49 protein-coding genes and 1 pseudogene (1 of these 50 cut by a window edge) are annotated in these 57,671 nt (G+C 56.6%); 4 read left to right on the top strand and 46 right to left on the bottom strand.

Going from position 1 to position 57,671, the window contains the following annotated elements:
- On the top strand, positions 1-273 hold the 3' portion of the coding sequence (locus M8Q45_RS05565; RefSeq protein WP_249873877.1) for a terminase. It extends 90 nt beyond the left edge of the window; only the last 273 of its 363 coding nucleotides appear in the window; its start codon lies off the left edge, out of view; it ends in the stop codon at positions 271-273.
- 12 nt (positions 274-285) lie between these two features.
- Here the strand turns inward: M8Q45_RS05565 and M8Q45_RS05560 are convergent, their stop codons facing one another.
- The 3 genes from M8Q45_RS05560 to M8Q45_RS05550 form a co-directional block, all read right to left on the bottom strand.
- A complete protein-coding gene (locus M8Q45_RS05560) occupies positions 286-1,083 on the bottom strand; it encodes an acyl-CoA thioesterase (RefSeq protein ID WP_249873876.1) in 798 nt (265 codons plus the stop codon).
- A gap of 142 nt (positions 1,084-1,225) precedes the next feature.
- Entirely contained in the window at positions 1,226-1,987 is a 762-nt protein-coding gene (locus tag M8Q45_RS05555; RefSeq protein ID WP_249873875.1) for a CHAD domain-containing protein, read from the bottom strand.
- A gap of 105 nt (positions 1,988-2,092) precedes the next feature.
- On the bottom strand, positions 2,093-2,383 hold the full coding sequence (locus tag M8Q45_RS05550; RefSeq protein WP_030141851.1) for a hypothetical protein: 291 nt from the start codon (positions 2,381-2,383) through the stop codon (positions 2,093-2,095).
- A 208-nt stretch (positions 2,384-2,591) separates the two neighbouring features.
- Between M8Q45_RS05550 and M8Q45_RS05545 the strand changes: the two genes are divergently transcribed.
- A complete protein-coding gene (locus M8Q45_RS05545) occupies positions 2,592-3,629 on the top strand; it encodes a patatin-like phospholipase family protein (RefSeq protein ID WP_249873874.1) in 1,038 nt (345 codons plus the stop codon).
- Positions 3,630-3,835: 206 nt separating this feature from the next.
- Here the strand turns inward: M8Q45_RS05545 and M8Q45_RS05540 are convergent, their stop codons facing one another.
- From M8Q45_RS05540 to M8Q45_RS05485, 13 genes and pseudogenes are all read right to left on the bottom strand, one after another.
- A complete protein-coding gene (locus M8Q45_RS05540; RefSeq protein WP_249873873.1) occupies positions 3,836-4,534 on the bottom strand; it encodes a response regulator in 699 nt (232 codons plus the stop codon).
- 48 nt (positions 4,535-4,582) lie between these two features.
- The gene (locus M8Q45_RS05535) at positions 4,583-7,234 is read right to left on the bottom strand and encodes a DUF4118 domain-containing protein (RefSeq protein WP_249873872.1); all 2,652 of its coding nucleotides are present in this window, start codon (positions 7,232-7,234) and stop codon (positions 4,583-4,585) included.
- 131 nt (positions 7,235-7,365) lie between these two features.
- Positions 7,366-7,911: a potassium-transporting ATPase subunit KdpC gene (gene kdpC / locus M8Q45_RS05530; RefSeq protein WP_249873871.1), complete on the bottom strand. Its 546-nt coding sequence runs from the start codon at positions 7,909-7,911 to the stop codon at positions 7,366-7,368.
- 207 nt (positions 7,912-8,118) lie between these two features.
- Positions 8,119-10,173 carry a potassium-transporting ATPase subunit KdpB gene (gene kdpB / locus M8Q45_RS05525; RefSeq protein WP_198797578.1) on the bottom strand — a complete coding sequence of 685 codons (2,055 nt, stop codon included), beginning with the start codon at positions 10,171-10,173 and terminating at the stop codon, positions 8,119-8,121.
- A gap of 10 nt (positions 10,174-10,183) precedes the next feature.
- On the bottom strand, positions 10,184-11,878 hold the full coding sequence (gene kdpA / locus M8Q45_RS05520; protein WP_249873870.1) for a potassium-transporting ATPase subunit KdpA: 1,695 nt from the start codon (positions 11,876-11,878) through the stop codon (positions 10,184-10,186).
- A gap of 8 nt (positions 11,879-11,886) precedes the next feature.
- Positions 11,887-11,976: a K(+)-transporting ATPase subunit F gene (gene kdpF / locus M8Q45_RS05515; protein ID WP_032863112.1), complete on the bottom strand. Its 90-nt coding sequence runs from the start codon at positions 11,974-11,976 to the stop codon at positions 11,887-11,889.
- 564 nt (positions 11,977-12,540) lie between these two features.
- Positions 12,541-12,909, bottom strand: coding sequence for a UCP019853 family protein (locus tag M8Q45_RS05510; RefSeq protein ID WP_249873869.1), 369 nt, complete (start codon positions 12,907-12,909; stop codon positions 12,541-12,543).
- Positions 12,910-13,083: 174 nt separating this feature from the next.
- A complete protein-coding gene (locus tag M8Q45_RS05505; RefSeq protein ID WP_249873868.1) occupies positions 13,084-14,157 on the bottom strand; it encodes an IS630 family transposase in 1,074 nt (357 codons plus the stop codon).
- A 269-nt stretch (positions 14,158-14,426) separates the two neighbouring features.
- Positions 14,427-14,846 carry a DUF6896 domain-containing protein gene (locus tag M8Q45_RS05500; protein WP_249873867.1) on the bottom strand — a complete coding sequence of 140 codons (420 nt, stop codon included), beginning with the start codon at positions 14,844-14,846 and terminating at the stop codon, positions 14,427-14,429.
- A gap of 311 nt (positions 14,847-15,157) precedes the next feature.
- A complete protein-coding gene (locus M8Q45_RS05495) occupies positions 15,158-15,577 on the bottom strand; it encodes a DUF6896 domain-containing protein (RefSeq protein WP_249873866.1) in 420 nt (139 codons plus the stop codon).
- A 311-nt stretch (positions 15,578-15,888) separates the two neighbouring features.
- A pseudogene (locus tag M8Q45_RS28530) lies at positions 15,889-16,242 on the bottom strand (DUF6896 domain-containing protein); the annotation flags it as partial.
- A gap of 402 nt (positions 16,243-16,644) precedes the next feature.
- On the bottom strand, positions 16,645-17,073 hold the full coding sequence (locus M8Q45_RS05490) for a hypothetical protein (RefSeq protein WP_249873865.1): 429 nt from the start codon (positions 17,071-17,073) through the stop codon (positions 16,645-16,647).
- Between the two features lie 17 nt (positions 17,074-17,090).
- Positions 17,091-22,001, bottom strand: coding sequence for an RHS repeat-associated core domain-containing protein (locus M8Q45_RS05485; RefSeq protein ID WP_249873864.1), 4,911 nt, complete (start codon positions 21,999-22,001; stop codon positions 17,091-17,093).
- Between the two features lie 318 nt (positions 22,002-22,319).
- Between M8Q45_RS05485 and eat the strand changes: the two genes are divergently transcribed.
- Together eat and M8Q45_RS05475 are read left to right on the top strand one after the other, a co-directional pair.
- Positions 22,320-23,684, top strand: a complete 1,365-nt coding sequence (eat, locus tag M8Q45_RS05480) for an ethanolamine permease (RefSeq protein ID WP_249873863.1) — start codon at positions 22,320-22,322, stop codon at positions 23,682-23,684.
- A gap of 118 nt (positions 23,685-23,802) precedes the next feature.
- Positions 23,803-23,970, top strand: coding sequence for a DUF2897 family protein (locus M8Q45_RS05475; RefSeq protein WP_014337248.1), 168 nt, complete (start codon positions 23,803-23,805; stop codon positions 23,968-23,970).
- A 171-nt stretch (positions 23,971-24,141) separates the two neighbouring features.
- Here M8Q45_RS05475 and M8Q45_RS05470 read toward each other — a convergent pair whose 3' ends face one another.
- The 30 genes from M8Q45_RS05470 to gyrA form a co-directional block, all read right to left on the bottom strand.
- On the bottom strand, positions 24,142-24,993 hold the full coding sequence (locus tag M8Q45_RS05470) for an urea carboxylase-associated family protein (RefSeq protein ID WP_249873862.1): 852 nt from the start codon (positions 24,991-24,993) through the stop codon (positions 24,142-24,144).
- Between the two features lie 16 nt (positions 24,994-25,009).
- Positions 25,010-25,663, bottom strand: a complete 654-nt coding sequence (locus M8Q45_RS05465; protein ID WP_249873861.1) for a GntR family transcriptional regulator — start codon at positions 25,661-25,663, stop codon at positions 25,010-25,012.
- Positions 25,664-25,798: 135 nt separating this feature from the next.
- Complete coding sequence (locus M8Q45_RS05460; protein WP_249873860.1) at positions 25,799-26,134, bottom strand: ComEA family DNA-binding protein; 336 nt, start codon at positions 26,132-26,134, stop codon at positions 25,799-25,801.
- 114 nt (positions 26,135-26,248) lie between these two features.
- Positions 26,249-28,243 carry a polysaccharide biosynthesis protein gene (locus M8Q45_RS05455; RefSeq protein ID WP_249873859.1) on the bottom strand — a complete coding sequence of 665 codons (1,995 nt, stop codon included), beginning with the start codon at positions 28,241-28,243 and terminating at the stop codon, positions 26,249-26,251.
- Positions 28,244-28,353: 110 nt separating this feature from the next.
- Positions 28,354-29,367, bottom strand: a complete 1,014-nt coding sequence (locus M8Q45_RS05450; RefSeq protein WP_249873858.1) for an MraY family glycosyltransferase — start codon at positions 29,365-29,367, stop codon at positions 28,354-28,356.
- The gene (locus tag M8Q45_RS05445; RefSeq protein ID WP_249873857.1) at positions 29,367-30,323 is read right to left on the bottom strand and encodes a UDP-glucose 4-epimerase family protein; all 957 of its coding nucleotides are present in this window, start codon (positions 30,321-30,323) and stop codon (positions 29,367-29,369) included. Before M8Q45_RS05445 ends, M8Q45_RS05450 begins: the two co-directional genes overlap by 1 nt.
- Positions 30,320-31,090, bottom strand: a complete 771-nt coding sequence (locus M8Q45_RS05440) for a glycosyltransferase family 2 protein (protein ID WP_249873856.1) — start codon at positions 31,088-31,090, stop codon at positions 30,320-30,322. The genes M8Q45_RS05445 and M8Q45_RS05440 overlap by 4 nt, the downstream gene beginning before the upstream one ends.
- Positions 31,091-31,094: 4 nt before the next feature.
- A complete protein-coding gene (locus M8Q45_RS05435; RefSeq protein WP_198797567.1) occupies positions 31,095-32,510 on the bottom strand; it encodes a mannose-1-phosphate guanylyltransferase/mannose-6-phosphate isomerase in 1,416 nt (471 codons plus the stop codon).
- Positions 32,511-32,597: 87 nt separating this feature from the next.
- Complete coding sequence (fcl, locus tag M8Q45_RS05430) at positions 32,598-33,572, bottom strand: GDP-L-fucose synthase (protein ID WP_249873855.1); 975 nt, start codon at positions 33,570-33,572, stop codon at positions 32,598-32,600.
- A 2-nt stretch (positions 33,573-33,574) separates the two neighbouring features.
- Entirely contained in the window at positions 33,575-34,696 is a 1,122-nt protein-coding gene (gene gmd / locus M8Q45_RS05425; protein WP_249873854.1) for a GDP-mannose 4,6-dehydratase, read from the bottom strand.
- Positions 34,697-34,712: 16 nt separating this feature from the next.
- Entirely contained in the window at positions 34,713-35,852 is a 1,140-nt protein-coding gene (locus M8Q45_RS05420; protein ID WP_249873853.1) for a hypothetical protein, read from the bottom strand.
- Positions 35,853-35,863: 11 nt separating this feature from the next.
- The gene (locus tag M8Q45_RS05415; protein WP_249873852.1) at positions 35,864-36,775 is read right to left on the bottom strand and encodes a hypothetical protein; all 912 of its coding nucleotides are present in this window, start codon (positions 36,773-36,775) and stop codon (positions 35,864-35,866) included.
- Positions 36,765-37,823, bottom strand: a complete 1,059-nt coding sequence (pseI, locus tag M8Q45_RS05410) for a pseudaminic acid synthase (protein ID WP_249873851.1) — start codon at positions 37,821-37,823, stop codon at positions 36,765-36,767. The genes M8Q45_RS05415 and pseI overlap by 11 nt, the downstream gene beginning before the upstream one ends.
- A complete protein-coding gene (pseH, locus tag M8Q45_RS05405) occupies positions 37,810-38,349 on the bottom strand; it encodes a UDP-4-amino-4,6-dideoxy-N-acetyl-beta-L-altrosamine N-acetyltransferase (RefSeq protein ID WP_249873850.1) in 540 nt (179 codons plus the stop codon). The genes pseI and pseH overlap by 14 nt, the downstream gene beginning before the upstream one ends.
- Positions 38,342-39,454 carry a UDP-2,4-diacetamido-2,4,6-trideoxy-beta-L-altropyranose hydrolase gene (gene pseG, locus M8Q45_RS05400; protein ID WP_349654617.1) on the bottom strand — a complete coding sequence of 371 codons (1,113 nt, stop codon included), beginning with the start codon at positions 39,452-39,454 and terminating at the stop codon, positions 38,342-38,344. Before pseG ends, pseH begins: the two co-directional genes overlap by 8 nt.
- Positions 39,451-40,152, bottom strand: coding sequence for a pseudaminic acid cytidylyltransferase (gene pseF, locus M8Q45_RS05395; RefSeq protein ID WP_249873849.1), 702 nt, complete (start codon positions 40,150-40,152; stop codon positions 39,451-39,453). Before pseF ends, pseG begins: the two co-directional genes overlap by 4 nt.
- Positions 40,149-41,309 (bottom strand): UDP-4-amino-4,6-dideoxy-N-acetyl-beta-L-altrosamine transaminase, encoded by a 1,161-nt coding sequence (pseC, locus tag M8Q45_RS05390; RefSeq protein WP_249873848.1) that lies wholly within the window; start codon positions 41,307-41,309, stop codon positions 40,149-40,151. The genes pseF and pseC overlap by 4 nt, the downstream gene beginning before the upstream one ends.
- A gap of 3 nt (positions 41,310-41,312) precedes the next feature.
- Positions 41,313-42,311, bottom strand: coding sequence for a UDP-N-acetylglucosamine 4,6-dehydratase (inverting) (pseB, locus tag M8Q45_RS05385; RefSeq protein ID WP_249873847.1), 999 nt, complete (start codon positions 42,309-42,311; stop codon positions 41,313-41,315).
- Positions 42,312-42,343: 32 nt separating this feature from the next.
- Positions 42,344-43,600 carry a lipopolysaccharide biosynthesis protein gene (locus M8Q45_RS05380; RefSeq protein WP_249873846.1) on the bottom strand — a complete coding sequence of 419 codons (1,257 nt, stop codon included), beginning with the start codon at positions 43,598-43,600 and terminating at the stop codon, positions 42,344-42,346.
- Positions 43,601-44,037: 437 nt separating this feature from the next.
- Positions 44,038-45,087: an LPS O-antigen chain length determinant protein WzzB gene (locus M8Q45_RS05375; RefSeq protein ID WP_249873845.1), complete on the bottom strand. Its 1,050-nt coding sequence runs from the start codon at positions 45,085-45,087 to the stop codon at positions 44,038-44,040.
- A gap of 193 nt (positions 45,088-45,280) precedes the next feature.
- A complete protein-coding gene (locus M8Q45_RS05370; RefSeq protein ID WP_249873844.1) occupies positions 45,281-45,505 on the bottom strand; it encodes a LapA family protein in 225 nt (74 codons plus the stop codon).
- A gap of 24 nt (positions 45,506-45,529) precedes the next feature.
- The gene (gene ihfB / locus M8Q45_RS05365) at positions 45,530-45,826 is read right to left on the bottom strand and encodes an integration host factor subunit beta (protein ID WP_030141011.1); all 297 of its coding nucleotides are present in this window, start codon (positions 45,824-45,826) and stop codon (positions 45,530-45,532) included.
- Between the two features lie 144 nt (positions 45,827-45,970).
- Positions 45,971-46,249 carry a hypothetical protein gene (locus M8Q45_RS05360; protein WP_249873843.1) on the bottom strand — a complete coding sequence of 93 codons (279 nt, stop codon included), beginning with the start codon at positions 46,247-46,249 and terminating at the stop codon, positions 45,971-45,973.
- A 201-nt stretch (positions 46,250-46,450) separates the two neighbouring features.
- On the bottom strand, positions 46,451-48,142 hold the full coding sequence (rpsA, locus tag M8Q45_RS05355; protein WP_030141013.1) for a 30S ribosomal protein S1: 1,692 nt from the start codon (positions 48,140-48,142) through the stop codon (positions 46,451-46,453).
- A gap of 120 nt (positions 48,143-48,262) precedes the next feature.
- A complete protein-coding gene (gene cmk / locus M8Q45_RS05350) occupies positions 48,263-48,952 on the bottom strand; it encodes a (d)CMP kinase (protein WP_030141014.1) in 690 nt (229 codons plus the stop codon).
- On the bottom strand, positions 48,949-51,156 hold the full coding sequence (locus M8Q45_RS05345) for a bifunctional prephenate dehydrogenase/3-phosphoshikimate 1-carboxyvinyltransferase (RefSeq protein WP_249877268.1): 2,208 nt from the start codon (positions 51,154-51,156) through the stop codon (positions 48,949-48,951). The genes cmk and M8Q45_RS05345 overlap by 4 nt, the downstream gene beginning before the upstream one ends.
- A 28-nt stretch (positions 51,157-51,184) precedes the next feature.
- The gene (hisC, locus tag M8Q45_RS05340; RefSeq protein ID WP_249873842.1) at positions 51,185-52,297 is read right to left on the bottom strand and encodes a histidinol-phosphate transaminase; all 1,113 of its coding nucleotides are present in this window, start codon (positions 52,295-52,297) and stop codon (positions 51,185-51,187) included.
- 13 nt (positions 52,298-52,310) lie between these two features.
- A complete protein-coding gene (gene pheA / locus M8Q45_RS05335) occupies positions 52,311-53,405 on the bottom strand; it encodes a prephenate dehydratase (RefSeq protein WP_003199233.1) in 1,095 nt (364 codons plus the stop codon).
- Positions 53,405-54,490: a 3-phosphoserine/phosphohydroxythreonine transaminase gene (gene serC / locus M8Q45_RS05330; RefSeq protein ID WP_249873841.1), complete on the bottom strand. Its 1,086-nt coding sequence runs from the start codon at positions 54,488-54,490 to the stop codon at positions 53,405-53,407. Before serC ends, pheA begins: the two co-directional genes overlap by 1 nt.
- A 278-nt stretch (positions 54,491-54,768) precedes the next feature.
- On the bottom strand, positions 54,769-57,441 hold the full coding sequence (gene gyrA, locus M8Q45_RS05325; RefSeq protein WP_030141018.1) for a DNA gyrase subunit A: 2,673 nt from the start codon (positions 57,439-57,441) through the stop codon (positions 54,769-54,771).
- Positions 57,442-57,671 lie beyond the last annotated feature (230 nt).

Genomic DNA, 57,671 nt, shown 5'->3' with positions numbered 1-57,671 from the left:
ATCGCGGTGCCGCTGTTCATCGTTGCGTTTTTGCTGATTGTCTCGGGCGTGTTCAGCCTGAGCCTGGGCGATGTCGCCATCGGGGTAATCGGCGTACTCGCCGCGCTCGGCTTGCAACGCCACGGCCATAGCCTGGAAACACAGGCTTCCGAGCCGTTCAGTGATCGCAAAGACGCGGCGTCGCGCCTGCTGGTGGAGCAATTCCTGACCTTTCCCCGGTTCTTCCTCAGCGGCGGATGGTGGCGCGCCTGGCGCGATCGCCACCACCATTGAACGACTGATTGATCAACCGAAAATCGTCACCGTCTGCCGGCTCATGGCGATCAGCCGGCCATCGGCGCTCCAGAATTTCGCCGCGACATGACCGTAGCCGTCCTGGGCATGTTCAATCTCGGCGAGATACTGGCACCAGTCCAACGTCGTGAGTTCCAGCAATGGCTGGACGAATTCGATGGTCCAGGTAAGCGTGCTGCCCGGCGCCATCTGGGTGAGGTGCGGCAGCAGCGCTGGCGGCCAGGCGTCCACCAATGCCAGGATGTGACCTTCGTCCAACGGCTCCTCCTTGACGTCCCCGCGCAAGCGCACCCAGCCTCCCATGCTGCGGGATTTGTTGCCGGTAAACGGCAATCCTCCAACGCTCCAACGCATTGCCAAATGACGCATGAACTCCGGGGTTCCGCCCTTGATGTAGGGCAACTCCTGGCACTGCTCGACATCCTTGAAGGGCGGCGCGGGGTCGGCCTGCACCGCCACGGCGGAAGTTCGCGACGCGCCAAAGCTGCCCTGCACCACCGTCACGACCTGGCCGTTCTGCACGGCACGGCCCAACACCTGGCTGACGGCCTTGCCTTCGCGCAACACATCGACTTGAAAACTGACCGGCACGTCGGGCTCGACCGGACCGACAAACGTGATCGCCAGCGAGCGCACCGGGCGATCCGCCGGGACGCATGCACGCATCGCCTCGTATTGCAGCGCCGCGACCAAGCCACCAAAACTGGCACGCCCCTGGCCCCATTCAGGCGGGATCACCACGGCGCCTGGCTGATTGCGCACGGCATCGATCAAATCGGAAAAGCGCATGTCGACCTCGGAAGCAGGAAAAAAGATGAAGGGATCTTAACCAGCCTGGACGGGCAGTACAGCGCTCATTCCGGCCAAAGAGACTGACAGAAAAGCCGTGGGCCACGAATCCACCCCAGCTCCCTGTGGGAAAAGAGTGACGTCAGGATTTATCGAAGCAACTGGCAATCAGTTTATCCAGCACCCGATCGGACTTGGCCTCGGCCTTTTCCATGGTGATTTGCCAGACCGGTACACAGGGCCGCAGGTCGGCTTCCTGCTCGGCCCGCGCCAGCCATTGCCAGCAATCGTGCCAATCGCCCAATGCGCCCTGTGCGGACTTGAGCCGTGGCATGGCCGCTTCCGGCAAGCGATCGAGTTCAGGATAGGCTTCGATGGCGTAGCGCACGCGCTTGATCAACAGGCGCAGGCGATGACGGTCATGAGCCGGATCACGCAAGGCCTCGCCGAGTTTTTTCCATTGTTTGTCGAGGCGTTTTTCGATGCGTTTGCGCAGGCCGTCGAGCAAGCCCTGGCGCTGGGCTGCACGGATGAAGCGTGGGAACGCGTCAAGGATCATCAACAGCTGCGCCAGCTCGGGGCTGCCGGCCACGGCGGGATACGCCTCGGCCATTTGCACCTGGCGCCGCTGCGCCGCCTCGGTCTTGCCGTGCTTCTCGAGATAGGCCGCCAGCACCTCACGGTCGCGCAAGGGCGTGGTCAGGGTACCGACTGCCGACGCGGCCGTTTCCAACTGCTCGACGCCGGGCAGTCCGCGCAACGGACGAAGCAGGCTGCGCAACCGACGGACCGTGGTCCGCAGGTCATGCAATGCTTCGCTGTCGGTTTGGGCGTTCAAGCGGGCCTGACAGGCCAGCAGGCGGACTTCCAGGCCCAGTATCCGGGCCACCAGCCGATCGATCATGGGGGCGTACTCCGTACGCAGCCTCAAGCGATAAGCTTCAAGCGGCAAGTGGAGCGACGCGTCGCCCTCTTGCCGCTTGAAGCTCAAAGCTTGCAGCTGCCTTCATCATCTTCCTGCGCGGGATTCGCGGATGTAGAAGCGGGCCTTCTCGGCTTTTTTGGTGCAGCCTTCATACGCTTCGAATTGCTGCTGGGTCTTGGCGCCCGTCAGCAACGACAGGGCCTTGGAGTAGCTGACGGTACCGGCGAACCCTTCGGCCTTGGCCAGGTCAAGTTCACGCCATGCGCTGTCGAGCTGGCTGCCGCAACTGTCGCGGTAGGCGGTCTTGCCGGCGCAACCGGCCAGGGCCAGAACCATCAAGGATGCCATCAGGGGCAGGCAGATCCGGGCTTTCATCGATAACACCTCAAGTCAGGTAAACAGTCGTGCTGGTATGACGGCTTTGCCGATAAAAAGTGCCTCGGCTCGACCGGTATATTCAAGTGTGGACGAGAATACGCAAATGCCGTCGTGGCGTGTCAAAAAACGACGTCTGCGCCACAACGATTTGAGCCGGGCCGTCGATCAGTGCATTGTTGACGTCTGTTCGACGAGAGGCCACCTCATGACAAAACGTGTCGCATTGGTATTGGGCTCGGGCGGCGCCCGGGGCTACGCCCATATCGGAGTGATCGAGGAGATCGAACGGCGCGGCTACGACATTGCCTGTATCGCCGGCTGTTCCATGGGCGCCGTCGTGGGCGGAATCTATGCCGCCGGCAAGCTCGAGGATTACCGCAACTGGATCGAAAGCCTCGATTACCTGGACGTGTTGCGGTTGGTGGACGTCAGTTTTCGTCTGGGGGCGATTCGTGGTGAGAAGGTGTTCGGACAGATCCGCAAGATCGTCGGTGAACTCAATATCGAAGACCTGCGCATTCCCTATACGGCTGTCGCCACCGACCTGACCAACCAGCAGGAAATCTGGTTCCAGGAAGGTTGCCTGCACCAGGCGATGCGGGCCTCGGCGGCCATTCCCAGCCTCTTCACCCCGGTCATGCAAGGCAACCGCATGCTGGTGGACGGCGGCCTGCTCAATCCGTTGCCGATCGTGCCGGTGGTGTCGAGCCATTGCGACCTGATCATCGCGGTCAACCTCAACGCCACCAACCAGAAACAATACAGCCTGCCCGTGATCCAGCGCCCCGCGGCGTTCCGGCGCCGCTTCGACACCTTGGTCAGTTCCCTGGGTTCACGGCTGCCGTTTCGCCGCAAACAGGCCGAGCAGTTGCTGCTGTTGGAACAGGAAGCGCTGAAGGCCGAAGCGGCCGATATCAACCCCTGGATCGACTCCGCCGAGCCCGAAGGCCAGCAACCGGCCGCCGCGCCGGAAACCGAAGGCGCACCAAGATCCGCCACCGGCTCGTTCATCATCGACAACGTCGGGCCGGCGTCCTTGCTGGATTTGATCAACCAGAGTTTCGAGGTGATGCAGACGTCGCTGGCCCAGTACAAGATCGCCGGTTACCCGCCGGATGTGCTGATCAACGTGCCGAAGCGAGTGTGCCGGTTCTTCGAGTTCTACAAGGCGCCGGAGCTGATCGCCCTGGGTCGGGAGATTGCCCGGGATACGTTGGATCGGTATGAGCGTGAGCAGAGCTGAAGGACCGCAAAATCTCCGTGGCGAGGGAGCTTGCTCCCGCTGGGCTGCGGTAGGAGCTGCCGAAGGCTCGGGCCGCGTTCGGACGATCTTTTGATTTTGGTCTTTCGCTTGAGATTCAAGTGCCTGGGGAAAGATCGCAGCCTCGTTGCACTCGACAGCTCCTACGGCCGAGCGGGAGCAAGCTCCCTCGCCACAACAGCGTCAAATCAAGCACCACCCTCCTCCAATAACCGATACCCCACCCCCGCTTCAGTCACGATAAACCGAGGCCGGGTCGGGTCGTCGGCCAGTTTCTGGCGCAGGTGACCGACCACGATGCGCAGGTAGTGGCTGTCTTCAACGTGGGTCGGGCCCCAGATGTCCTTGAGCAACTGTTGCTGGGTGATGACCCGCCCCGGATGCCGCGCCAACTGCGCCAGCACCGCGTATTCCTTGCGGGTCAGGGCCACTTCCGCGCCGTCCAGCAGGACCCGGCGATAAGCCAGGTCCACCGTCAGCGGGCCCAACGTCAATGCCGCTGGCGGTGCCTCGCCTGCTGGCGCCTGGCGCAGTAGCGCACGCACGCGGGCGAGGAACTCCTGGATACCGAATGGCTTGGTCACGTAGTCGTTGGCGCCATTGTCCAGCGCCTCGACTTTCTGCGCTTCGCTGGCGCGTACCGACAGGACCAGCACGGGCACCGCCGACCATTGGCGAAACTCGCGCAACACCTGTTGGCCGTCCATGTCCGGCAAGCCCAGGTCGAGCACCAGCAGATCCGGTTTGTTCAACGCCGCCTGGGCCAGCCCGTCGGCACCCGTCTCGGCTTCGAGCACCTTGTAGCCTTGGGAGGCCAGGCTGATGCGCAAGAACTTGCGGATCTGCGGTTCGTCATCGATGACCAAAAGGGTCGCGCTCTGGCTCATGGGTTCCGTTCATCACAATCAAGTCGCGAGAGCATAACGCAGCGCCGCTCAGGCTTCATCGTCCATGCCCGGTTGTGCCTGCAAGGGCAGGTGCAAGGTGATGCAGGTACCGCGCCCATCGAGGCCGTAGCCGACGCTGATCCGCCCGCCATGGGCACCGACCATGCCCTGGCAGATCGTCAATCCGAGCCCGGTGCCCTGCCCGCCTCGATCGCCGCGGGCAGCGGTGTAGAACATGTCGAAAATCTTCTCGCGCTCTTGCTCGGGGATGCCTGGCCCTTCATCCGCCACGGCGAACAGGATTTCGTCTGACGTCGCTTCGGCGCTGAGCAGCAATCGGCCGTGGGCCGGGGAAAACCGCGCGGCGTTCTCCAGCACATTGACCAAAGCCTGCTCGATCAGCGCAGCGTGGACATACAACAACGGCAAGCCGGCCGGCACTTCGACGCTGACGGCCAGCGGCGCCAGCACCGCGCGCAAGCGGTTCAGGGCACTGCCGACGATGTCGGCCGGCGACACCCAGTCCCGCGCCAGCTTCAGGGCGCCGTGACCCAGGCGCGTCATGTCGAGCAGATTCTGGATATAACGATCCAGCCGCTCGGCCTCATCGCGGGTGCCTTCGAGCAGTTCACGACGGTCCTCGATCGGAATCGCTTCGCCCAACGCCAACAAGCTGTCGATGCTGCCGCGCATGGACGTCAGCGGCGTGCGCAAATCATGGGAGACAGAGGCGAGCAAGGCGCTGCGCAATTGTTCGGTTTCGCCGTGCAGGCGCGCCGCTTCCAGGTCCTGGGCCAGTTGTGCCCGGGCCAGGGCCTGGGCCAGCGGCTGGCTGAGGGCCGCCAGCCACCGTCGACGTTGATCGCTGAGCGGCTTGCCGTCTTTCGTGCAGACGCCGAGCAAACCCAGCGGCCCGCCCTCCGCCGACAAAGGCCACCACCACCAACGCCCGGACGGCAGCGTCGCGGTACCGGCGCCGGCCGGTTGGTCGTGTTGCCACGACCAGTCGGCGGCGGCGCGCTCGGCCTCGTTGAACGTCAGCGGTTCGGGGGTCTCGACTTTCCAGCCAGCCTGGCCGTCCCGGTTGAGCAGGCACAGTTGCAAGTCGTACTCGCTGTTGAGGTGGAGCACGGCGGCACTGATCACCGCCTGGCGATCGGTCGCGGCGGTCAGTTTGCGGGATAAGTCGAGCAGCTCGCCGGTTTCCTGCTGGGTGTCGCGCAGCGCCTGCAACTGGCGCCGCTGACGGGCGGCGAGATTGCCGGTCAAGGCCGCCATCAGCAGGAAAAACACCAGCGTCAGCACGTCCTCTTCGCGTTGAATCGTCAGGGAAAAATTCGGCGGAATGAACAGGAAATCGTAGGCCAGGAACGACAGCGCCGCACAGGCCAGCGCCGGCCCGAGGCTGCTGCGCACCGCCACCAGCAACACCGCCATCAGAAACACCAGGGAAATGTTGGGCAGCGCCAGCAGCCCGGAGATCCCCCAGGCCAAGGCACTCGCCACCACCGTCGCCACCAGCGCCAGCGCATAGTCGAACCCGGTCCGGACGGAACCTGCGCGCTGGCGGGCGGGCGGCGGCGACTCATCGCTGTCCAGCACGTTGATTTCCAATCCACGGGCGTTGCGCAGCAGTCGCGACGCGAGGCCACCGCCAAACAGGTTCCGGCGCAGGCGCGGCCGGGACTGGCCCACCAGCAGCAATGTCGCGCGACGTTGCCTGGCGTGTTGGATCAGGGTCTTGGCGACTTCGCCAGCCCGCAGCAGCACCACTTCCCCGCCGAGCCTTTCCGCCAGTTGCTGAGCGTTTTGCAAGCGTTGGCGCGACGCCTCGTCCCGTGTCGCGCCGTTATCCACGTGCACCACGCTCCAGGGCAGGTGCCGGCGCTGGGCGACGCGGCTGGCGTGGCGCACCAGCCGTTCGGCCTGCACGTCGCCGTCCACGCCCACCAACAGCCGCCCCTGCACCGCCGGCGCCGACTGGCCCAGTTGCCGATAGCCCTGGGCCAGGTCATTGTCCACCTGCGCGGCGGCGGTCTGCATGGCCAGTTCACGCAGGGCAGTCAGGTTGGTCTGGGAGAAAAACGCATCGATCGCCGCCCGGGCCTGTTCCGGCACGTAGACCTTGCCGTCGCGCAGGCGCTCCAGCAGTTCCCGCGGCGGCAGGTCGATCAACAGCAGTTCATCGGCTTCCTGCAACACCCAATCCGGCAGCGTCTCGCGCACCTGCACGCCAGTGATGCCGCGCACCTGATCGTTGAGGCTTTCCAAATGCTGGACGTTGACCGTCGTGTAGACGTCGATGCCAGCGGCGAGCAGTTCCTGGATGTCTTGCCAGCGCTTGGCGTGACGACTGCCGGGCGCGTTGCTGTGGGCCAGTTCGTCCACCAGCACCAGGCTCGGGCGGGCGGCGAGCAGGCCGTCGAGGTCCATTTCCTCAAGCATCACGCCGCGATATTCCGAACGTACCAATGGCTGCTGCGCCAGGCCATTCAACAGCGCTTCGGTCTCGGCGCGCCCGTGGGTCTCCACCACTCCGGCAACGACGTTCGTGCCTTGACGCAACCGGGTGTGGGCCGCTTGCAGCATGGCGTAGGTCTTGCCAACGCCCGGAGCGGCGCCCAGGAAGACCTTGAGACGGCCACGGTCGTGGCGCGGCAGGTTGGCTAACAGTGCATCGGCGCGGCCGGCGTCGCTCATGCTATGTCTCTTGTTTCAGGGATGGAATTGAACCTCTGTGGGAGCGAGCTTGCTCGCGATGGCGGTCGTTCAGCCGCCACTGTCATTGACTGACCCACCGCTATCGCGAGCAAGCTCGCTCCCACAGGTTTCTACATTTTTTCCAGGGCCATGTTCAGCGCCAGCACGTTCACCACCGGCGGGCCTACCAAGGGCTGCTCGGTGTTGTCATCGAGCAACTGCTGCAGCGTCGACACCGGCACATTCCTGGCGGCGGCGACACGCGCCAGTTGATAGGCAATCGCCGCCGGAGGCAAGTGCGGATCCAGCCCACTGCCGGAGGTGGTCAGCAGCGCCAGGGGCACCGGGCCCTGATTGGGGACTTGCAGCTTGTGGGCGTCATCGATCACGCGGGTGGCCAGCGCCGGGTTGCTCGGCGAAAAATTGCTCGCGCCGCTGGCCACTGTGGCGAAGGCACCTGCCGAGGGGCGCGGATGGAACCAGCCATCGCCGGTGAAATCCTGGGCGATCAGCCGGGATCCACGGACCTTGCCGTCGGCATCATGAATCAGGCTGCCGTTGGCCTGGTCCGGGAAGGCGACTTGCGCCACGCCGGTGACGAGCAATGGGTAGGCGACGCCGGTGAGCAGCGTCATCAGGAGTAACAGGCTCAAGGCCGGGCGAATCAGGGTGAACATTTTTAAGAACCTCAGGGGTGTACACACCGTGGCGAGGGAGCTTGCTCCCGCTGGGCCGGTCCGACGCTTCGGGCGAAGCAGACCCAAACCTGCGACCGCGGTGTGTCAGGTGCATTGCATTCAGCTTTTTTGGGGGCTGCTGCGCAGCCCAGCGGGAGCAAGCTCCCTCGCCACAAAAGCGCTCTTGTCCAAATTTCCCGTTTTTTTTTAAACCAAGTGCAGACCCGTCAACAACAAATCAATTGCCTTGATCCCCACGAACGGCACCGCGATCCCGCCCAGGCCGTAGATCAGCAAGTTGCGCCGCAACAGGGCCGCCGCGCTCGCTGCCTGCACTCGCACACCGCGCAGGGCCAGGGGGATCAGCACGACGATGATCAAGGCGTTGAAGACGATGGCCGACAGGATCGCGCTCTGCGGGCTGCTCAGGTGCATGACGTTCAGCACGCCGAGCTGCGGATAGATCGAGGCGAACAGCGCCGGCAGGATCGCGAAGTATTTGGCGATGTCATTGGCGATGGAGAACGTGGTCAGCGCGCCCCGGGTGACCAGCAATTCCTTGCCGATCTGCACCACGTCCAGCAACTTGGTGGGATCGCTGTCGAGGTCGACCATGTTGGCCGCCTCGCGCGCGGCCTGGGTGCCGTCGTTCATCGCCATGCCCACATCGGCCTGGGCCAGGGCCGGAGCGTCGTTGGCGCCGTCGCCGCACATGGCGACCAGCCGGCCATCGTTCTGCTCATGGCGGATGCGCGCCAGCTTTTTCTCCGGCGTCGCCTCGGCCAACACATCATCCACGCCCGCTTCGGCGGCAATCGCAGCGGCAGTCAGCGGGTTATCGCCGGTGACCATCACCGTGCGGATCCCCAGCTTGCGCAGCTCGGCAAAGCGCTCGCGGATGCCGGGCTTGACCACATCCTTGAGGTGAATGGCGCCGAGCAATTTGCCGTCCACACAGACCAGCAACGGCGTGCCGCCGCTCTGGGCGATCTTGTCGACCTCCCGCGCCAGTGCGGTGGGCAGCCCGTCACGGGGCAAGCCGATGAAACTCAGCAACGAATCCACCGCGCCCTTGCGATAAACGCGCCCTTGATAGTCCACCCCGGACAAACGGGTTTCGGCGCTGAAGGGCACGGCAGTCAGTGCGTCCAAAGCGGGTTCGGCCTGCGGATGCAACCCGCGCAAATATTCGACGATGGACTTGCCTTCGGCCGTGTCGTCGGCCAGGGAGGCGAACAAGGCGCCTTCGGCCAACGCCTTGGCGCTCACGCCTGGGGCGGCGTAGACCGCTGCGCAGCGGCGGTTGCCAAAGGTGATGGTGCCGGTCTTGTCCAGCATCAATACGTGCACATCCCCAGCTGCCTCCACCGCACGGCCGGATTTGGCGATCACGTTCAAGCGCACCAGGCGGTCCATCCCGGCGATGCCGATAGCCGACAGCAATCCGCCGATGGTGGTGGGAATCAACGTCACCAACAGCGCCACCAGGAACACCAACGGCAGGCTGCCATTGGCGAAATGGGCGAACGGCTGCAACGTCACCACCACCAGCAGGAAGATCAGCGTCAGGCCGATCAGCAGGATATCCAGTGCCACTTCATTCGGGGTCTTCTGGCGTTTGGCGCCTTCCACCAGGGCGATCATGCGGTCCAGGGTGGATTCGCCGGGATTGCTGGTGATGCGCACCAACAACCAGTCGGAGACCAGCCGCGTGTTGCCGGTGACCGCCGAGCGATCGCCGCCGGACTCACGGATGACCGGCGCCGACTCCCCGGTAATCGCGGCTTCATTGACCGCCGCGATGCCTTCGATCACTTCGCCGTCGCCAGGGATCATCTCCCCTGCCGCGACCCGCACGACATCACCTTTGCGCAAGCGGGTGGCGGGTACGACTTCAAAGCCGTCCGCGGTCTGGCGACGGGCGCTCAAGCCTTCACTGCCGGCCTTGAGGCTGTCGGCCCGAGCCTTGCCCCGACCTTCGGCCAAGGCTTCGGCGAAGTTGGCGAACAACACGGTGAACCACAGCCACAGGGCGATCTGCGCGGCCACGAAAGTCGGCACGGCGCTGTCGGGAACCAGGCACAGCACGGTGGTGAGGATCGCGGTAAGTTCCACCACCAGCATCACCGGCGCACGGTGCAGCTGGCGTGGATCAAGCTTGACGAAAGCTTGCACCAGCGCTGGCCGCCACAGCGCCGACAGATTGGTTTTGGCTTGCTCCGGCGCCTTCGCGACGACGGTCTTGCTCATCGGCATGTTCATCATCAAATCCTCAGAAACCCAGGCTCAGGTGTTCGGCAATCGGGCCCAGGGCCAGCGTCGGCAGGAAGGTCAAGCCGCCGACCAACAGAATGGTCACGGTCAACAACGTCACGAACAGCGGGCCATGGGTGGGAAAGCTGTTCTGGCCGATGGGTGCGGTTTTCTTCAGCGCCAGGCTGCCAGCCAACGCCAGCACCGGCAGGATGTAGCCGAAACGACCGATCAACATGCCCAGGCCGAGCATCAGGTTGTGAAACGGCGTGTTGGCGCCGAAGCCGGCGAACGCCGAACCGTTGTTCGCCCCCGCCGAGGTGTAGGCGTAAAGCAATTGGCTGAAACCGTGGGCGCCAGGGTTGCTCACCGCCGCCGCAGGGCCGGGCAGGGTCGCGGCAACAGCACCGAGCACCAGCACGCTCACCGGCATCACCAGCAGCGTTACCACCAGCAACTGCACTTCCCGGGCGCCGAGCTTCTTGCCCAGGTATTCCGGCGTGCGGCCGATCATCAAACCGGCCAGGAATACGGCGATCAGCACGTTCAGGAGCATCCCGTAGAGCCCGGCACCGACGCCGCCGAAGATCACTTCGCCGACCATCATGTTCATCAGCGCCACCATCCCGCTCAGCGGATTGAGGCTGTCGTGCATGGCGTTGACCGAACCGTTGGACGCCGCCGTGGTGGTCACCGACCAAAGCACCGTGGCGGTGGTGCCGAAGCGTGCCTCCTTACCTTCCAACGGCGCGGCTTGTTCGACGGCTGCGTTGTCGAGGGCTGGATTGGGCTGGTACTCGGCCCACAGCGACGTCGCCCCGCCGATCAGGAACAAGGCCAGCATGCAGGCGATGATCGCCCGGCTCTGGCGCAGATCCTTGACGTAATGGCCAAAGGTAAACACCAGCGCCGCCGGGATCAGGATGATCGACGCGACTTCGAAGAGATTGGTCCAAGCGGTCGGGTTCTCGAACGGGTGCGCCGAATTGACGCCGAAGAAACCACCGCCGTTGGTGCCCAGTTGCTTGATCGCAATCTGGCTGGCCGCCGGGCCGAGTGGAATGACCTGCTCCACGCCCTGCATCGTCACCCCGTGCACGTAATGCGCGAAGGTCTGTGGCACGCCCTGCCACACCAGGAACAACGCCAACAACAGGCACAGCGGCAACAACCCATAGAGCGTGGCACGGGTCATGTCGACCCAGAAATTGCCCAGCGTGGTGGCGGACTTGCGCCCGATCCCACGGCACAGCGCAACCAGCACGGCCAGGCCCGTGGCGGCGCTGACGAAGTTCTGCACGGTCAAGCCGATCATCTGGCTCAAATAACTGAGGGACGCTTCACCGCTGTAGGACTGCCAGTTGGTGTTGGTCATGAAACTGACCGCTGTGTTGAACGCCTGGGTCCATTCCATGCCGGGCAGGTTTTCGGTGTTGAGCGGCAAATCACCCTGCAACAGCAGGACCGCGAACAAAAAGGCGAAACCTGCCAGGTTGAAGGCGAGCAAGGCCAGGGTGTACTTCTGCCAACTCTGCTCGGCAGTCGGATCGACACCGGCCACCTTGTAACAACAGCGTTCTAAAGGACCAAGAATCGGCGACAGCCAGGTATGTTGGCCCTCCATCACCCGATAGTAAAACCGGCCCAAGAACGGCGCCGGAATCAGCACCAGCGCGAAAAAGCCGAGGATCAGCCCGTAGTCATAACCGTGCATAGCCGCTCCTAACCCCGGTCCGCGCGCAACAGCGCAACCAACAGATAAATGAACAGCGCCACTGCCAGCAGCAGTGACACCCCGTCCAGAACACTCATGGGATTTCTCCGTGGTACGGCGTCGTGCCGTGTGTGGAGGGATTGTCGGTAGGGAGGGTGTAAAGGTGCGAGATCGAGGGTGGGGTTGGGGGATAAAGAAACTGTAAAAAAATCGGGATGGGGTTGAGGGGGTGACCCATTCACGAGGCGGCGGAACTGGCCAAGTCGTGGAGGCCCTTTAGAAATAACGCCGTCAATCTTGCTCGCGATTGAGGGCCTCTCTCGTTTAGTCAGTGTCAATCAGCTGAACTGAACCTGTTGCCGATGCCTATCTTTTTTATTTTATTTAGCACGTTCGCTAATGCTTATTCCAGCTGTATCCAGTTTTTTGCGATTTCGAAAAAGATTTTCTAATTTGGCAAAATCGCCGGATACCAGTCGCCGAGCTTTTCGATGATGAAACAGATGACCTTTGCCGACACCGAGTACGCCGGCAAACGCAAGCAGACCCGCAAGCAATTGCGACACGGATCGTTTTTTGAAAAGTACTGACGGCTCGATAGCCGGAAAATATCCGGCTATTTCTGACCATCCTCAGCAACGTGCTGACACGGTTTTTAATGGCTATAAAAAATTGACGTTGATCCGGTCCACTTTTATTTTTACATATCGCCCCAGCAGCCCAGGGTAGTCGAAATGTAGGTCTTCATCCGGGAAGTCGATAAAGGTTTTGAAGATATCGTTTTCCAATAAGCCATGCAGGTAGTAGCCGAATCCTTTGCCGTTTTTCTCAAGCGGTGCGTCAGGCGTAGCCGATAGTTCAATTTGGACGGGGTCTGAATAATCAATCGTTAACTCTGCCAAGTGCGTTTCGCCAACACTTATCTTGCTCGGATAGGAGTTGACAAAGCACTCCAAGATGTTTCCTTCGACAAGGAGGATTGCGCAGTCTTCTACTATGTCGTCAATAGCAAGAATTTTAACTTTTGTCATGTTATTCATAATGTCTTATTGTCTTGTCTTTTGCGTCGCCGTTAAGTGCTTTCCAAAAATCCTTGCCTGTCTTTACATGGGCTGTCGTAATCTCATTTTTGTTGTTGGTTCCAACAAATGCAAACCTTGATTTACCTTTGTTGTTGTTCGCTAGTGTGCTGTTCTCGAAATAATCTACCCATTAGCCTGTGAGGCCATTGCCTCGCGGGCTCGCTGAATTTTGTTCAAGATATCCTCACCTTTTGCATTCCAGACATATCGAGTCGGTTGCGCATTTCGTAGCGCCAGAAACGTGGTGATTGAGCTTTCCAGTTCGCGAACTGAACAGAAACTGCCCTCACGCAGGTACACCGTGATATCGCGAAAGAAGCGTTCAACCATATTCATCCACGAGCTGGATGTCGGGGTGAAATGCATGTGGAAGCGTTTGTGTTTCTCCAGCCACGCCTTCACTTTGGGGTGCTTGTGCGTGGCGTAGTTATCGACGATCAAATGCAGCTGAAGATGTTTGGGCGTTTCTCGATTGATCTTCTTGAGAAATTCCAGCCATTCCTGATGCCGGTGTTGGCGCTCAATGGAGCTGATCAAGCGTCCCTGGAGATAATCCAGCGCAGTGAATAAAGTGACGGTGCCATGACGCACATAATCGTGCGACTGCGTGCGGATATGGCCGATCCCCAATGGCAGCCCAGGCTGGGTGCGCTCAAGGGCTTGCACTTGGCTTTTTTCATCGCAGCAGAGTACCAGAGCCTTGTCTGGCGGAGCCAAGTACAACCCGATCACGTCCCAAAACTTCTCTTCGAAGTGCGGGTCATTGGACAGTTTGAAAGTGCGGGTCAGGTGGGGTTTCAAGTCATTGGCAGCCCAGAGTTTGTGCACGCTGGTGGCCGAAATTCCAGCCGCTCGGGCCATGCTTCGGCAGCTCCATCGAGGCTCACCGATACGCGGTTGAGTGACTTGCTCAAGGACACGGCGCACCGTTTCAAGAGGCAGAAAAGGTTTGCGGCCCCGACCTGGCTTATCGAGCAAACCGTCCAGCCGTAACGTCTGGAAGCGTTGACACCAACACGTGATAGTGGGCAGTGAGAAACCGGTCAATCGAGCAATTTCCACCCTTGAGCAGCCTTGGGCTGCCAGGAGAATCACTCGGGCGCGACGGCCGTCGCGCTGACTGATGGTGGCTGAGCGTACGCGGCGCTTCAGTTCGGCCTGCCCTTCTGGACTGAGGATAATCTCCTGGGCATTCACTGGCGTTCCCCGAGCACTGGATGATGAGGAGAGTGTAGCCAAGATTGCGGAAAAATTATTTCGAGAACAGCGCACTAGTTAGCTGTTAAGTAAGTGCTATTCCTCTCAGCTATATTTTTTATCGCTGTCAGGCGCGTAATTTGTTTAATTTTAATGTGCTTTTTCAAAAGTTAACATCGGAAAAGGAATGGTTATATTTTTGAGATAAAAAAGGCCTTGCTTGGAAAATCTTTTTGGATGTTTTTTTTGCAGCTATCATTGTGTGATCCTTAATTATTTTTAGATAAGCAATAGAAGCCGTTTCGCCCCCCGGTCATCGGTTCAAATCGACCCGATGCGACGTGTTCTTCGAACTCCAAATTTAGAACTTCCTTGTTCTGATATTTGGGATATTTTTCGGGAAGTTCGCTGGCGTAGATAAATAATCGCCATGCGTCAAAGCCATCTACTCTTCCGTCGGGCCCATAATCAAAATCAACTAGTACATGTGGTAGGTTCACGGCGCATCCCACGCCATGAAGTTCGTAGGTTACGTTTCCCTTCACCACCCCGCAGCGCTTTATTTTTTCGCTGCTCCATAATCTCAAAATACACCGAGTGCCAAATTTCTCCTCAAGCAGAAAAGTGGCTTCGTCGACGCTCGAAAGGAAGTCATGAGCTAACTCCTCTAAGTTTTCTTGATTATTCATCTTCGACGCTGCTCCAATCGGTCAAGACCCACGTTTTTTGCTCAATCAACAACTTCATCGATGCCATTCGATGTACCGTTGTCGCGAGCGATGGCCCTTATAAGCTTAAAAATTACCATTCGGGACGGATTTATTAAAACTAAATCTGTCCCTTTGCTGCTTCGTCACCTGAAATTTTTGAAAGGATTCAATGTTCACAGCACGGCCGCGCATTCAGATATTCGGTATTGTCTGTATATTTTTAACGGAGAAATGCCTTGTTTGGCAAAGTCTCTTGAATCGAATTCTTTCAGCTATCGTTGTATGAGCCTTCAATTGTTTTTCGATAAGCAATAAAAACCGTTTCGACCTTTAGGCATCGGTTCAAATCGACCTGATGCGACATATTCTTCGAACTCCAAATTTAGAACTTCCTTGCTCTGATATTTGGGGTGCTTTTCGGGGAGTTCGCTAGCGTAGATAAACAATCGCCATGCATCAAAGCCATCTGTTCTTCCGTCGGGACCATAATCAAAATCAACTAGTACATGTGGTAGGTTCACGGCGCATCCCACGCCATGAAGTTCGTAGGTTACGTTTCCCTTAACCACCCCGCAGCGCTTTATTTTTTCGCTGCTCCATAATCTCAAAATACACCGAGTGCCAAATTTCTCCTCAAGCAGAAAAGTGGCTTCGTCGACGCTCGAAAGGAAGTCATGAGCTAACTCCTCTAAGTTTTCTTGATTATTCATCTTCGACGCTGCTCCAATCGGTCAAGACCCACGTTTTTTGCTCAATCAACAACTTCATCGATGCCATTCGATGTACCGTTGTCGCGAGCGATGGCCCTTATAAGCTTAAAAATTACCATTCGGGACGGATTTATTAAAACTAAATCTGTCCCTTTGCTGCTTCGTCACCTGAAATTTTTGAAAGGATTCAATGTTCACAGCACGGCCGCGCATTCAGATATTCGGTATTGTCTGTATATTTTTAACGGAGAAATGCCTTGTTTGGCAAAGTCTCTTGAATCGAATTCTTTCAGCTATCGCTGTATGAGCCTTCAATTGTTTTTCGATAAGCAATAAAAACCGTTTCGACCTTTAGGCATCGGTTCAAATCGACCTGATGCGACATATTCTTCGAACTCCAAATTTAGAACTTCCTTGCTCTGATATTTGGGGTGCTTTTCGGGGAGTTCGCTAGCGTAGATAAACAATCGCCATGCATCAAAGCCATCTGTTCTTCCGTCGGGACCATAATCAAAATCAACTAGTACATGTGGTAGGTTCACGGCGCATCCCACGCCATGAAGTTCGTAGGTTACGTTTCCCTTAACCACCCCGCAGCGCTTTATTTTTCCGCTGCCCCATAATCTTAAAATACACCGGGGGCCAAATTTCTCCTCAAGCAGAAAAGTGGCTTCGTCGACGCTCTAAAGGAAGTCACGAGCTAACTCCCCTAAGGTTCCTTGGTTATCCATTTTCTATGCTGCTCCAGTCGGTCAAACCTACTTTTTTTTGCTGAGTTAGCAACTTCATCAATGCTGTTCGATGTGCCGTTGTGGCGAGCGATGTACTTTACAAGCTTCAAAATTACCATTCGGGACGGATTTATTAAAAACTAAAACTGTCCCGTTGCTGCTTCGTCACCTGAAGCCTTTGAAAGGATTCCATGTTCACAGCAGGGGGGCGCGTTCAGATATTCGATATCACCTTCAATCTTTTAGGTTTCGTATCCTGACTCAACTAGTGGAGCGGGTAAGTGTTGCGTGCGGCTACATTCAGGATTCGTTGATGCTGTAATAATCTATTTGGTATCACCATGTTGAAGGATCCTCCTTGGCGGCTTTATAGATTTCATCTTTCCAATTTTCATTTGCCATACTGTAGACATCCTCGAAGAAGCCACGAGGTGTATCTATTTCCGACGCCGACCATGGAGAAGGAGATGGTTCGTCCGTCTCGTAGTTATATTCAAAAGCGGCAGAAAAATCATAATTATTGTTTTTTAGGGCGTTCCCTAGTTCTCTTATAAGCAAAAATTTATGCCTGTACGTCAAATATTCTTGCCCCTTGATAATGTATTCTTTAACTATTTTTATTCGATCCGCCTTGCTATTTGGGTCAAGCTTCAACAATTCATCTCTATTTTTTTGCCCTCTATATTCAGTTTCAAGTCCCGCTAAAAACGTATCAACGGTTGGCTCGTAAGGCAGTTCAGTAAATGGAGCTTTTAGCATGGTCATATCCCTCATATGCTCGTTTAATCAACAGGAAAGGCAGTGAAAGGCCTATCTGTCTGTTCCTTGTCGAACTTGATCTCCGAACCGTTCATATTTTCGTTCAAAATTGGATTTTGACTATCTCTTCTATTGGGTTTGTAACCACGACCAGTTCCGGGACTTTTTATTCTCACAATAGGATTTTGTTCTCTATCTAAGCCCGTGTGGGCAGGCAGCCCTCTAGCCTTTCTTGTTAAAGCTTCATTAAGAGCATGCAGTTGTATCTTCCAATTTTTAAACTGAGAGCTTTTATTTAATCTACCCCGAGCTCCGCTTATCGGATCTGATCCGTCTATAGCACGTTGCCTAAGCACGATATCGGGAATGTGGGGCCCATGTTTTTCAATGGTGTGCATATCGTATTTTTCCTGAATTTCCGCAACTCGACGCTTAGCATTTTCTTCAGAAAGATCATCAATTCTGGCCCGCCGCTGCTCCGCCATCGGCAGCGCCGGTTCATCCTTATCCACCCCAACCTTAGCCGCCGGATCCTGCTCGCCAACCGCCGGCTTTTTACACCCATCGCCCGGACAGTCGTCCAACCCCAACGGATCCACCCACCCCGTCGGGTTCAGGGTGTACCGATACCCATTGAGCCCGCCCTTGAGCTTGCTCGGATCCAGCGTCAGGTACCGCCCCGTCTCCGGATTGTAGTACCGGTGCCGGTTGTAGTGCAGGCCGCTTTCCCGGTCGTGGTATTGGCCCTGGAAGCGCAGCGGTTGTTCCAGGCGCTTGCCGTTGCCGTGCCGCAGTTCCGTGAGTTTGCCGTAGCCGTTGTAGCGTGCGCTCCAGACGATTTCGCCTTGGTGGCTGGTCAGTTCCTGGGGCGTGCCGAGGTGGTCGTTGTGGTAGTGGAATGGCGTGGCGTTTTGTGGGCCTTCGCCTTCGAGCAGGGCCAGGGGGCGGAAAGTACCGGGTTCGTAGACGTAGCTTTGGTAGTGGCTATCGCTGCTTTCGGCGATGACTTGGTCGCCTTGCCAGATAAATTCCGTGGTCTGGCCGGCCACGGTCTTTTCGATGCGTCGGCCAAAGGCGTCGTAGCGGTAGGACGTTTCGCTGCCGTCCGGGCTGGTGACGCCGATGAGGCGGTGTTGGCTGTCGTAGCGGTAGTGCGTAACCAGGCAATGGGCCTTGCCGCGGCGTTCGCGGATGAGGTTGCCGTAGGCGTCGTAGTCGTAGTGGCGGTCGCCCTCCATGAGCAGGCGGTTGGCCTTGAGGGTGGTCGGGCCGGGGCGGTCTTGCAACAGCAGGTTGCCGGCCGGGTCGTGGGCGAAGCGTTCGGGGCCTTGGCTGTGGGCATAGTCGATGCGGACCAGGCGATCTTGTGCGTCGTACTGGTAGCGGCGGCGGTTTCGCTTGTCAGAAAGCGCGGCGAGGTTGCCGTTGGCGCTGTAGGAATAGTCACGCCAGAACAGTTGATGCTGCTGGGTTTGCCAGACGGTCTGGGCCTTGAGGCGGCCTTGTTCGTCGTAGCGGTAGTCGCTGAGCAGCAGGCCTTGCTGGCGTTGGGTTTCGCGGCCGCCCTTGAAGCGGTGTTCGGTCAGGCAGGTGCCGTTGAGGTCGATGGCGATCAGCGCGCCGCCTCGAGCATGGTGATAGTCGAGGGTGCTGCGGTCTGGCAGTCGGCAGTGGATCAAGCGACCGACGCTGTCGTAGCGATAACGCAGGGTGGCCCAGCCCTGGTGTTCGGCAACCAGGCGGTCCTGGTGGTCATATTCATAAGCCAGCGGCCAATGCCCGTCGTCGACGCTGACCAAGCGGCCGAGGGCGTCGTAGCGATAGTTGACCGCCTCGCCATCTGGCAAGGTTTTTCGCACCAGTCGGCCAGCGCTGTCACGCTGGTAATGAGTGATGCGCTGGCTGCCATCGGCGCCGAACTCGGTTTTTTCCAGCAGGTGACCGTTGAGGTCGTAGGCATAACCGGTGCGCTGGCCGTCGAAGCCGGTTTCCTGCCGGATCAGTCCGTTGGGCGTGTAGTCCAGCCGATAATGTTCGCCGGATTCGTTCTCGATGTCCGTCAGCAACAGCCGCGCCGAGTCGTAGCGATATTTCAGCTCGCTGCCGTCGGGGTTGAGGCGGCGGCTGATCAGGTGCAGGTCGTCGGCGTATTCGTAGCGGGTGGTGCGCCCTAGTTCGTCCCGTTCGGCAATGACCTTGCCGTAGGCGTTATAGCGCCAGGCGCGGGTCGCGCCGGTGGGCAAGGTGGTCTGCAGCAAGCGGCCCACGGCGTCCCATTGGTAGTGGGTGATGGCGCCGTGTTCGTCCTGGCGGGTCAGCAAACGTCCGAGGGCGTCGTAGGAAAAACACCGCTGGCTGCCGTCGGGCAGGGTTTCTTTCGTCAACTGGCCCAGGCGGTTGCGCACAAAATAATGGGCGCTGGCGTCCGGGTAGCTGATGGTTTTCAGTTGCCCTTGGCCGTCGTAGTGGTACCAGGTGCTTTGGCCGTCCGGGTCGATGGCCTCGATGACGTCGCCCTGGTCGTTGCGGCGGTAGGTCCACACGGCTTTGCCGCGCTGCCGGGCGTGCAGGAAACCGTTTCGGTATTCGTAGGACGTGGGCTCGTCTTCAGGCGGAATCAGCGCCACCAGCCGTCCGACTTCGTCGTAGCGGTATTCAGTGACGGCGCCGAGCGGGTCTTGCTCGGCGATCAAGCGGCCCTGTTCGTCATAGGCCTTGAGGTGCTCGCCGCCAGCGGGATCGACCTGGCGCACCAGTCGCGCGCGGTCGTCGTGAACGTAGACCTCCTCGCTGCCATCGAGGTTATGGACCGTGACGCTGCCGTCCTCGCCCCAGGTGTAGCGGCTGTCCATTTGCGCGAACGACGCCCAATGCCGCACGCAGCGCGCCGCGGGACCGAGGCCTTGCCACTCCCAGTAAAAACTCGCGCCCCCGGCCAGTTGCCGCTGGAGGATGACGTGCTGGTCGTCGTAGTCGTAGCGTTCGCTTTCGCCAGCGGCGTTAGTCGCTTCAATCAGTCGGAAACGGCCATCGTAGCGGTAGGAAACCAGCGTGTGTTCGGTGCGCCAGCTTTCGTCGCGAGTCGGCGTTGGCTGAAAACTCTGGTAGTCGATGGCGACCAGGTGGCGATGTTCGTAGCGCAAGCGCAGACAGCGTCCAGCGCCGTTGTCCAGGCGGCTGATGTCGCCGTAGATGTTGCGCTGGATCGTCAGACGGTTGTCGTACCGATCGCTCAGGGCGATCAGACAACCGTCGCGAAAGTGTAGGAAAGGAGCGTCTTCGCCGGGCTGGGCGATGATCAGTTCCTCCGGCTCGCCGCTCAGGTAGATCGCCGCGCGGGCCAGGCTGTTGTGGATCACCGGGCGTTGCAGGTTGGGCCGGGGGAAGGTGGTGCGGCGGTTTTCCTGGTCGATCCAGATGACCTGCTCGCCCTGCATCAATAGGCGATGGGCCAGGGCATGGCTCCAACCGCGGCCGAGGCCGATGTCCAGTTCGGCGGCGCTGGTGCGATAGAGCCGGGTGAAGGTAAACGGCAGGCGCCCGTCGAGGGTGCCTTCTTCGAGGGTCAGCAGTTCTTCGCCGGTGACCATCGACACCGGGCAGCCGTGGGTGCGGGTCTGGGCGGCGCTGTCGGCCGGGTCGCCTTTGGGGTTTTTCGATTGGGCGGGGGCGTCGTCGTGGGGTTCGTATCTGCTTAGCTGTGTAGAAGGCAGGGATTTTTCCCGCACGACCGGGAGCGGATTACTGACCGACAGCGGCGCGGAATCCCCAGGGGTGATCTGTAAAGGCGTGACCGGCGCCGGTCCCGTCGACGCTCCTCGACCACTGACCACCAGCGGTTTTAGAACATCGGCGTGTTTGTCGAGGCTGTCGTCGCCGAGTTGCCCCAGGCGCTGACTGGACGCCTGCAACCATTTGCGAGCCTGTTCCGAGCGGAGATGGCGCAACACCTTGCCGCTCAAGCGCAGCCCCACGCCCAGGCCACCGGTCACGCGCGCCAAGATGAAATTGATCAGAATCTCGGCGCGCATTTCCCCTATGACTTCGGCCATGTACTGCGGCGGCAGCAATCGCACCCAACTGGTGAACGCCGCGGTGTAAACGAAGAGCAAGGGCTCATCGCTCAGGACCATCAGGGCTTTGGCAATCGCCTCCGATGAAGCTTTCAGCAGTTGCTCAAGCTCGGCCTCGGTGAGGTATTCCAGCAGCTTTTCGCTGTTGGCCTGTAGATCCGCCAACAGATCGAAGATCTGCTTGATGTCGTCCCATAGCTTGAGCAGGGCGTTTTCGAAACCGCGTAACTGAGCCTCCTGCAATGTGTTGAAGCGCTTTGCAAAACCGCTCTCGGAAGCCTCCTTCCACAGCGGTTGAAACTCGTTCCACTCGGCTGTCAGCCAACCTTCGAGCTCGACGATCGAAAGCTGGTAAGAGCTGTACAGCGCCCTGACATGATCGCTCGTGATATTTGGAAAAAAACTGATGCGGTAACGCTGGCCGCGGTCGCATTCGGGTATTTCCAAAATGCCGCTGGGGCCAATGACATGAGGGACCGGATCGCCGAACGTTTCCTTTCCCTGCTCACCCTTGATGATCGGCTCCAGCACCACCGGCGTGTCACCGATTGGCACGAAACGCGAGGCTTGGAACATATGCACCAGCGTCAGTGGCCCTTGTGCCGGACACCTCGCCACGACGGAGTTGACCTGCTTGCCGCCGCTCTTGGAGGGTGCGAGCGATACCTCCTTCCCAACTTTGAACACCTGCTGGATGTCCAGCGTCCGACCGGTCCAGAACTTTTCTGCCCAACTGTCGTAGTCGCCTAGGCAGCGGCGAAAGTCCTGCAGTACTTCCTCGACGTCGGGCGTGCTCCTAGCGGCCAAGACCAGCGAACCAATGGCGCCTATCAAAGACGGGATCTTGTCGTGTGGAAGCATGCAGACATCTCGCAACACAGAGGTGGGCGCGAGACTGTGCCGAGGTTGGCAGGGGAAAGAAGTCAGGGAAAGAAGCAGCGTATGTAGGGCAATTCTCTAAGTTGGCTCAACCGAGCCAGCCGCGCCCTGAAATCTTTGCGCGTGATGAGGCCCACCCAGGCATCGTCGCTCCGAACTGGGGCACAAACCCAGCCCATCCGGTAGCCAACATCCCCGATACGACACGTTTTCCCCCATTACGACCGCCCAACCCACACTGGCACGCCCACTGCACTGCCCTCCCCCAGCGCTTTTGCTATTTATCGAGGGGAGCCACCGATGAACACACAACTCAAACCCACGCTTGGCACCCTGCACTTATGGGGCATTGCCGTCGGCCTGGTGATATCCGGCGAATATTTCGGCTGGAGCTACGGCTGGGGTGTCGCCGGGACGCTGGGCTTTCTGGTGACATCGTTCATGGTCGCGGCCATGTACACCTGCTTCATCTTCAGCTTCACCGAACTGACCACCGCCATTCCCCACGCCGGCGGGCCGTTCGCTTATAGCCGTCGAGCCTTTGGCGAGAAAGGCGGCTTGATCGCCGGGCTCGCGACCCTGATTGAATTCGTTTTCGCCCCGCCCGCCATCGCGCTGGCCATCGGTGCCTACCTGAACGTGCAATTCCCGGCGCTCGACCCGAAACACGCTGCCGTCGGCGCCTACATCGTGTTCATGGGCCTCAACATCCTCGGCGTGAAACTGGCCGCAACCTTCGAACTTATCGTCTGCGTACTGGCCGTCGCCGAGTTGCTGGTGTTCATGGGCGTGGTCGCGCCGGCGTTCAGCTTCAGCCACTTCGCCCTGAACGGCTGGGCCGGTTCCGACGTGTTCGGCGCGCCAGCCATTGCCGGGATGTTCGCGGCGATCCCCTTCGCGATCTGGTTCTTCCTCGCCATCGAAGGCGCGGCCATGGCCGCCGAAGAAGCCAAGGACCCGAAACGCACGATCCCCAAGGCCTACATCAGCGGCATCCTGACCCTGGTGGTGCTGGCCATGGGCGTGATGTTTTTTGCCGGCGGCGTGGGTGACTGGAGCACCTTGTCCAACATCAACGACCCGCTGCCCCAAGCCATGAAAGCCGTCGTCGGCGAAAGCTCCGGCTGGCTGCACATGCTCGTCTGGATCGGCCTGTTCGGCCTGGTGGCGAGCTTCCACGGCATCATCCTCGGCTACTCACGCCAATTCTTCGCCCTCGCGCGCGCCGGCTACCTGCCCGCCTCCCTCGCCAAGCTCTCGCGTTTCCAGACCCCGCACCGCGCCATCATCGCCGGCGGACTGATCGGCATCGCCGCCATCTACAGCGACGGCCTGATCAACCTCGGCGGCATGACCCTCACCGCCGCAATGATCACCATGGCCGTGTTCGGCGCCATCGTCATGTACATCATGAGCATGCTCAGCCTGTTCAAGCTGCGCAAAACCGAGCCCAACCTGGAACGCACCTTCCGCGCGCCGGGCTATCCGATCGTGCCGGGGATCGCGTTGGTCCTGGCGGTGGTGTGCCTGGTGGCGATGGCCTGGTTCAATGCCCTGATCGGCCTGATATTCCTCGGCTTCATGGCGGTGGGCTTTGTGTATTTCGTGCTGACCGCGCAGTTGCGTGCAGATGCACCGGCGGATGCGATGTTGACCGGGCTATAAGGTGAGCCAGGCATAACCGGCGTAGTATGGAACCACTGCGAACGGTCTTCGCTCATAAGTGGTACGGGCAATGACCAGCGAAATACTCGTCTGGCCATTGCCCCTCAAGGAGAGCCCTATGCCCTGGTATGCCTGGTTAATCCTGATCGTCGCCATCGGCTCGATCGTGGGTGGTTTGATGATGCTGCGCGACACCGCCCACAAGGTTGAGCTGACGGACGAACAGCGCAAGCGTGTTGCCGAGCGCAATGCGGAAATGGATGCGAAAGAGGCGAAGGATCGCTGACCCGCTTTTCGTGGCGAGGGAGCTTGCTCCCGCTGGGCCCTGTAGGAGCTGGCAAAGCCTGCGATCTTTTGATCTTTCGCTTGAGACTCAAGTGTCAGGGAAAAGATCGCAGCCTCGTTGCACTCGACAACTCCTACAAAACCCACTCTCACCACCAAACGGTGGCGCCTGCTACATCTCCCAATCCGCCCTGGCAATATGCAACCCGTGCAGCCCCTTGTAAGCCGCCCGCTCCGGCTGACTCCAGCCTTGCAGCAACGAATCCTCCAACCGATAAATCTCCACCCCCAGCGGACGACAGACGCTTAAAGGATCCTGCGCTTCCGGCCCCCACATCGCCAGCGACAGATCCCCGCCAGGGCAAGTCGACAGCGCACACAACAAATCAATCTCGGCAAAAAATTCCAGGTAGTCGCCCTTCTGTGCCGGACACGCCTTCATGAAATACATGTCGTCATGATTCAGCCCGGTGCACTGGAAGATATTCAACACGTCATGCACATCGAACTCCGTCAGGCCGTGGGGCAACACCGCACGGGTCAGGTTCGAGTGACAGTGATGATGGAAATCCTCACCGGTCAGCATCTTGTTCACATACGGGTCGCACCGCGTCCCCAACAAATCGTGCAAGCGTCCGCCGTGTTCGTCGATGCCGTAACCGGCCAAGCTATCATCGGTGATCGTCACCAGCGGGCGCAGGAATGGCAGGTTCGACCACAACCGATCGTAGGTGCTGACATGCGCGCCCTGAAGCTGACGCGTCCGAGCCGCCCACAAACGCTCACGCGGATCGTTGGCATTCCAGACGTTGAAATCCCCCACCTGCGGACCGACCGGGGTGGTCACGCGAAAGACATGCCCGGCCGGCACATGCCAGGCACGGCCGGTGCGGATCGGGACTTCGAACTTTTCGACCAGGGTGCGCTTGTCCTGCTCGGTGCGGATGCGGTCGTAAAAGGGTCTGTCCACTTGCAGGGCGGAGCCTTTGCTGACCTGGTAGGCGGCTGGGTAGTCTTTGTACATGGCTCGGGTCCTTTGATCAGTGAGGGTTGGCGGGAGTCAGCAGGTGCAGGAGCAACTGCTCGGAATCGTCGAGATAAAGACTCAGCTCGTCATGAGCAGCGCGCTTGTTACCATCGGCCAGCAAATCGTGGATCTGCCGGTCACGGGCAAGCCACGGCGCCTGGAAACGCGCCTCATCGGGGGCGGAACAAAACACCAAACGCAACTGTGCGACTACGTTGGTGAAAAACTCATCGAGCAAGGGACTGCGCATCAGCCCCACGATGTGCTGATGGAAGGCCAGACCGTGGGTGCCCACCGCTCGCCAATCTTCGCGCTCGCGAGCCAGCTCGGCGGCTTCCAGCGCTTCGAGCATGCTGTCGGACTGGTATTCGCTCAATGGCTTGCTGGTGAGAATGGCCTGAAGCTCCAAGGTGCGACGGACCTTGAACACGTCCCGCACGTCATCGACACCTAACCTGCGAACCATCACTCCTTTGTTACGCACGTAACGGGTCAAGCCCTCCTGGCCGAGACGGTGTAACGCTTCGCGGATGGTGTTACGGGACGCGTTGTAGGCTGAGACCAGGTTGTTTTCGATCAGCGCCATGCCGGGGATGAGGCGGCCACCGATGATGTCGGCGCGGAGTTCGAGGGTGATCTGGTCCGCTAGGGAGAGAGGGCTAGTCATTGAGGGCCTTGGATTGTTGAACAATCAGTTGGCGTTAGGTAATCAGTTTTTGTGCCAACCCGCGCGGAACAATTCAGTTGCATTCGCTGAACAGCAAAAAGGCCAGTCATCCGACTGGCCTCCCTTAAACAACCCTCAATTCACTTCCAGCTTGTCACGATTCCTATCGAGAATCGCCTTGCCGATGCCCTTGACCTCAAGCAGTTCGTCCACCGACGAGAAAGGCCCATTATTCTCTCGATACGCAACAATCGCCTCGGCCTTGCCCTTGCCTATCCCTGACAGCTCGCGCTGCAACGTTGCGGCATCTGCCCCGTTCAAATCCACCTTGGCGCCTTGCGTTTTCGCTGGCTGCTCCACCGCCAACGGCGAAGATACCGACTCCGGCTTGACCGCTGGGGCAGCAATAACAGCAATCGAGGCGCTGGTGAGGAAGGCAAAAATCAGCGAGTAGAAATAGCCTGTACGCATAAGTGACGCTCCATGACATCGTTGAGAGAGAAGCAGCTTTTCCGAAGCTGCTCCTCAAACTTAGGCGATGGTGTGGAGCTGTCAAAAGTGTGTACGTTACGAGGTATGTAACAATCAGGGCTCGAGATGGCGCTGCTGGTAAATCCAGTCGACAATTTCTCCGTCCGGGGCGTAACCACTGACGGTGTCGCGAAGCAACTGACGGACTCGTGCGTAATCATCTTCTTCGATGGCTGTCAGCAAGTCTGCCAGCCTTAGCTTGAGGACATCCCAAGGCAGGAAGTCTTCATTGGCGCTCATGATCATTGGGTGCTGGGTCGCGACGACGTTGTCGCCTATCAACAATTCCTCATAAAGCTTCTCGCCGGGGCGCAAGCCGGTGAATTTAATTGAGATATCACCGTGCGGATTCTTTTCGGACCGAACGCTCAAGCCAGACAAGTGAATCATTTTCTCCGCCAGCTCAACGATTTTCACCGGCTCGCCCATGTCCAGCACAAACACATCTCCACCCAAGCCCATGGAACCCGCCTGAATCACCAGCTGAGCTGCCTCGGGAATGGTCATGAAGTATCGCGTGATCTTGGGGTGGGTAACGGTCAACGGCCCGCCGGATTTGATCTGCTTATGGAACAGCGGGATAACCGATCCGGAGGAGCCCAGTACGTTACCGAAGCGAACCATGGTGAAGCGGGTCTTGTTTACCCGCGAGACGTTGGCCTGATCACCGAACAGCACCGGCGCCAATTCACGACTCAATGCCTGTAGTGTCAGCTCAGCGAGCCGCTTGGTGCTGCCCATTATATTGGTCGGGCGTACGGCCTTGTCGGTGGAGATCAAGACAAAGTTCGACACACCCGCCTGCAGTGCAGCCTGCGCAGTGTTCAGCGTACCGATTACGTTGTTCAAGACACCTTCGGCGATGTTGTGCTCAACCATCGGCACGTGCTTATAGGCGGCTGCGTGATAGACCGTGTCGACATTCCAGGTCTTCATCACATCAAGCAGTTTCTCTTGGTTGCGGACCGATCCCAAGATCGGTAACAGGCGAACAGACAGAGATTCCCGAGCGATTCGCGGCTCCAGCTCGGACAAAATGCTGTAGAGATTAAATTCGCTGTGCTCGAAAAGCAGCAGCGTGGTGGGTTTCAGCGCAAGGATCTGTCGGCAAAGCTCTGAGCCGATCGAACCGCCAGCACCCGTGACCAAGACCGATTGGCCTGTGATGCAATGTTCCAATAGGTCAGGCTGTGCCGGCACTGCATCACGTCCTAGAAGGTCCGCGATATCCACTTCCTGGATGTCGTCCACCTTGACCCGGCCGCTGGCCAGATCCATGAAGCCCGGGACGCTGCGTACGTGCAGAGGGAAGCCTTCGAGCAGGGTCAGGATTTCTCGACGGCGACCACGTGATGAAGAAGGGATGGCGAGCAATATTTCCTGTGCGCCAGTCGCATCGATCATTTTTTGAATGTGGTTGGGTTGATAGACCTGGAGCCCTGCGATGACGCGATCGGCGATGCTGCTGTCATCATCAATGAACGCGACAGGGCGCATCACCCGTCCCATGCGCAAGGCAGCGACGAGTTGGTTGCCTGCTGCGCCGGCGCCATAGATAGCGACCTTGGGTAGGCCATCGTCACGGTTGGTAAAGGGTACATGTTGGGCCGCAGTGAACCAGTCGCCCAGGAAGTATTGGCGCATCACGAGACGAAGCCCGCCGATCATGATCAGGCTCAACCACCAATAATTGAAGATAATCGAGCGCGGGACGACCGTCTTGTGGTTGCTGTACCAATACACCACCAAGGCCAATAGCAGCGCTGAGAGGCTGACTGCTTTACAAATAGTGATCAGCGCATCGTTACCAAAGTAACGCATGACAGCACGGTACATGCCGAAACGGATGAAAATAGGAATGGCGACCAGCGGAGCCGATGCGAACAGCCACAGATGCGTTTCGATCGGTGCTATCAACGCGTCGACACCCAGTCGCACGACAAATGCAAGCCACAGCGCAATCCAGACCAGCACAATATCCATGGCTACCTGGATTGCTCGCTTATGGCGCCTCGGGAGTCCCAACAAGACTGTTCTTAATTTATCCATGAATCCTTCCTGCACCCTCGCCAGCTCCTAAACCCCGTCCGCCCGTACGCCGGTGGTACATCACCGTGCGTTGGACAATCAATAACCCAAAAAGCGAACCTAGCTTGAAATCAGACGTTTTCAAGCTCGCCTGCATGAAACCTGACAGCAAGCATCACCAATGGCACATAAGCCACTATCAAAGCCAAGGCTCCGTCAATGTCCAACAATACAACGCATGCAGCCAACGGCAGCAGCCATAACAAATTGATTGCCATTACCGCCAAGGTCACAGGTAGATGCCGACCGAACTGACGCGAAGCGAACTGGTACGCGTGACTGCGATGAGCCTCGTACACCTTGTCGCCGCGAAGAAGACGTCGTATCAACGTGACCGTTGCATCGACAATAAATACACCGAGCAAAATCAACCAAACCCAAAGTAGCTTGGGTGAAGTCCAAGCTGCTTGCAGCGATAGGAGCGCCAAGACGATACCGAGAAATCCGCTGCCCGCGTCTCCCATGAAAATGCGAGCTGGGGGAAAATTCCAATATAGAAAGCCAGCTACCGCAAGAGCGAGCAATAGCGGAGCCATAATCAAAGATCCAAAACCTCCCAGCCAGTAAAGCAGACACGCCCCGAGGCACACGCAGATAGCCTCCACACTGGCAATACCGTCGATGCCGTCCATAAAATTGTAGAGATTCAACATCCACACCAAATAAAGAACTGCCAGGACGTGACCAAGCCAAGCCAGGTCAATTTCGACGTTAAACATCGTGATTACCGGCATCCCGCCTAGCCAGTAAAGTGCCCATATAGATGCTATGAAATGCCCCAACAGGCGCCAACGGGCAGCGATGTGGCCATGATCATCGAGGAAACCGAGCACAGCGACTACAGCTCCCGCTCCTAGCATTGACCACAAAGCGTGCAAAGGCAGCGATTCATTAGCCGCTAATATTGGCAGCGCCGCTAGGAAACTAAATACAATGGCTACGCCACCGCCGCGTGGGGTTGGTACAGAATGGGAACTACGGGCGTTGGGGATGTCTATGATGCTTCGAGCCAAGGCATAACGACGCAGGACCCATGTCATCAAGGATGACGCCGCGAAGATAATTAAAAAAATTTGCCAGCCCATTATTTACCCTGATTCAAAAAATTGCTTACAGTGTCTCTCAATCCTTGGTCAACGCTAACTTTTGGGGTCCAGCCCAGCAACTCATGGGTTTTACTTGTGTCGACCTGCAGAGAGCCGCAAAGACGCTTGAAAAGATCGTTTCTTCCCACCAACTTCGCAACATGGCCGATCAAATAAGAGGGGATGGGAACTAAACGCGAGGGTTTATGAAGTGCTATCGAAAGTTTAGTTAGCAGCTGAGTTGTCGACAAATCCTCTCGATCGCTAACGAGAAAAATTTGATTGGCTGCGAGCGGGTGATTTATACAGATCACTATCAAGTCAACCAAATTATCAATCCCGACTAAGCTTCGCATATTTTTAATGGCCCCCAAGGGTAAAGGTACCCCCCTATTAAGCCATCTCATCATGCTGAGAAAATTGCCTTTGACACCTGGGCCGTAAACAAGAACGGGACGAATGATAACTACGTCCATTTGCCCTTGCTCACCAAGTGAGAGAAGCGCTGCTTCGGCTTCCATTTTTGAAATACCATAAGGATCATGCGGGTTCGGTTTATCGTCCGGCTTGAAAGCATATCCCGGCTCGGTACTTTCTCCGTTGACCTTAACGGAACTTATGAAAATAAATCGCCGAACACCTGCTGCAGCAGCTTGACGTGCAAGATTTAAAGTTCCTTCTACATTGATTTCTCTAAACTCTCTCAGAGGATCACTTGAGGCGTCGTGCATTATATGCACGCGCGCAGCCGTATGAATAACGACTTCAACCCCATCAAGTGCTGCTGTCCAAGAGGTGGTCGCACTGAGATCCGGCACTTGATAGGTGCGGACACCAGATACCTGCTGTCCAGTACGAACCGAGGCACATATCTCAAAGCAAGAATCTGCTTTAGCTCTTTCAATAAGCGCAGCCCCAACGAATCCAGTCCCCCCCGTGATCAACAGGCGCGTCATTGAGAATTTCCTTTGGGGCGTTTGAAGTACTCAACCAACTTGAAAGGCAGCTTGCTCAGGACCATTACTAAATTCGTGTAGATGCCGTTTCTCCTACAAGCCTGAACAATCTCTCTATTCAGGCGGAGACTACTCCTTACACCTGAGGTGCTGACCCCACCGGCGCGCATCCGAACTAATACCTGATCAAGCCTGGCAAAGGGCAGCTTATGAACCACTAGCAATCGCACAAACATCTCATAATCAGCCGAAATCCTGTAGAGTATCGAATACGGCCCTGCTAACTTATATGCTTCTGCCCTTATGAACGTCGCAGGATGAGGTGGCATCCAACCAAAACGAAGCTTCCAAGACCGGAAATGGCCTGCACTGTAAAAGCGGGTCACAGTATTTAAATCATTAGGATCAACAAAAACAATATCACCAAAAACAAGCTGACTTTCTGGCGACGAAGCGAAGCAACTGGCAACAGAACCAACAACGTCATCTGTCTCGAAGAAATCGTCCGAATTCAAGATCCCAATGATATCACCTGTCGCCAAAGAGATGCCTTTGTTCATAGCATCATATATACCTTTGTCCGGCTCACTCACGACTTTGGCTATCTTACTTCCATACTCATTAACGATAGCCATGGTCGTGTCGCTCGAGGCGCCATCCACGACGATATATTCAATATTTTCATACCGCTGCGAAAGAACTGATTCTATAGTGTCACGAATCGTGGAAGCGCTATTATAAGAAACAGTAATAATGGAAATCTTCAAAACATCAATCCTTCACGCGACCGTATCGATCTTCAAAGCGAACGATATCATCTTCACCTAAATAGGTGCCGGACTGGACTTCTATTAGCTCCAACGGAATCACACCAGGATTCTCCAGAGCATGAATCTGGCCGACAGCTATGTATGTAGATTGATTTTCCGTTACCAGATAGGTCCGCTCACCGTTGGTTACTTGAGCCGTTCCGCTTACGACTATCCAATGCTCCGCCCGATGATGATGCATTTGTACAGATAGTTTAGCGCCCGGATTTACTGTAATACGTTTTACCTGATAGCGCGGTCCGTTATCGATGGAATCGTAAACTCCCCAAGGACGATAGACCTCACGATGGTTAGCATACTCAGGTCGCTTACAGCTCTTTAGCTGGTCAACAATTTTCTTGACTTCTTGAACATCATTTTTGTGTGCCACGAGTACCGCATCTTTGGTTTCTACAATAACAAGGTCATCAACGCCGATGGCGGCCACCAGTCGATGAGTTGCATGTAGGTAGCTGTTAGTCGTTCGCTCGGTGAGCACATCCCCATTAGATACGTTTCCGTTACAATCTTTATCTGATGTATCCCAGAGAGCCGACCACGATCCGACGTCACTCCATCCAGCATCAAGAGGCACCATTACCGCATCAGAAGTGCGCTCCATGACGGCGTAATCGATGGATATATCCGGACATTCGTTGAACGCTTGAGCGTTGACGCGGGTGAAATGCATATCCTGCTGCGCACCTGCAAACGAAGCCTGGCAGGAACGAAGGATATCCGGCGCGAAGAGTTCTAACTCCCGTAAATAACGACTGGCTCGAAACATGAACATGCCGCTATTCCAAAAATACTCTCCGCTGTCCAGATACTTCTGAGCCGTAGCTGAGTCAGGTTTTTCTACAAATCGGCTAACAACATAGGCCCCCTCGGCTATCTCTTTCCCCCTTTCCAAATAACCGAAACCCGTTTCTGGGTGGGTAGGCACTATCCCGAACGTGACTAATTTTCCCGTCTCAGCCAAAGCTAAAGCACAAGCGATGCTGGCATGAAATGCCCCAACGTTCTTAATAAGATGATCTGCGGGAAGAACCAGCAGAACCGGGTCAACTCCGGAAGCGGTGGCCTCCAACGCCGCCAGCGCGATAGCTGGAGCAGTATTGCGTCCCACCGGCTCAAGCAAAATCTTGGCTTGGTCCATCTCCATCTGCCGGAGTTGTTCCGCCGCAAGGAATCGGTGTTGTTCGTTGCAAATCAGCAAGGGGAGCTCGTGATTCAGCCCATCCAGCCGCTGAATTGTGGACTGCAGCAACGACCGCTCGGTATCAACCAAAGGCAGGAACTGCTTGGGATTAAGCTGGCGAGAAAGCGGCCAGAGGCGGGATCCCGTGCCGCCTGCCATGATTACCGGAAGAAACATTGAAGGTTGTCCTTACTGACGCTATCAGGGTGCTGCTATTTCTGTTTTTGCAAGGCTAATGATCGCGAAAAACCAGCCACACAGCCATCACTTCCTAGCCTCCAGCCAATGCTCTACAAACCATTGATAAGCATCGCTGAGCCCTTCCTCGAGACCAATCGTAGCTTGCCAACCCAACGCGCGAAGACGAGAGACGTCCATTAGTTTACGCGGCGCACCGTCAGGCTTGCTTGCATCAAAAGAGAGTTGTCCTTTAAAACCAGTAACCTTGGCGATGGTTTGTGCGAGCTCACGTATGGTGCAGTCTTCTCCCGTCCCGACATTAATATGCGACAGCATGGGCTGAGTGTTGGCGTGATACGTGTTTTGATCAAGCTCCATCACATGTACGCTAGCCGCGGCCATATCATCGACGTGTAAAAACTCCCGCATTGGGCTGCCGCTTCCCCAGATGACAACCTCCGCTTGACTGGCTCGCACCGCCTCGTGAAAACGTCGAAGCAAGGCCGGAATCACGTGGCTATTTTCAGGATGGTAATTATCATGCGGCCCGTACAGATTGGTTGGCATGACGCTGCGATAATCGCGACCGTGCTGACGATTATAGCTCTCGCATAACTTGATCCCAGCAATTTTGGCAATCGCATAGGGCTCGTTAGTCGGTTCTAATAAGCCAGTAAGCAAAGCGTTTTCCTGCATCGGTTGCTTAGCCTGCTTCGGATAAATGCAGGACGACCCAAGAAACAGTAATTTCTGAACGTTAGATAGGTGCGCAGCCTGGATCACATTCGCTTGTATCGTCAGATTTTCATAAATGAAATCCGCAGGGTACGTATTGTTGGCTTGGATTCCCCCTACCTTAGCTGCCGCAAGATAGACCTGGTCAATCCGATTTTTTAAAAAATATGCATGAACCGCTTGCTGATCCAGCAAATCCAACTCTTCCCGACCAGCACAGAGAACAGAGCGATAGCCAAGAGCCTGGAGCCGGCGCACGATAGCGGACCCCACCATGCCTCGATGGCCTGCGACGAAAACGGTCTGGTTCAATTCGCGGGACATCATTAGTTCTCCAAAGCGACCGGGACATCATGGCCGTGTTGCTTGAGCAAGGCATGACGCTGGGCCGCCTTAAGGTCCTCACGGACCATCTCTGCGCACATTTCCTGCACTGTGATTTCAGGTACCCAACCAAGGTCTTTCTTAGCTTTACTAGGATCACCCAACAAAGTTTCGACCTCGGTAGGCCGGAAGTAGCGCGGATCTACACGGACGATCACGTCTCCAGTCTTCAGCGCAGGGGCTAGATTTCCATCTACACGTTCAACTATCGCTCGCTCCTCCACACCTTCACCTTCAAAGCGCAACGTGACGCCAAGCTCAGCGGCTGACCAGCGCACAAAATCTCGTACAGAATATTGGACACCTGTAGCAATTACATAATCTTGAGGGTGCTCTTGTTGCAGCATCATCCATTGCATGCGGACATAGTCCTTCGCATGCCCCCAATCTCGCAAAGCATCCATATTGCCTAAGAACAGACATTGCTCCAAGCCTTGCGAGATATTTGCCAGCGCGCGGGTGATTTTACGCGTAACAAAGGTTTCGCCACGGCGTGGAGATTCATGATTGAACAGGATACCGTTGCACGCGTACATCCCGTACGCCTCACGATAGTTAACGGTTATCCAGTACGCGTAGAGCTTGGCCACCGCGTATGGAGAACGCGGATAAAAAGGTGTTGTTTCCTTTTGGGGCGTCTCCTGAACCAAACCGTACAATTCGGATGTCGACGCTTGATAGAAACGAGTTTTTTTCTCCAGGCCTAGTAGACGGATAGCCTCCAAAATCCGGAGTGTACCCATCGCGTCAACATCAGCGGTGTATTCAGGCGACTCAAAACTAACAGCCACATGAGACTGGGCTCCAAGATTGTAAACTTCATCCGGCTGAACTTCTTGGATGATTCTTGTAAGGTTCGATGAATCGCTCAGATCACCGTAATGAAGAACAAAATTACGGTTATCAACGTGAGGATCCTGGTAGATATGGTCTACACGCTGAGTATTGAACGACGAGGCGCGACGTTTAATGCCATGCACCTCATACCCCTTCTCCAACAACAATTCGGCCAAATAGGAGCCATCTTGGCCCGTAATCCCGGTAATCAAAGCCCTTTTCATCATTTATCTCTCCAACCTCTTAAGTTTTAGCATCTCTAGGCGACAACGCCTGAATTCGCGAAAGATTAAGCTTAGCATCTCTGAACCTGGGAAAGAATCGCCTAAAATACCAATAAAAAAACAACGGGAACAAAAGGTAATCCATTAGATTAAACAAATAAAATATATCAAAAGCTGCTCTAAACAGGTACAGCGAGAAGACAACCACTAACAAAAATTTTCGCTCAAGCAGCAACGCACAAAAAGAAAGGGTAGCAACAACCAACAGCAAAAAAAAAGAAAACCCAAAAAAAGAATGCAGCCTCAGAAAGGCGCTATGCGGATTCCCGCCAAAAGCTTCGACCATCGGTACGGCCGTGAGATCTACACCGGAGAAAAAACCCACCAAATCTACATGAGCAAAATAATCTTGGGCAATATAATACCTGTCACTTTCAAGCCCCGCCGATAAGTTAGTTCTCACCTGAACAAATTCATAGATATCGTCCCAACCAACAATAAGCATTGCAACAGCCACTAAGCCCCCTCCTCCAGCCAGTAGCGGACTTCTACGGTATAACACGCATAAAAATAACAAAAACGAAACAAACATTCCGTTTCGACTGTATAAAGGAAAACTTACTAAGAAAACCAAAAAAAACAACGTTACAGATATTTTTTTTCCAGTGTACTCTTTAGAAAAAATATACCCACTCGCGAGCGCCAACAATATCCCAGAATAAACATTACGACTCGACCCTATAAGAATTTTATTAAACTCAGCCGAACCATAACCCTCTACCAAAACAAGCCAAAGAGTGAAAGCCAAAAAAAGGATGAAGGGAAACTCAAATAATATTACTGTCTTTCTAAATTCTAACGCAAACCAAGCGACACCAAGCGCTGAAACAAAAACAAAAACCGTAAAAATACTTCTATATTCCGACCATTCGTAATTAAACAATGCAATAACAAAAAAACAAAAAGGCAAAAGTATTAGCGCGTAAAAGGACAGCCCCCGTTTAGCAGCAGAAACAGCAAGCATAGTCATAAAAACCAGAAATCCGACCACCACCGCAGCTGTACGAAAACTAATCGAGCCGTAGTAAAAAGCAAGCGCAGAAAACAGCACATACATGCATGCGAAAAAGGAAGCGCTATTGCGTAGGACAGCGTACATTTAAGCCACCCTTACGGGATATGCTGACATTTCGGCTCATCCCAGCCTAAAATTTTGGCGGAAGGAGATAACTCGCTGGCCGCCAAAATATTCACGCCAAGTTTATTAAACTCGTTTTTTAACTCTTGCATTACCGATATCACTCCCACTCCGTTTTCGCCTAGCGCTGTTTTATGAAGTTCGAAACTTTCAGCATCCGTTGAGACCTGTGGGACATGCGCCTCGTTAAAAATAATATCTGAAGCATCAGCACCATAAAAATGTGCCCCCTTAAAATCCAGGCCATGTATGACGATCTTCTTAAATCCCATTGTCTTAGCCAAAATAGCCAAGCCGACGACGCTCGACACTGCTTGGGGTAGTACTTCTGTTTCTGCGCACATCTGCTGAACAACAGGCTTTACAGCCCCACCGCCAAATATCCTATAATGCCTATCTTTAATGAAGTACGCTTTCTTTGAGTACAGCATACCAATAAGCCCTATTGAATTTTTCAGCTCAGAGATATTTTTAAATACTACTCTAGATCCCTCTAGCACCTTAAATTTTTTCAGTCCGAAAAATATTTGAAATGTATTCATAAAAAAAATAACGTTTTTTACAGATGCATTCTCAATAAAATGGAGATCTGGATTGCCGCATTTCAGAAAAGAAAAGTTAAAACCAATAACAAAAGATTTTTTTCGATCTATAGACTCGTATGAATGATTCAAGCTCCAACCAGAGGCAAGGATGTGACATTCAAGTGATTCATCGTACGCATTAACGGGAATTGAAAACTCTTGCATCCCCATACGCTTGAGTTTAGATACTCGTACCCACTGCAGGATAGATTCGAAAAAAAATATTACGCGCATGGCACAAAATTGAAGCGAAAGCGGCAAAGAACCGATAACTGCCCTTATATTTTTTTTATTTAACATAGAAGTCATCCGCCTTGACGGGAGAGTACTTTTCGACATCGCGCGTTAAAACACTACCAACAACACTACTTAACCGTTTTGGAGGCAAACCAAATCCCGGCCTCACACTTCTAACCGAATCCGCCGTGATAATCTCCCCAGCCCTCATTTTCCTCACGAAGTATAGAGATCGCCGAAATTGCACGTTCCCTTGCTCACTGGATTTGCGCCCGTAATTAATATTACCTAAAGCCGCCCATGCAGTTTTACTATCCCGGCAGAGCGCTACAAGCTCCGCAGGCTCAAGTGAAAAACTATCATCAGGGCCGCCACCGCTGCGATCAAGGGTAAAGTGCTTCTCGATAATCGACGCCCCGAGTGCAACGCTGGTAAGCGCCGTTGTGTTATCTAATGTATGGTCAGATAATCCGGTCACCAAACCATGGCGATGGATCATATCCGGAATAGTACGTAGATTATAATCTTCTGCCGGAGCTGGATAACCACTAACACAATGAAGGACAGCCAGCTCCTTGCAGCCACCCTCTCGCGCAGCCTCAATAGCCTCGGCTATCTCGTCTGCGTCTGCCATCCCAGTAGAGATGATCATCGGCTTGCCCGTACTGGCCACATATTTTATTAGCGGTAGGTCAATCGCTTCGAACGAAGCAATTTTATAAGCAGGTGCGTTCAGACTTTCGAGAAGATCAACTGCCGTCGAGTCGAAAGGCGAGCTGAAAATAGTGATGTCGAGCTTTTTTGCATAGTCAAAAAGCGGAGCATGCCATTCCCAGGGCATGTGGGCTTCTTTATAAAGCTCATACAATGTCCGCCCATCCCACAACCCACCACGAATCTGGAAGTCGGCCGAATCGCAATCTAACGTAATAGTGTCAGCGGTATATGTCTGCAGCTTGATCGCGTCGGCGCCCGCATTCTTGGCCTCTTCCATAATCCGCTTTGCAGTCTCAAAATTGCCATTATGATTGGCGGACAGCTCTGCAATAATATACGGGGGCTCGTCTGCGCCAATTTTTCTGCCGGCTATATTGATACTAGGATTTCGCATACGATTGACTCTCTTCTGGCTGCCATTCGGCGCTCAATAATCCAAAGCAAATAACTGAATGATAGTTTTCGCCGTCGTAATGTTGATCACGAAGAACACCTTCTTGCTGAAAACCCATACCAAGATGAAATTTGATTGAGCGTTCATTATAGACAAGCGCTTGTCCGCAGATCTTATGCAGATGGAGAATTTTAAACGCGTAATCCAGCGCTGCTTTTCCCAATTCTCGGCCTGTGCCCTTCTCTGCTTCAGGCGCGATGTAGAACCCCCAGTCAGCGACTCCAGGTACGCCGAGCTCGGTTATATTCACGAAGCCTTGGGCTGCGCCGTCTATTTGAAAAATCAACAAATGCTTGCTCGAATCAACGGAGGCACGCTTGAACCAGGCATGGTGCTCTTCAAGCTTGATCTCATGCCGGGTATACATGAAACGACGTATATCCGGATGATTCCTCCAGGCAAGTACAACGTCCAAATCGTCTGCCCTCATCTTCCGGATAGATGACGCCCGCTGCACGTTATCCATTACTCATGCTCCCGAGCAGCCGCTCAACACCTAAACCGTCGCAGACGTTCTTTGCCTGCCGGCTTAGCTCCGACAAGGAACTGCCTTGTGCTAAATCGAATATGGCAGCCGGTAAGCGTTCGGGAATATCGTGTGGTTGCCCAATGAGTACGACACAGCCGGAACGCAAAAGCGCCTCTGCCCCAGGCTTCTGATTATTCGCCAACACCACCATGATTGTCGGTACCCCCAAACAACAGCGCTCCCAAGAGGTACTGCCGGCGGCACCGATGATTAGGTCTGCCGACGTCATGCGTTCGGCCATATCAGTCACGTTAACCAACACTTCGGTAGGCCAAGGCATGGTCGCCGCGATTTCGCTTACCGATGCCAGACAAGGAGCCTTAAGCCCCATGACTACACTTATCCGGCAATCGTCAGGCAGAGGGCAGACTCGTAGGGCTTGCAATATAAGTCCCGTGGCATTTGCCTGGTCAACGCCGCCCATCGTAATCAGCAGATGCTGGAGCACTGGGGCGTTTCGTCTTTCAAGGCTTCGCTTACGCAGCTGGGCAAACTCCGGGCGCAATAGGGCAAATCGTGCACCAGCCAATATCTGGCAGCTATCAGGCACCAGCTCTATGTAGTCTCGTTCCGTACGTCCGTGGTTTTGATCGAGAAGTATTTTGCAAACATGCGGACGATCCGCAAGGTCATCTATTACCAAAAGATCGTTGTAGTATTTTTTCAGGGCGGTTTCCCACCGGGCATCCAAAGCGTAGTGATCCACCACCAACCAGTCGGGCATTAAGTTGCCTAACAGAGCAGCGCACTCGCTGGCATCTTGGGATTGGGGCGCTCCGAGCCAAGCGGAGTGAGCCAATTGGCTTTCCTGCGAAGCTAGGGAGGCATCAGGGTCAGCGGCCTCCGTCGCGTCCAGACTAAACGCTTCGAAATGCTTACTCCGAATGAAATCAAGCAGATTCCCTGAGTGCTCCCTACAAATGAAATAGCATGTAGCGCCTTCTGCACGTAGGGCTTCAGCCAGGGTCAAGCAACGCATTACATGCCCACTGCCAATCTGCAGCGAGGCATCGGCTCTGAATACGACCTTCATGCCTTTCATGCTTTGGCGCTTTCCGCTTGAAAGGCTTTATACATCCATTCAGCACGAACCCAATCTTCAAGGGTATCGATGTCTTGCACGCGGTGGCGCGGCAGCACCACGGCGCTGGACTCTGGGCTGAAAATCACATGCCCAGCCAACCATGCACTTGCCAGCCCCCAATAAAACTGCCCGGCGTCGTGATAGCTTTCTTCCAGATCTTGTGAGCGAGTGTTGAAGTGCTCGGCGTGAAACATCTCCACGCGTCCGTTTTCAGTCAGGCGAATCGCTCGCTGAATGGGGAATGCATAGCTGGTGACTGAAAATGCGTATTGGCTGCCCGTTCGTTCAAGAGTCGCCAGCCCTCGCTGCAAATCTTCAGGACTGACAAACGGGGCTGTCGCATAAAGGCAGCAAACCTGCTGGGCTTCAAACCCATCAGCCCTGAGACGTTCAATTGCTTGCTGAATAACCGGTATCGTTCCGGTGTAGTCGTCAGCCAACTCAGCTGGACGCATGAATGGAACGCTGGCTCCGCAATCACGCGCAACACCGGCAATCTCTTCGTCATCCGTAGACACAATGACCTTATCAAAACAGCCACTGTCGAGCGCCGCCTCGATTGACCAAGCGATCATTGGCTTGCCGCAAAACATCTTGATGTTTTTTCGCGGGATTCGCTTGCTGCCACCCCGGGCAGGAATGACGGCAAGTTTCATGCGTTTACCGCCTGATTAATGGCAGCTACCACTTGGTCTTGCTGTTCATCACTCATGGTCTGGAACATCGGAATGCTGATAGCTTCGCGATAGTAATCCTGGGCTACCGGGAAATCTTCCGGCTTGAACCCCATCTGTGCGTAGTACGGCTGCGTATGGACAGGAATGTAATGCAGGTTCACCCCAATCCCCTGCTCCCTCAGGGATTCGAACACTTGACGGTGGCTCTTGCTGATCTTGTCCAGCTGTAGCCGAATCACGTATAGGTGCAGGCCTGAATAACTGTCGGGATGTTGCCATGGGACAGTTACGGGCAACGCCGCGAGCAGATCGTTATAACGCGCCGCCAATTGGTGACGCCGAGCAATGTATTGATCCAGACGCTCCATCTGGCTGACGCCCAAGGCTGCCTGCAGTTCGGTCATTCGGTAATTGAAACCCAGATCGATCTGCTGGTAGTACCAAGGGCCGTCGGACTCGTGAGTCATTTGCTGCGGATCGCGAGTAACCCCATGGCTGCGCAAAAGCGCCATCTTGTTCGCCAGTTCGGCATCATTGGTCAACGCCATCCCGCCTTCCGCGGTAGTGATGATTTTTACCGGATGAAAGCTGAATACAGTGATGTCGCTATATTTGCCGCTTCCGATGAACTCGCCTTGGTATTTTCCACCGATGGCATGAGAGGCATCTTCAATCACCATGAAGCCATAGCGCTTGGCGAGCCTATGGATTGCCTGCATGTCGCAGGGCTGGCCACAGAGGTGTACCGGCACGACCACCTTAGGCAGCGTACCCTCTCGCTCAGCCTTTACCAGCTTGCGCTCCAGCGCTTGGGGGCAAAGGTTGTAGGTTCGAGGATCGATATCAACGAAATCAACCTGGGCACCGCAATACAAACCACAATTCGCAGAAGCGACGAACGTAACGGGACTCGTCCATAAACGATCACCAGGACCCAGCCCCAAGGCGAGGCATGCGATATGCAGCGCCGATGTAGCGCTATTCACTGCTAGCGCATGACTAGCACCCACATGGGCAGCAACCTGTTGCTCAAAACGAGGCACCATTGGCCCCTGGGTGAGGAAATCAGATTGCAGTACACCGACAACCGCGTCGATATCGGCTTGGGTTATGTCCTGGCGACCGTATGGAATCATGGATCAGATACTCCCGATCTTCGCTTCGTTGGCAGTGATCCAGTTGCGTAGATCCTCGTCGCTCATCCACTCGGTATTGTTATCACTGGCGTAGACGAACCCTTCCGCGACTTTCTTGCCGTCCTTGATACGTTTCGGGCAGGTCGCCCACTCGTTGATGACCGGCAGGATCTTGAAATGCTCGGGATATTCGTAGGTGTAATAGGAGTCCTCGGCGCTGATCATCTGCTCGTGCAGCTTTTCCCCCGGGCGGATACCGACGATCTTTTGCTTGGCGTCCGGCGCGACCACGCGGGCGAGGTCCGTCACCTTCATCGAAGGGATTTTTTTTACGTAGATTTCGCCGCCTTCCATATCCTCGAAAGCGTGCCAAACCAACTCGACCCCTTCCTCCAGCGAGATCATGAAGCGAGTCATGCGCTCATCGGTAATCGGTAGCTCGCCCTTGTCCTTGATGGACATGAAAAAGGGGATGACCGAGCCGCGCGAGCCCATGACGTTGCCATAACGCACGACGGCCATGCGAGTTTCGTGGCCGCCTGCATATGAATTACCGGCAACGAATAATTTATCGGACGCCAACTTGGTAGCACCGTACAGGTTGATCGGGCTACTGGCCTTGTCGGTGGACAACGCGACAACACGCTTGATGCCCTTATCGATACAGGCGTCGATCAGGTTCATGGCGCCGTTGATATTGGTTTTGATGCACTCGAAAGGGTTGTATTCCGCAGTCGGTACGATCTTGGTAGCAGCTGCATGCACGACGTAGTCAACGCCATCAAGGGCACGATAAAGCCGCTCTTTGTCGCGAACATCGCCAATAAAGAAACGAACACGCGAATCGCCTTCGAATTTCTTCGCCATGTCCCACTGCTTCATTTCATCCCGGGAGAAAATGATGATCTTCTTCGGGTTGTACTTGGCCAGGGTCATCGGCACGAATGTGTTACCAAACGAGCCGGTACCACCGGTAATGAGAATGGTCTTATTGGTGAACATTGACGCGTCCCTTGGTTGCTTCCTGCCCGAAGTCAGGATTGAAATAAACGATAAGGCGCCGGAGTCAGGCGATGGAAACTCCAAGCCTTCCAACACAGGATGAAAAAGAAACTGATGCACAACCCCAGCGGCACAGCCAGCTGCGGCCAGTACTGCGCGAAAATCCAGGTAGCCAGAACGAATATTAGCAAACTGGCAATGTGGCTGTGGATGATAGGCCTGTCACGCCCTTGGGCGTACAAACCATAATGCGGAACCATGCCTAGCGCATATAATACCGTAGCCAGCAGGATCCAGACGAATAAGCCTTGCTGTTCAGCATAGAGCGGCTTACCAAGCCAATCCAACAGGTGACCTATCGCCAGCAATCCAACCATCGCAAACAGCCCTGAAAGGGCCGCAGTCTGAAGGAGTAGCTTGCGAAAGAGCCGGCGAAACCCGTCGCCATCGGACCGCTGGTACGAACTGATCAAATCAGGGTAAATAAACGCAAATACACCAGCATCAAGGAACGAAATTAGCGCCATGCTGATGCCCGTAAACAGGACATAAGCGCCCAACACCTCCATACCCGCCAATGCTTGAAACCAGTATCGATCCAGCGTGAAGAGGCCTCGAATCGCTAACGTCGCAACCAGGAGCGCAAAGGCTATCTTCAGCCCTTTAATGATCCAAGCCCAATCTACCTCCTGTCGCCATCCGTCGAGCCCCATACGCTTGATTCTGCAAATACCTAGAAGCAGAGCTATCCCCCCACCCACTGCCCAAGCCCCAAATACGACGTTAAGGTCTCGGGCCTCAGGCATGACAAACATCAGCCCAGTAACCAGGACCGCCCAGACTCCTGAGCGAAAAAACAGCATGAGACTGGCATAGAGCTGATCCGACACCGCAACCAACAAACGACCTAGCTCCTGAGTAAGATGCTCGAGTATCAGCAGCGCAAAAAACCAACCGATAACGCTCATCGGCAACAGATCTTCAACAAAGATCAAACTCAACAGTGGCAGGAAAATCGCGTAGAGGAGCACGGTCAAAGCGGCTTGGGCTTTGATCACCCCACCCCATTCCTCGCGACCTCGCTTGAGCAGCTCACGGGTACTGTAGGTATAGAAATCGAAACCCAAGAGATATAAGGAATATCCCACCGTTGCCGTCAGCAAGCCATAGATACCCAGCTCAGCCGGCTCGAGAAATCGGGCGAGAAAAAAGATAAGTAAGAATTTGCTGGCTAACGTCAAGCCGCGAATCGCTACGTTGGACAGTTGCAAGAAGTGATTATTGGACATTAAGCTCAATCAGTTAAATATACGGGGCAACCGCCGAGAACCTGGCCTAGCTTGACCTTCAGAACACGGATTGCTTAGTCGCTCACGGTCCCAAACCCATACGCTCGTCAGATTATTATTCGGGGCAAGGGCATAATTGTCGGCCATGCCAAATAGAAGCGCAACATGAATGCTTACACATCTTTTGCAACAAACCACCCTTATAACACAGCCTAAGCTCCCAACAACGCCATCAAGACGCCACTAAACACACCACCTGCACGTTAGCATCGAATATCCAACCTTCGCCCTCCCTTCGGCTATCAACTAGCTGCGCGCTAGCGAAAATCAACATCAAACTCCCAAACATTAAAAAACCTGTCAGGCAAAACACCAAACAGGTTAATACACATGAGATAGCCCCTGGGATTTAGAAATAAAAATGTACCGCAGCCACGTTAAAGCTGGACACTTTTATCACGAATTACAACATATCTGACCAAAGCAAAAAAACCGCCAATCATCAGACCCGCAACGAAGCCCAATATCACAATCAAACCCTTCCTCGGCTTAACCGGACTCTCCGGCACCTCAACACTGCCATCCTGCCGATAAACCGAAATGAGCTCAGGATCGATATTCAACTTACGATAAAAGTTATACCGCATTTGCAACGTCCGCAAATCAGATATAAACGCATCATCCGAAGACCTGGACTCCAACGTCTGAATTTCAGCCGCCAACGCCTTACTACCACGTTGGTAATCCATCTTGTTACCAGTATCAACAGTAATATCCACAGCAGCAGAAGAGTTGATTGTCGGCGAGGTCAGCCCAATCGTCTCGGCAATCTTCAACGCTTCCCGCAATTGCTGAATCCTGTCCTCCCGTATCCGCTGCGCAGTCTCCCGCAAGCTGACAATACGCTGCTCAAGATTCCGCGCCCTCACCGAAGCTTCAGTCGTCACGTTCTTGATCAACTCCGCCTCCGCAGCCTCGCTGGCGCGCGCCACATAGGCCTTGGCCCATTCAGTCGCCTTCACCGGATCGCCGTTTTGAACGGTTACGGAGAAACGGTCGGGCGTGTCCTTGCCCGGCCCCTTTACCACCAGCTCCCGCGAGAACCGTTCATACAGACGATCGAGAGCGCCCTTTCGCTGCGATTCATCCAGCGAAGGAAGATAAACTTGATTGAAAAAGTTCTGACGAAGAGACTCACCTTGCAGGTTACGAGCAAACACATCGTAAACATGCTTGATGGAATAGGTTTCCAGCTCGGTACTTTTCCCACGCCCATAGTTCAACTCAGCGATCCCGTTCTGAGTCGGCGGCATAATAAAAAGCTTTGCTTCATAGACAGGTTTGCTGAGGAACGCGTATGCGGCCGCGCCAGCAGTCACCAAAAGAGTTATCGCGATGATCAACCACTTTTGAGCCCAAAGCCCACGTACAAGGGCGATCAGGTCGATTTCATCTTCGTCGCGCACTGCAATACGATTATCTTGCATGGATAGCCTCGCTTCCTTTTTTTAGCTTTACGCTTGCGGACACACTGGACGCATTAAAAGGTAAGACGGGCAAGTCCCCGGCGGACACGACGATATTTTTATAGAAATTAAACAAATGCAACATACCCAAAGTCAGAAAATTGCGGCAGTGATCCTTACTCCGTACTCCGAGACTACTGGGCTCACATATCCATTATTTCAGCCGCCGTTCTCTCCCGGCGAACCACGCCAATAGGGGACCAATGATCATCCCAGAGAGGAGCGCCAGCAAGACAAAAACCGAAACAGGAAGTTGCGGTGCCGACCATCCGAGGAACAACAATGCGACAGGTTGATTGTTTTCAAGCACGAACAGTACGATAGCCGAAGCCACGAGCACCGCAAGTACGACAAGCGCCAGGCGCCTAAAGTTCCGCATGGAGACCTCTTTTTTTGGGCAGTTTCAGACGTCGTCATCCTCATCCTCATTCACCCGGTCTCGCAGTTCCTTGCCCGGCTTGAAGTGAGGTACAAATTTTCCATCGAGGCTGACCGATTGGCCGGTTTTTGGGTTGCGACCCACCCGCGGGGCGCGGTAATGCAGGGAGAAGCTGCCGAACCCACGGATTTCGATACGATCTCCAGTGGCCAGGCATTGGGACATTTGTTCGAGCATGGTCTTGATGGCCAGCTCCACATCCTTGGACGAGAGCAGCCCTTGATGGGTGACAATCCGTTCGATCAACTCCGACTTCGTCATGTTTTTCCCTTCTTTTTCAAGCAGCTAGGAAAATCGCTTCAAAGGTTTTAGCATGCCCGGAGGAATTTGAACAGCCCAACTATTGACATATCTGCCACGCCTGTTGATCGCCCCTTTTCGGTGCAAACGGGCAGGAACCTTCAACTAGCGACACATGACCAGCATCGTTCTCGTCAAGTAACCCGCCGGATTGAAGCCGAAAGGATATTGATCCTGGTCCTTGGCATCATCTGATCGGGTTATTATCTTGTAACCTTGATCCTTGCACTCCCTGGCGGCGCGCTTGTAGCACTTCTCCCAGCCGGAACCCAACCCCGAGCAGTCGATCTCGATGCCGCTTACACCACGTACCGCGTGGGTCTTGGCGCTCGTCGCGCACCCCGCCAACGCCAGCACAATGACTACCAAAAAGAGTTTGTTCATTCAGATCCTTTCGATATGAGGCAAAACACAGCCTCAGGATGTTTGTATTCATGTGTCATAAAAGAGACAGCCTGATGAAGCGGTTGGTTTCGCCGCGCCCGAATGATCATGACCACTCCTTGCTCGATCCGGATAACATGAGAAATCGCAGGCACAAAAAAGGGCGACCGAAGTCGCCCTTTTTCTATGGTCTGACAGAACTTAGTTCTGCTTTTCCATCTGTGCACGCAGCAGGTCGCCCAGAGTGGTAGGACCAGCAGCAATGTCAGTGGCTGGCTTGTCGCGCAGGCTCTGGATTGCTTCTTTCTCTTCAGCATCGTCTTTCGACTTGATGGAGAGCTGGATTACGCGGCTCTTGCGGTCAACGCTGATGATCTTGGCTTCTACTTCTTCGCCTTCTTTCAGAACGTTGCGCGCGTCTTCAACGCGGTCACGGCTGATTTCGGAGGCTTTCAGAGTCGCTTCGATATCGTCGGCCAGGGTGATGATGGCGCCTTTGGCGTCAACTTCTTTCACGATGCCCTTAACGATTGCGCCTTTGTCGTTCTCTTGAACGTACTCGGAGAACGGATCGCTTTCCAGTTGCTTGATACCCAGGGAGATGCGCTCGCGCTCTGGGTCAACCGACAGGATAACGGTGTCCAGCTCGTCGCCCTTCTTGAAGCGGCGTACGGCTTCTTCGCCCACTTCGTTCCAGGAGATGTCGGACAGGTGAACCAGGCCGTCGATGCCGCCGTCCAGACCAATGAAGATACCGAAATCGGTGATCGACTTGATGGTGCCGGAGATTTTATCACCCTTGTTGAACTGGCCAGAGAAGTCTTCCCATGGGTTGGACTTGCACTGCTTGATGCCGAGGGAGATACGACGACGCTCTTCGTCGATGTCCAGGACCATGACTTCCACTTCGTCGCCGACTTGTACGACTTTCGAAGGGTGGATGTTCTTGTTGGTCCAGTCCATTTCGGAAACGTGTACCAGGCCTTCAACGCCTTCTTCCAGCTCAGCGAAGCAGCCGTAGTCGGTGAGGTTGGTAACACGAGCGGTGACGCGGGTGCCTTCTGGGTAACGGGCTTTGATAGCGACCCATGGATCTTCACCCAGTTGCTTGAGGCCCAGGGAAACACGATTGCGCTCGCGATCGTACTTCAGAACCTTGACATCGATCTCGTCGCCAACGTTGACGATTTCCGAAGGATGCTTAATACGCTTCCAGGCCATGTCGGTGATGTGCAGCAGGCCATCGACGCCACCCAGATCGACGAATGCGCCGTAATCGGTGAGGTTCTTGACGATACCCTTGACCTGCTGGCCTTCCTGCAGCGATTCCAGCAGAGCTTCACGCTCGGCGGAGTTCTCGGCTTCCAGGACACTGCGACGGGAAACGACAACGTTGTTGCGCTTCTGGTCCAGCTTGATGACCTTGAATTCCAGCTCTTTGCCTTCCAGGTGCGTGGTGTCGCGCACTGGACGGACGTCAACCAGGGAACCTGGCAGGAACGCACGGATGCCGTTAACGTCGACAGTGAAGCCGCCTTTAACCTTACCGTTGATAACGCCCTTGACCACTTCCTCAGCTGCGAAGGCCGCTTCCAGAACGATCCAGCATTCAGCACGCTTGGCTTTTTCACGGGACAGCTTGGTTTCACCGAAGCCATCTTCAACCGAATCCAACGCCACGTGAACTTCGTCACCAACGTTGATGTTCAGTTCGCCAGCGTCGTTGTAGAACTGCTCAAGCGGGATCAGCGCTTCAGACTTCAGACCAGCGTGAACGGTTACCCAGCGAGCCTGGTAATCGATATCAACGATAACGCCGGTGATGATGGAGCCTGCCTGAAGGTTCAGGGTTTTCAAGCTTTCTTCAAAGAGTTCCGCAAAGCTTTCGCTCATTTTAATTCCTGTTGATTAGGGCGAAGTAAACGCCCATCTCCACACCCCAGACGATGTGGGTTAGTTTCATATATAAGAAGCGCCGCAGGACTATGACTGGTCCCCTGCGGAGCTTCCTGGTCACCCGGCGATATCGCGAAGCGCGATCTCGCTCATGATGCGTTGCAACACCTGGTCGATGGACAACTCCGTGGAGTCCAGCTGTATCGCATCGGCCGCCGGCTTTAGCGGGGCCACTGCGCGCTGGGTATCACGCTCGTCGCGTGCACGGATCTCATCTAGCAGACTCGACAGACTAACATCCTCGCCTTTGCCCTTCAACTGCAAATATCGGCGACGAGCCCGCTCCTCCGCGCTGGCGGTGAGGAAAATCTTCAATGGCGCATCGGTGAACACCACCGTGCCCATGTCCCGGCCATCCGCCACCAGCCCCGGCGGTTCCTGGAATGCCCGTTGACGCTGGAGCAATGCCTCGCGCACCGCCGGCAGCGCGGCGACCTGGGAAGCCCCGGCGCCGACGCTTTCGGTGCGGATGACGTCGCTGACTTCGTCACCTTCCAGGATGATCCGCTGCAACTGGCCATCGGTGGCGGCGATGAACTGTACGTCCAGATGCGCGGCCAGGGCCTTGAGCAGTTCTTCGTTGGTCAAGTCGACGCCATGGTTGGCCGCGGCGAAAGCCAGCAAGCGATACAGGGCACCGGAATCGAGCAGATTCCAGCCCAGTTGCTTGGCCAGCATGCCGGCGATGGTGCCCTTGCCCGATCCGCTTGGGCCATCAATGGTGATGACCGGTGCCTTGATGTTCACGACTGTGCCTCTTGTGCTACTCGAATACCAACCTGCGCGCACAGCGCCAGGAAATTCGGGAACGACGTGGCGACGTTGGCGCAATCATGGATGCGGATCGGCGCGCTGGCGCGCAGGGACGCAACGCTGAACGCCATGGCGATACGGTGATCGCCGTGCCCATGGACTTCGCCGCCACCGATCTGGCCGCCGTCGATGATGATGCCGTCCGGTGTCGGTTCACATTTGACGCCAAGCGCCAGCAGGCCGTCCGCCATCACCTGGATACGATCCGATTCCTTGACCCGCAGCTCTTCGGCGCCGGTCAGCACGGTGCGGCCTTCTGCGCATGCAGCCGCGACGAACAGCACCGGGAACTCGTCGATCGCCAGGGGAACCAGCGCTTCCGGAATCTCGATACCCTTGAGTTTAGCCGCTCGCACGCGCAAGTCCGCAACCGGCTCGCCGCCCACTTCACGCTGGTTCTCCAAAGTGATGTCGGCGCCCATCAGGCGCAGGATGTCGATCACGCCGGTACGGGTCGGGTTGATGCCGACATGCTCGAGCACCAGGTCGGAGCCTTCGGCGATCGACGCCGCCACCAGGAAGAACGCCGACGATGAGATATCGCCTGGCACTTCGATGTGGGTCGCCGTCAGTTTGTTGCCGGATTCAACGGACGCCGTGGCGCCATCAACGGTGACCGGATAGCCGAAGCCACGCAACATGCGTTCGGTGTGGTCGCGGGTCGGGGCGGGCTCGGTGACGGTGGTCTTGCCTTCGGCGTAGAGCCCCGCCAACAGCAGGCAGGATTTCACCTGGGCGCTGGCCATCGGCATGGTGTAGGTCAGGCCCTTGAGCTTGTTGCCACCACGAATGGTCATCGGCGGGCGACCTTCAGCCGCGGTCTCGATCACCGCGCCCATTTCCCGCAACGGGTTGGCGACACGGTTCATCGGACGCTTGGACAGCGAGGCATCACCGGTCAGGGTGCTGTCGAAGTCTTGTGCGGCCAACAGGCCGGACAGCAGGCGCATCGAGGTACCGGAGTTGCCCAGGTAGATCGGGCCCGGCGCAGGCTTGAGGCCGTGCAGGCCGACACCGTGGATGGTCACGCGGCCGTGGTGCGGGCCTTCGATGACCACACCCATGTCGCGAAACGCTTGCAGCGTCGCCAGGGCATCTTCGCCCTCGAGGAAACCTTCCACCTCGGTCACGCCTTCGGCCAATGAGCCGAGCATGATCGAGCGGTGGGAAATCGATTTATCGCCCGGTACACGAATCCGCCCACTGAGGGAGCCACCAGGTTGTGCCAGGAAAATCAGATCGTTGGAGTTCATAGCGTCCACATAGGCCCGACGGGCCAGGATTTTACTGAAATGCTCGCGGGCCACCCTGGCGCGTGTGAAAACGCCCAGCAATTGGTGCCCGTCCCCTGCATCGACCGCGTCGCGCAAGGCGTCGAGGTCGCTGCGAAATGTATCGAGTGTGCGCAGGACAGCTTCGCGGTTGGCGAGGAAGATGTCGTGCCACATGACCGGGTCGCTCCCCGCGATTCTCGTGAAATCGCGGAAACCGCCGGCAGCGTAACGGAAGATCTCAAGATTTTCATTGCGTTTGGCCAATGAATCCACCAGACCGAACGCCAGCAGGTGCGGCAAATGGCTGGTGGCGGCCAATACTTCGTCGTGTCGCTCGACTTGCATGTGCTCGACATCGGCACCCAGCTCGCGCCACAGGCGGTCCACCACCGCCAGCGCCGCCGGATCCGTCTGGTCCACCGGCGTCAGAATGACTTTATGGCGACGGAACAGCTCGGCGTTGGATGCCTCCACCCCGCTCTCCTCGGAGCCGGCGATCGGGTGACCGGGCACGAAACGCGCTGGCATGCCGCCAAACGCCTCGGTCGCCGCCCGTACCACGTTGCCCTTGGCGCTACCCACATCAGTGAGAATCGCTTGCCCGAGCTCCATGCCAGCCAATCGGGCCAGCAGTTTCTCCATGGCCAGGATCGGCACCGCCAGCTGGATAACATCCGCTCCCTGGCAAGCGAGCAGCAAGTCGTCTTCACAGCGGTCCACCACGCCCAGCTCTACAGCAAGCTTGCGCGATTGCGGATCAAGGTCGACGCCGACGACTTCACGGCACAGCCCGCTTTCGCGCAGGCCCTTCGCAAACGAACCGCCAATCAACCCGAGGCCGACCACCACCAGGCGACCGATCATAGGTGCCGCAGGTTGCAGCGAGGTGACATCAACCACGAGCCAGGACCTTGCTCAACGCGTCGAGGAAACGGCTGTTTTCCGCCGGCAGGCCGACGGTGACGCGCAGGTGGTTCGGCATGCCGTAATTCGCTACCGGACGCACGATCACGCCTTCACGCAACAATCCCTGATAGACCGGCGCCGCGACGCGACCTACGTCGACACAAATGAAATTGCCCTTGGAAGGAATCCAGCCCAGGCCCAACTCACGCAAGCCTTCTTCCAACTGCTGCATGCCGGCTTCGTTCAAGCGACGGCTTTCAGCCAGGTAGGCTTCATCCTGCAATGCAGCGCAAGCGGCAGCCAGGGCGAAGCTGTTGACGTTGAACGGTTGGCGCACGCGGTTCAGCACATCGGCCACCACGGCGGTGGACAGTCCATAGCCGACCCGCAGCGACGCCAGGCCATAGGCCTTGGAGAAGGTGCGCGACACCAGCAGGTTCGGGTAGGCCGCGAGGAAATCCAGGCCGTCCGGCAAATCGCTGCCTTCGGCGTACTCGATGTAGGCCTCGTCCAATACCACCAGCACGTGCTCGGGCACGTCTTGCAGGAAATCGTCCAGGGCCTGGGCGTCGAACCAGGTGCCTGTCGGGTTGTTCGGGTTGGCGATGAAGACCACGCGGGTGTTGGCGTCGATGGCGGCCAGCATGGCCGGCAGGTCGTGCCCCCAATCCTTGGCGGGAACCACATGAGCATTGGCCCCGACGGCCTGGGTGGCGATCGGGTAGACCGCGAACGCGTGCTCGCTGAACACGGCATTGAGGCCCGGCGCCAGATACGCACGGGCAACCAGTTCGAGAATGTCGTTGGAACCGTTGCCCAGGGTCACCTGGTTCAGCTCGACACCGCAGCGCTCGGCCAGCAGGCTTTTCAGCGCAAAGCCATTGCCATCGGGGTAACGGGTCAGCTCTGCCAGCTCGTCACGGATCGCCGCGAGCGCCTTGGGGCTCGCGCCCAGCGGGTTTTCGTTGCTCGCCAACTTGACGATGCTGGCCGGATCCAGATCCAGCTCGCGGGCCAGTTCGTCCACAGGCTTGCCTGGAACGTAAGGCGAGAGTTGTTGCACGCCTGGCTGGGCCAGTGCGAGGAAGTTGCCACTCATTAGCTATCCGCCCTTAAAGAACTGCCTTGGGGTAGGAACCCAGCACCTTGAGTGCCACTGCTTCCTGACTGATTTTCTCCAGCACACCTTTTACCAGCGGATCGCGGTGGTGGCCGACGAAATCGATGAAGAACACGTAGGTCCATTTACCGCTGCGCGACGGACGGGTCTCGATACGTGTCAGATCGATACCGTTGTCGTGGAACGGCACCAACAGCTCATGAAGCGCGCCGGGCTTGTTGCTCATGGAGACGATGATCGACGTCTTGTCGTCGCCGGTTGGCGGTACTTCCTGGCTGCCGATCATCAGGAACCGCGTGGAGTTGTCCGGACGGTCCTCGATTTTTTCGGCCAGGCGCGTCAAGCCGTAGAGGCCCGCCGCCATGTCACCGGCGATGGCCGCCGAGTTCCACTCGCCCTTGACCCGCTTGGCCGCCTCGGCGTTGCTCGAGACCGCCACGCGCTCGACGTTCGGGTAATGGGCGTCCAGCCACTTGCGGCACTGCGCCAACGACTGGGCGTGGGAATAGATCCGGCTGATGCTATCGGTCTTGGTGTTCTCGCCCACCAGCAGGTGGTGGTGGATGCGCAGCTCGACTTCGCCGCAGATCACCATGTCGTGCTCGAGGAAGCTGTCCAGCGTGTGGTTGACCGCGCCTTCGGTGGAGTTCTCCACCGGCACCACGCCGAAGTTCACCGCGCCGGCGGCTACTTCACGGAACACTTCGTCGATGGCTGCCATCGGCTTGCTGATCACGGCATGACCGAAGTGCTTCATGGCCGCTGCCTGGGTGAAGGTGCCTTCCGGCCCTAGGTAGGCGACTTTCAGCGGTTGTTCGAGGGCCAGGCACGAGGACATGATTTCGCGAAACAAGCGCGCCATCTCTTCGTTGCCCAGCGGCCCCTTGTTGCGCTCCATGACACGCTTGAGCACCTGGGCTTCACGCTCGGGACGATAGAACACCGGCACTTCGCCTTCGGCCAGGGAGGCCATTTTCACCCGGGCGACTTCCTGGGCGCAGCGGGCGCGCTCGCTGATCAGCTCCAGGACCTTTTCGTCCAGGGCGTCGATGCGCAGGCGCAGCGCCTTGAGTTCTTGCTCAGACATCAGCCGTGTTCCTTCTCGAACTCTGCCATGTAGGCAACCAGCGCATTGACGGCGTTGATGTCCACGGCGTTGTAGATGGAGGCGCGCATGCCACCGACCGAACGGTGGCCCTTGAGGTTCAGCAGGCCGCGCTCGTCGGCGCCGGCCAGGAACGGCTTGTCGAGACGATCGTCGGCCAGGCGGAACGGGACGTTCATCCACGAGCGGTCGGACTTGTTGATCGGGTTGCTGTAGAGGCCGCTGGCGTCGATGAAGTCATACAGCGTGCGCTGCTTCACTTCGTTGAGCTTGCCGATGGCTTCGACACCGCCCTGCTCTTTCAGCCACTCGAAGACCAGGCCCGACAGGTACCAGGCCAGGGTCGGCGGGGTGTTGTACATCGAGCCGTTGTCGGCCGCGACCTTGTAGTTGAGCATGGTCGGGCACAGGGAACGGGCACGACCGAGCAGGTCTTCGCGAATGATCGCGACCAGGATGCCGCTCGGGCCGATATTCTTCTGGGCGCCGGCGTAGATCATGCCGAAACGGGAAATGTCCACCGGGCGCGAAAGAATGTCCGAGGACATGTCGGCCACCAGCGGCACGTCACCGGTTTCCGGGATCCAATTGAATTCCAGGCCACCGATGGTTTCGTTCGGCGCGTAGTGAACGTAGGCAGCGTCCTTGGACAGGTTCCACTCGTTCTGGCCGGGAATCGCGAAGTAGTCGTAGGGCTTGGCGGTAGCCGCCACGTTGACGTGACCGTAGCGCGACGCCTCTTCGATGGCTTTCTGCGACCAGATGCCGGTGTCGATGTAGTCGGCCTTGCCGTTTTCCGGCAGCAGGTTCAGCGGGATCTGGGCGAACTGCTGGCTGGCGCCGCCCTGCAGGAACAGCACTTTATAGTTGGACGGGATGTTCAGCAGATCACGCAGGTCCTGCTCGGCCTTGGTGGCGATGGACACGAACTCATCGCTGCGATGACTCATTTCCATGACGGACAGGCCCTTGCCGTGCCAGTCGAGAAGTTCACCCTGGGCACGCTTCAGGACCGCTTCAGGAAGCGCCGCCGGGCCGGCACAGAAGTTATAGGCTCTCTTGCTCACATCCAATCTCGCTCTGATCTGGTGGTCACTAAATCTTTTGGTCTGCACCGCACTAACTGTGGGAGCGAGCTTGCTCGCGATAGCGGCGCAACAGTCAACATTGATGTTGAATGCCAGCCCGTCATCGCGAGCAAGCTCGCTCCCACAGGGGCCGTTCGCTCAAGGCATGAAACCTCAGTGGAGCAGCATCACCCCAGAGGGGAATGTGCAGTGTCGCAAATTTTCAAACGGAACAAACAACAAGGGGGCGAATCTTCATCCGCCCCCTGTGTGTCCGCTTAGTCCTGCGGTTCTTCTTCGTCTGCGGCAGCGTCGAGTGGTTGATCGCCGACGGTGTCGTCGACATCGGCACCGAGGGTGCCATCGAACGCTACACCTTCTTCGCCTTCTTCCCCTTCCAGCTCCTCGCCTTCGACTTCCGACGGCTCCTGGACGCGCTCGAGCCCGACCAGTTTTTCGTCTTTGGCGAGCTTGATCAGCGTCACGCCCTGGGTGTTACGACCCAGGCTGGACACTTCGTCGACCCGCGTACGTACCAGCGTGCCCTGGTCGGAGATCAACATGATCTCCTCGCCATCAAGCACCTGGACAGCACCGACCAGGCGGCCGTTACGCTCGTTGCTGACCATGGCAATCACGCCCTGGCCGCCACGCTTGTACTCGGGGAACTCGCTGATGGCGGTACGCTTGCCGTAGCCACGCTCGGAAGCGGTGAGGATCTGGCTGCCTTCTTCCGGGATCAGCATGGAAATCAGCTTCTGCCCTTCCGGCAGGCGCATGCCGCGCACACCGCGGGCGGTACGGCCCATGGCGCGAACGTCGGATTCCTTGAAGCGAGTGACCTTGCCGCCGTCGGAGAACAGCATGACTTCGCGCTCGCCGTCAGTGATCGCGGCGGAAATCAGCACGTCACCTTCGTCCAGCTCCAGGGCGATCAGGCCGACGCTGCGCTGGCGGCTGAAGGATTCCAGCGGGGTCTTCTTCACGGTGCCGTTGGCGGTTGCCATGAAGATGTAGTGACCTTCGGTGTATTCCTCCACCGGCAGCATGGTGGTGATGTATTCACCATCATCCAGCGGCAACAGGTTGACCAGCGGACGGCCGCGGGCGGCGCGGGATGCTTCTGGGATTTCGTAGGTCTTCAGCCAGTACACCTTGCCCTTGCTGGAGAACAGCAGCAGCGTGGTATGGCTGTTGGCGACCAGCAGGTGAGCGATGTAGTCCTCGTCCTTGACGCCCGTGGCCGACTTGCCTTTGCCACCGCGACGCTGGGCCTGGTAGGCGGCCAGCGGCTGGGTCTTGGCGTAGCCGCCGTGGGAAATGGTCACCACGCGCTCTTCTTCCGGGATCATGTCGCCCAGGGTCAGGTCCAGGCGCGCGTCGAGGATCTCGGTGCGGCGCACGTCGCCGTATTCGGCGCGGATCACTTCCAGTTCTTCGCGGATCACTTCCATCAGGCGCGTGGCGCTGTTGAGGATGCGGATCAGCTCGCCGATCTGGTTGAGGATTTCCTGGTACTCGGCCAGCAGCTTCTCGTGCTCCAGGCCAGTCAGCCGGTGCAGGCGCAGTTCCAGGATGGCTTGCGCCTGCTCCGGGGACAGGAAGTACTTGCCTTCGCGCAGGCCGTATTGCGGGTCGAGGTTTTCCGGACGGCACGAATCGGCGCCGGCACGCTCGACCATTGCCACCACCGCGGAGGATTCCCAAGGCGTGCTGACCAGCGCTTCCTTGGCTTCCGACGGGGTTGGCGAAGCCTTGATCAGGGCGATGACCGGGTCGATGTTCGACAGGGCAACAGCCTGGCCTTCAAGAATGTGGCCACGCTCGCGCGCCTTGCGCAGTTCGAATACGGTACGACGGGTGACGACTTCACGGCGGTGACGGACGAAGGCTTCCAGCAGGTCCTTGAGGTTCAGGATCCGCGGACGGCCGTCGATCAACGCGACGATGTTGATGCCGAACACGCTTTGCAACTGGGTCTGGGCGTAGAGGTTGTTGAGGATCACCTCCGGCACTTCGCCGCGGCGCAGCTCGATCACGACGCGCATGCCGTCCTTGTCGGACTCGTCGCGCAGTTCGGTGATGCCTTCGAGCTTCTTCTCTTTCACCAGCTCGGCGATCTTCTCGATCAGGCGGGCCTTGTTCAGCTGGTACGGCAGCTCGGTGATGACGATCTGCTGGCGGCCGCCAACCTTGTCGATGTCTTCGACGGTCGAGCGGGCGCGCATGTAGATGCGACCGCGACCGGTGCGATAGGCCTCGATGATGCCGGCGCGACCGTTGATGATCGCCGCGGTCGGGAAGTCCGGGCCAGGGATGTATTGCATCAGCTCATCGACGGTCAGCTCGGGGTTGTCGATGAGGGCCAGGCAGCCGTCGATGACTTCACCGAGGTTGTGCGGCGGGATGTTGGTCGCCATGCCCACGGCGATACCGCTGGAGCCGTTGACGAGCAGGTTGGGGATACGGGTCGGCATGACCGCCGGGATCATTTCGGTGCCGTCGTAGTTCGGCACCCAGTCCACGGTTTCCTTGTGCAGGTCGGCCAGCAGCTCGTGGGCCAGCTTGGTCATGCGCACTTCGGTGTATCGCATGGCCGCGGCGTTGTCGCCGTCCACCGAACCGAAGTTGCCCTGGCCGTCCACCAGCAGGTAGCGCAGGGAGAATGGCTGCGCCATACGAACGATGGTGTCGTACACGGCAGTGTCGCCGTGGGGGTGATACTTACCGATCACGTCGCCGACGACACGGGCGGATTTCTTGTACGGCTTGTTGAAGTCGTTGCCCAGCTCGCTCATCGCGAACAGCACGCGGCGGTGCACGGGCTTCAAGCCATCGCGCGCATCCGGCAGCGCCCGCCCGACGATTACGCTCATCGCGTAGTCGAGGTAGGACTGTTTCAGCTCGTCTTCGATATTGACCGGGAGGATTTCTTTGGCCAGTTCGCCCATGAGAAGCCTGATTCCTTTTTCTGGTGAAACCTCGTCACGTCCAGATGGGACGAACGAAGCTCGCCGCTGCAGAACAAATGCCATGCAGCGACTTACGACAAATCAACGAGTTATGCCATGGATCTGCGCAGTAAAGGCCACCTCGCGAGGCAGCCTTGGAAACCGCCGGATGTTATCACAAGAGCCGCCACGCACCTATCCCCCAGATGCGCATGGTGTGTAGTTAGTTG

It is taken from the genome of Pseudomonas sp. T1.Ur (assembly GCF_023516725.1).
Lineage (GTDB): Bacteria > Pseudomonadota > Gammaproteobacteria > Pseudomonadales > Pseudomonadaceae > Aquipseudomonas > Aquipseudomonas alvandae.
Note: the sequence above shows the minus strand (reverse complement) of the source record. Positions and strands in the feature narration are given on the sequence as shown.

What these genes read in the sequence shown, in the direction of transcription:
- M8Q45_RS05560 (WP_249873876.1), bottom strand. Translation starts at nt 1,083, where the DNA reads ATGCGCTTTTCCGATTTGATCGATGCCGTGCGCAATCAGCCAGGCGCC.
- M8Q45_RS05555 (WP_249873875.1), bottom strand. Translation starts at nt 1,987, where the DNA reads ATGATCGATCGGCTGGTGGCCCGGATACTGGGCCTGGAAGTCCGCCTG.
- M8Q45_RS05550 (WP_030141851.1), bottom strand. Translation starts at nt 2,383, where the DNA reads ATGAAAGCCCGGATCTGCCTGCCCCTGATGGCATCCTTGATGGTTCTG.
- M8Q45_RS05545 (WP_249873874.1), top strand. Translation starts at nt 2,592, where the DNA reads ATGACAAAACGTGTCGCATTGGTATTGGGCTCGGGCGGCGCCCGGGGC.
- M8Q45_RS05540 (WP_249873873.1), bottom strand. Translation starts at nt 4,534, where the DNA reads ATGAGCCAGAGCGCGACCCTTTTGGTCATCGATGACGAACCGCAGATC.
- M8Q45_RS05535 (WP_249873872.1), bottom strand. Translation starts at nt 7,234, where the DNA reads ATGAGCGACGCCGGCCGCGCCGATGCACTGTTAGCCAACCTGCCGCGC.
- kdpC (WP_249873871.1), bottom strand. Translation starts at nt 7,911, where the DNA reads ATGTTCACCCTGATTCGCCCGGCCTTGAGCCTGTTACTCCTGATGACG.
- kdpB (WP_198797578.1), bottom strand. Translation starts at nt 10,173, where the DNA reads ATGAACATGCCGATGAGCAAGACCGTCGTCGCGAAGGCGCCGGAGCAA.
- kdpA (WP_249873870.1), bottom strand. Translation starts at nt 11,878, where the DNA reads ATGCACGGTTATGACTACGGGCTGATCCTCGGCTTTTTCGCGCTGGTG.
- kdpF (WP_032863112.1), bottom strand. Translation starts at nt 11,976, where the DNA reads ATGAGTGTTCTGGACGGGGTGTCACTGCTGCTGGCAGTGGCGCTGTTC.
- M8Q45_RS05510 (WP_249873869.1), bottom strand. Translation starts at nt 12,909, where the DNA reads ATGACAAAAGTTAAAATTCTTGCTATTGACGACATAGTAGAAGACTGC.
- M8Q45_RS05500 (WP_249873867.1), bottom strand. Translation starts at nt 14,846, where the DNA reads ATGAATAATCAAGAAAACTTAGAGGAGTTAGCTCATGACTTCCTTTCG.
- M8Q45_RS05495 (WP_249873866.1), bottom strand. Translation starts at nt 15,577, where the DNA reads ATGAATAATCAAGAAAACTTAGAGGAGTTAGCTCATGACTTCCTTTCG.
- M8Q45_RS05490 (WP_249873865.1), bottom strand. Translation starts at nt 17,073, where the DNA reads ATGACCATGCTAAAAGCTCCATTTACTGAACTGCCTTACGAGCCAACC.
- M8Q45_RS05485 (WP_249873864.1), bottom strand. Translation starts at nt 22,001, where the DNA reads ATGCTTCCACACGACAAGATCCCGTCTTTGATAGGCGCCATTGGTTCG.
- eat (WP_249873863.1), top strand. Translation starts at nt 22,320, where the DNA reads ATGAACACACAACTCAAACCCACGCTTGGCACCCTGCACTTATGGGGC.
- M8Q45_RS05475 (WP_014337248.1), top strand. Translation starts at nt 23,803, where the DNA reads ATGCCCTGGTATGCCTGGTTAATCCTGATCGTCGCCATCGGCTCGATC.
- M8Q45_RS05470 (WP_249873862.1), bottom strand. Translation starts at nt 24,993, where the DNA reads ATGTACAAAGACTACCCAGCCGCCTACCAGGTCAGCAAAGGCTCCGCC.
- M8Q45_RS05465 (WP_249873861.1), bottom strand. Translation starts at nt 25,663, where the DNA reads ATGACTAGCCCTCTCTCCCTAGCGGACCAGATCACCCTCGAACTCCGC.
- M8Q45_RS05460 (WP_249873860.1), bottom strand. Translation starts at nt 26,134, where the DNA reads ATGCGTACAGGCTATTTCTACTCGCTGATTTTTGCCTTCCTCACCAGC.
- M8Q45_RS05455 (WP_249873859.1), bottom strand. Translation starts at nt 28,243, where the DNA reads ATGGATAAATTAAGAACAGTCTTGTTGGGACTCCCGAGGCGCCATAAG.
- M8Q45_RS05450 (WP_249873858.1), bottom strand. Translation starts at nt 29,367, where the DNA reads ATGGGCTGGCAAATTTTTTTAATTATCTTCGCGGCGTCATCCTTGATG.
- M8Q45_RS05445 (WP_249873857.1), bottom strand. Translation starts at nt 30,323, where the DNA reads ATGACGCGCCTGTTGATCACGGGGGGGACTGGATTCGTTGGGGCTGCG.
- M8Q45_RS05435 (WP_198797567.1), bottom strand. Translation starts at nt 32,510, where the DNA reads ATGTTTCTTCCGGTAATCATGGCAGGCGGCACGGGATCCCGCCTCTGG.
- fcl (WP_249873855.1), bottom strand. Translation starts at nt 33,572, where the DNA reads ATGTCCCGCGAATTGAACCAGACCGTTTTCGTCGCAGGCCATCGAGGC.
- gmd (WP_249873854.1), bottom strand. Translation starts at nt 34,696, where the DNA reads ATGATGAAAAGGGCTTTGATTACCGGGATTACGGGCCAAGATGGCTCC.
- M8Q45_RS05420 (WP_249873853.1), bottom strand. Translation starts at nt 35,852, where the DNA reads ATGTACGCTGTCCTACGCAATAGCGCTTCCTTTTTCGCATGCATGTAT.
- M8Q45_RS05415 (WP_249873852.1), bottom strand. Translation starts at nt 36,775, where the DNA reads ATGTTAAATAAAAAAAATATAAGGGCAGTTATCGGTTCTTTGCCGCTT.
- pseI (WP_249873851.1), bottom strand. Translation starts at nt 37,823, where the DNA reads ATGCGAAATCCTAGTATCAATATAGCCGGCAGAAAAATTGGCGCAGAC.
- pseH (WP_249873850.1), bottom strand. Translation starts at nt 38,349, where the DNA reads ATGGATAACGTGCAGCGGGCGTCATCTATCCGGAAGATGAGGGCAGAC.
- pseG (WP_349654617.1), bottom strand. Translation starts at nt 39,454, where the DNA reads ATGAAAGGCATGAAGGTCGTATTCAGAGCCGATGCCTCGCTGCAGATT.
- pseF (WP_249873849.1), bottom strand. Translation starts at nt 40,152, where the DNA reads ATGAAACTTGCCGTCATTCCTGCCCGGGGTGGCAGCAAGCGAATCCCG.
- pseC (WP_249873848.1), bottom strand. Translation starts at nt 41,309, where the DNA reads ATGATTCCATACGGTCGCCAGGACATAACCCAAGCCGATATCGACGCG.
- pseB (WP_249873847.1), bottom strand. Translation starts at nt 42,311, where the DNA reads ATGTTCACCAATAAGACCATTCTCATTACCGGTGGTACCGGCTCGTTT.
- M8Q45_RS05380 (WP_249873846.1), bottom strand. Translation starts at nt 43,600, where the DNA reads ATGTCCAATAATCACTTCTTGCAACTGTCCAACGTAGCGATTCGCGGC.
- M8Q45_RS05375 (WP_249873845.1), bottom strand. Translation starts at nt 45,087, where the DNA reads ATGCAAGATAATCGTATTGCAGTGCGCGACGAAGATGAAATCGACCTG.
- M8Q45_RS05370 (WP_249873844.1), bottom strand. Translation starts at nt 45,505, where the DNA reads ATGCGGAACTTTAGGCGCCTGGCGCTTGTCGTACTTGCGGTGCTCGTG.
- ihfB (WP_030141011.1), bottom strand. Translation starts at nt 45,826, where the DNA reads ATGACGAAGTCGGAGTTGATCGAACGGATTGTCACCCATCAAGGGCTG.
- M8Q45_RS05360 (WP_249873843.1), bottom strand. Translation starts at nt 46,249, where the DNA reads ATGAACAAACTCTTTTTGGTAGTCATTGTGCTGGCGTTGGCGGGGTGC.
- rpsA (WP_030141013.1), bottom strand. Translation starts at nt 48,142, where the DNA reads ATGAGCGAAAGCTTTGCGGAACTCTTTGAAGAAAGCTTGAAAACCCTG.
- M8Q45_RS05345 (WP_249877268.1), bottom strand. Translation starts at nt 51,156, where the DNA reads ATGATCGGTCGCCTGGTGGTGGTCGGCCTCGGGTTGATTGGCGGTTCG.
- hisC (WP_249873842.1), bottom strand. Translation starts at nt 52,297, where the DNA reads ATGAGTGGCAACTTCCTCGCACTGGCCCAGCCAGGCGTGCAACAACTC.
- pheA (WP_003199233.1), bottom strand. Translation starts at nt 53,405, where the DNA reads ATGTCTGAGCAAGAACTCAAGGCGCTGCGCCTGCGCATCGACGCCCTG.
- gyrA (WP_030141018.1), bottom strand. Translation starts at nt 57,441, where the DNA reads ATGGGCGAACTGGCCAAAGAAATCCTCCCGGTCAATATCGAAGACGAG.